This window comes from Photorhabdus viridis, from assembly GCF_040256935.1.
Lineage (GTDB): Bacteria > Pseudomonadota > Gammaproteobacteria > Enterobacterales > Enterobacteriaceae > Photorhabdus > Photorhabdus viridis.
On record NZ_JBEJZY010000008.1, the window covers coordinates 57,672 to 115,342 of the forward strand.

The following is a 57,671-nucleotide window of genomic DNA, read 5'->3' on the forward strand; positions in this document are numbered from 1 at the left end:
GAATTTGCAGGAAAGCTTCTGTATCTACCACACTCAGCGCATAAACCGGCCCGGAAAGTTTTTCGGTCAAAGGCAGGCAAGGCAGTACTGTACCACTGCCTTCATGCAGAATAACGACCGGATCACCATGACCTTCCTTCAACAACGTCAAACAAGCATGGTTATCTGATGCTCTCTTATCCTGCACTGACTGCGTACGCAAAAATGCCGCCAATGCACGAACAGTTGGCTGCTGTAGTACCTGACGCAAGCTACCTTCCCACGGAACGTTATTTTCCCCAAGTTCCTGACGAATCCGGCTCACCCACTGCGTTATTAATAATGAGTCACCACCGCTGGCGAAGAAATCATCATCAAGACCAATATTATTATGCCCAAGCAGTTCCCGGCACAACGTCAGTAAGGTCTGTTCCAGTTCGTCACTGCTGTTGCTTTCTGCTACTGGTTCATTCCCGCTATGCTCCGGTAAATCCGGCATACCTTTACGATCCACTTTGCCATTAGCTGTCACAGGCAGACGATCAAGTACGGTAAGGCGAGCAGGCACCATATAAGCAGGCAGTTGTTGTTTTAATGACGCCAACAATTCTGTGCTGCTACATGGTTTACGATTGAGGTTAAATTGCGCCAAAATAAAACTCTGCCCCAATTGATAAAGCGCGTCTTCTGCTGGCGGATAAGCCCATAACGTCTCCGCACCCACATCGTTCATGGCATTAAGCCAGTTTTTCTGCGGCATAAACGGCGAATCCAGCTCCAGCCGTTCATCGGCAAAATCACTCAGACCGTGCTTAAATTCCATAGAAGTCATCAACTGGTAATTATCCCGTGTCGCTTCAATCACCAGCAGCCATCCATCCGGCGCCAATAACTGACGCAGATGTTCTAATCCCTGACGAGCAATAACCGCATTGTGCAGAACATTAGAAGAGACAATCATGTCAAACTGACCACAATCCAACCCTTGTTCCACCGGTGTACGATTGAAATCAAACAACCGGTAACGAATAAAATCAAACTGCTGATAACGCAATTTGGCCTCATTCAGGAAGAATGGTGAAACATCGGTAAAGGTATATTCGACTTTCCAGCCTGCCAGTTTCGGGATCAGTACGTTACTGGTGCCGCCCACACCAGCCCCAATTTCCAAGACCCGCAGGCAACGCCCTTCCTCATGGTTAATCTGAGCTGCTTTTTGTTCAGCCGCAGCCAGCAACAAGCGATTCATCATTTTACTGATCAGATTGTTTTGATAAGTTTTGGTCGCCACATCCAACTTGCCATCAGGGAACAACAAATTCAGCGGATCTTCTTTGCCTTGCAACAATTCCGGCAGACACTGGCTACTGCGTTCCAGATAGGTAAGCAAGCCTTGGTCATCATCCAATGCTGACATCAAGTCATAACATTGTTGCCAACACTGCTTGATTTCATACTCTGAAACATCAGCATTGAGCTGGTAATACTCACCTTGCTGCTGAATTAGCTGATGCTGAACCAACGCTCTCAGCCACCGGCGTGTTAATTGCCGGTTTTCTGCCGCAATACTGCCGTTTTCCATCACAGAATCGAGGGTAGCGGGCTTTCCTGCCTGTAAAGCACCGACATCTACCAACGCACCTGCCATATGCAACAGGGCTACACGATCAAGGAACCAAACCAGCTTTTCTACCTTTTGCTTATCTATCGTTGCTTCAATATTGCTGGCAACTGAGCGTACTTTTTGTAATGCCATCTCATAGCGTTGATACAGCTTTTCTGCCCGTTCCAACGAATTTTCTGTCGCCGCTTCAACAAAAGCATGTAATTCCTGATTATGTTTATCCCCTTTTACGACAACCGCAGCCTGAGCCACACTATTATGTCGTTCCAACACGGCTTCTATCTCACCCGTTTCCACCCGATAACCACGAATTTTTACCTGATTATCACAGCGTCCAAGAAACTCAATAATGCCATTGATGGTATAACGCCCCCGGTCTCCCGTGCGATACCAGCGTTGTCCCTGGCTGTCAGTGATAAAGTGATGGCGAGTTTTTTCTTCATCCTGCCAATAGCCTTGGGCAACACCACGGCCACCAATCCAAAGTTCTCCCGCAACCCAGTCAGGACAAGGTTCCCCACGGAGATCCAAAATACGGAACTGCTGATTAGCCAATGGCGTGCCATAAGGAATGCTGTTGTGATAGGTTTTTGAAGGTTCTATCGGCCATATATTTGACCAAATAGCAGCTTCAGTCGCCCCACCCAGGCTGAACTGATAAGCATCTGGCGCATGCTGATAAATAGCGGTTGGCAAATTAAGCGGGATCCAGTCACCAGACATCATCACACAACGTAAGCTACCAATGGATTCCTTCCCACCTTCAGACAGATAGCGGGTCAGCATCGTCATTTGCGCTGGGACAGAGTTCCACAACGTCACCTGATGCTTATCAATTAGCCGCGCCCATTGTGCAGGGTTTTGTAAATCCTGTTCTTGCGGCAATATCAGCGCGCCACCTGCGCTAAGTACACCAAAAATATCGTAAACAGAAAGGTCAAAACTCAGCCTCGCCAGTGCCAGCATGCGGTCAGTCGATGTGACATTCATACGGCGATTGATATCGCTGATGGTATTCAGCGCCGCATCATGGCTTATCATCACGCCTTTCGGCTGCCCGGTACTCCCGGAGGTATAAATAATATAGGCCAGATTATGCGGGTCATTTTGCTTCACTGACACAACGGAAGTCGTTGCCAGCTCTGACAGATTCTCTGTGCTAGCAGCATTAAACCCCTGTTCCCGCAACTGTTGGGCTAAAACTTCATTATCTGTCAATACTGCACTAACCTGTGCATCAGTAAGAATTTGTAATATCCGTGGTAACGGTTGTGAAATATCAAGTGGCAGATAAACACCACCAGCGATTAGAATCGCCAGGGTTGTAATAACCTGCTCCGCACCTTTCTCCATCAATACCGCGCTATGTCCACCTTGAGGCAAAAAGGCAGCCAATTTTGTGGCGCGTGTTACCATCTGTTGGTAGGTCACCTGCCCACATGCATCAATCAGCGCCAATGCATCAGGCGTTTTACCGGCCTGTTCTAGGATACCCTGATGTAATAGCGCCGATTTAATCACTTCCTCAGTCGCATTAACCTGTTGCCGTATTTTTTGCTGGTACTCAGGCAGATTAATGACGAGTACCTGATCCCACACATCAACATGTTCCAGTACCTGATGTATCGCGCCAGTAAAGCAATTGAACATATCGCGGATGAGGTCTAGCGGGAATACTCCCTCCATGATATCCCAGTTGACCAATAACCCTCCGTTACGGGCCATCACCTGGCAATCAATCCATACCTGTGGGGTCTGGCTGATACCATAGCCAATCTCAATATCCATCGGTAATTGGCTGATAATATCCTGCGCCTGCTCTTTACCCTCGCCAACTAATGCACTGGTAAATACTATCGGCATTCTCGCAGCTTCTGCTCCCCTCTGTCGTGCCAGCTCACGCATCACCTCAATACCGCTGAATGCGTTATGCTCCAAATCCTGCCACAGTTGCGCCTGTAGATTTTTCACCCGTTCCAGTAAGGAGAGTGGCTGGCTGATATCCGCCTGTAATAGGCTAACGCTGGTAAAATCCCCAACCATCCGGTGAATATCTTCATGAAGATCACGGCGGTTCATTACTGTCAGATTGAGGCAAAAAGATTTCGTTTCTGACCAGCGAACAAGTGTTTCACTAAATAGCGCCAAAAGCAGTGCAGAAGGAGAGACGCCCTGCAAACGACAATGTTGTTGCAATTGCTCCCACTGCTTAATCGTGAGTTGCAAATCGTAACGACTGAAACGAGGAACAACGCCACTTTGTACTGGAAGGTGAGGTAATTGTGGGCTGGCCGGCAACTCAGGCAGACGTTTCAACCAATATTCACGCGCGCTGGCATAACTGCGCTGATGGTGGCGGCGCCGCTCAAACTCCATCACATCACGGAAACTGGCCTGCAATGGAGCAAGTTCTGTCTGAGGCTCTTGATAACCTTTTAACAGTTCTGCCAGCAAAATTTGTACACTGAGAAAATCCGCAATCAGCAAATCAATACTGAAATGAAGGCAGGATTTCCCTGCCGCTTGGCTGACTTTCAGATCAAATAGAGGCCAACAATCTGTCTGATAAACCCGGTGAGACAGGGTTTGTCGAAGTTCTTCCTGCGAAGAGGAATCGCAATCAATAGTAAAACGATCCACTTCCGGCAAAATCTGTTGCTGCCCCTGAACAGTGAATACTGCCCGCAACATATCGTGGCGTTGGATCAGTTGATTCCATACCTGTTCAAGGCGTTTAACGTCCCAATGTTCAGTCAGAATCTCAAAATAGCCGTGACAACCAACACCACCATAATCGAACATTGCATGACGCCCGACAAAATAGGCTGACTGCACATCACTTAGAGCAAAAGGCAAATGCTTCTGTGCCGGGTTTATCACAAAACTCTGTGGTTCCTGCCACTCCTGTATTAACGCAACAATTTGTGGTTTCAAATTCTTCAACTGAGCAATAACATGAGGATTCATCACTCCCTCAGGCGCGCGAAACTTCAACGCATCACCTTCCAGCCAGAATTTAGCCTGTTGTTGTTCAAGTTGCAGTAAAAGCTGAACAGCTTGTTGTGGCGCTGATAGCTGTACTGTTTTTTTCTGTATCGTTTCCTGGCTATTCATAGAGAACCTTCCTCAAAAATCATTTCCGCTTCTTCTGCGGGTGCGGATTGTAGTTGTTGCGCCATACGTGCAATAGTTTGCAGGTTAAAAACCTGCCAGAGTGGCAAATCAATGTTATGACACCGCCTCAGTTCAGAAGTGAAACGGGTTGCAATAAAGGAGTCGCCACCAAGGGCAAAGAAATTGTCATGAACGCTGAGTTGCGTCAGATTAAGTAATGGCAACAGCACATCTGCCAGCTGTTTTTCCAATGGGCTTTCCGGCAATGTATCCATAGCTTGATTGACAACATGCCGTAGTTGTTGCTCAATCATTTTGCGATCTAGCTTGCCATTGTCTGTCAATGGCCAGCAAGACAACCAACCAAACTCGACCGGAACCGCATATTCTGGTAATTGTGCTGACAGTTGCTGCCGCAACAGCGACCAATCCGGCTCTTGTGATGCTAAAACGCAAGCTGAGAGGGATGGACGTTCGCCACGTCGATTAACAAATACCAACGCATCTTCAATACCATCACAACCTTTCAGAGCCTGTACGATCTCACCCAGCTCAATACGGTAACCGGAAATTTTAACCTGCTGATCACGCCGTCCCAAGAATTCCAGTACGCCTGTTGGGTGATAACGCCCCATATCACCAGTACGATACCAACGCTCCCCTTGCCAGAAAATAAACTGATTGGCAGTGCGCTCATCATCACCGAAGTAACCTAGCGCCACACCATGACCACCAATCCACAGTTCACCGGCAACCCAATCAGGACAATCCTCCGTTAGTTCATTGACTACACGGAAACGCTGATTCGGTAACGGTAATCCATAAGGAATAGAATTCCATTCAGGATCAAGCTCATCCACTAACCAGTAATTCGACCAAATGGCCGCTTCGGTCGCGCCCCCCATAGAAACCAGTTGTACCTGTGGTATCCAGCGTTTCAAACGCTCAGGCAATGCAAGGTTAATCCAGTCACCAGAGAGCATGACCAGACGCAAACTAGTAAGCGCATCGGCCTGTTCACCGTTTTCACTCAGTAACAGCGCCATTTCCAGTAAGGCTGGCACACTGTTCCATAACGTTATCTGGTGCTGTTTTATCAGAGTCAACCAATGTGCAGCGTCCTTGGAATAGGTTTCAGGTACCGTGACCAAAGTCCCTCCCGCTGACAACACACCAAAGATATCCCACACAGAAAGGTCGAAATGCAGTGCAGACAGCGCCAGAACTTTGTCCTGTTTACCAACACAATGCTGCCGATTGATCGCTTCAATAGTATTGACCGCAGCACCGTGACTGATCGCTACGCCTTTAGGTACGCCAGTGCTGCCAGAAGTGAAAATAATGTAAGCCAGATCTTGAGCTTGTGAATGCCAGAGTTGAATCACCGTTGTTGTCAGCGGTGACTGGTTAATATCAACAATTGCGACAGATTCCGTCCATTGCAAGTGGCTATCCGCCACAACACAAATCAACCCCGCCTGCTGAGCAACCTGTTCCCGGCGCAGTACCGGCCACTCGACAGAGATTGGAACATAAGCCGCGCCCAACCACTGAACAGCCAGTACTGCGACGATTTGTTGATAACCCCTCGGCAACGCAATACCAATACAATCACCCGCACAAATGCCTTGTTCAACCAAAACCTGGGCTAATCGTTGCACATGTTGCTCTAACTGCTGATAACTGACCTGCTGCTCACCATCAATAATCGCTGTTCGATCCGCAAACTGTGTCATCGCCTGCCCAACACGCTGATGCATTGGTGCAAAACTCAATTCCTGATGCGTATCATTAACCCGTTGACGACATTGCTGCTGTTGTATCGGCAGCGCTACATTCACCTGAGTACGCCAGTCCGGGGTCACACTTAACTGCGTCAGCAAATCACAATATGCGCTGAACATCGTATCAATCATACCTTGCGGGAACAGACCATCAACCACATCCCAGTTGAAACGTAATTCTCCATCCTGTTCATATACCTGATGATCGATCCAAACCTGAGGAGTCTGAGAAATTCCCCAGATAGCCGGCGGGAAAGGTTGTGCACTCTCTTGATAAGGCATGACTTCTGCCCCTAACGCACTGGTAAACACGACGGGCATAGCCAAATCGGTAACTTGCCGTTGTTTATTCAATTCACGGATAACCCATACAGCCGAAACATCAGTATGAGCCAGATCTTGCCAAAGCTGTTGCTGTAATCGCTGTGCTCTGTTAAGCCAGTTTTCATCGGTTAAATGATGACATTCCAGTAACAGAAGTGAAGTGAAATCCCCCAGAATATGGTTGATATCAGGATGTAATGGCTGACGATCAAACAACGTCACATTGATACTCAATGACGCCGATTCAGACCATTTCGCCAACACTTGTGCATAACAAGTCAGCAATAAACAAGAAGGCGTCACTTGATAATGCCGGGCTTTTTCTGTCAGCGTTTGCCACTGCTGCCGAGGCAAAACAGATTGCCAACGTTTAAACCGAGGCGTACCCAATGACTGCGGATCACAAATCAGTGGCAGCTTTGGCGCTTCAGGTAATTCTGCCAGCCGGGCCTGCCAGTAATTTGCCGATTTACGGCTCTTCTCTTCATCAGAAATCACCGTGGTGAGATAATCTCGGAAACCAATCCCAACGGATGGCAATACTCCTTCCGGTTGCTGATAAAGCTGCTCAAGTTCGGTGAAGAAAATACGCATACTCAAACCGTCAAGGATCAAATTATCCAACCCGATATACAGGCGGTTACGCCCATTATCTGACTGAATCAGCGTCACATGGAACAGCGGCCATTGTGTCGGATCAAGTACCCGATGAGATAAGCGTTCCCGCAATTTACTGGTTTCTTCTGACCATTGCTGATCTGAACAGTGGATCACGTCTAGCGCAGGTTTTGGCTGCTGTGGCAACACCTGTTGCATTCCTTGCTCGTCAAATACAATTCTCAATGCATCATGGCGAGCAATCAAGGCAGATAAAGCCTGTTCTAACCGCATTGCATCAAAAGGCTGGCCTTCGTATTCGTTATAATAATGAGTGGCAACCCCACCGAGACGGAAACCAGCCTGACGCCCCATCAGATAAGCACGTTGTACATCTGTAGGCGGGAATGGCTGATAACGCTCACTTTCCTGATGTTGCAGCTGCATCACTTTTGTTTTTGACAGTTCAGCAAAAGTCATCAAACGAGCAAAGTCACGCAATACCGGGGAGGAGAACACCTGAGCCAGTGTGACATCTACAGCCCCTGCTGATTCCAACGCCACAACAATACGGGTGGCATGTAAACTATCACCACCAAGCAGGAAGAAATTGCTGTCAGCCATTGGTTCTGTTCCCAATACCTGTTGCCAGATTTTAGCCACCAGATATTCGGCTTTTCCTGACAATTCGACACCTTGGGCAGATTGCAGAATTTCCTGTTCTGCCCCGTCTACAGCTAATTGCTCAAGTGCTTTGCGATCTATTTTTCCATTAGCGCTCAATGGTAATTTATCTAAAACATGCAAATACTGCGGCAACATATAAGCTGGAAGATAATTTGTCAGATGCTGTGTCAGTTCGTGGCGATTAACCGTAACGTTGCCACGACAGTTTTTGCACATCAACAGTACAGAGTTTTCACCCATTACCGTGACAGACTGCACGGGTAAATCACTTTGCAACAACTGCTGCTGCCAACGTTTCTTATCCAGTAGTGGATCTTGCTGACCTTGTCGCAGATCAGTAAAACCGTTTTCATCTTGCAGCAGTAACACCGTTAATTGTGCCAGCGGGCTGAGATATTGGCTTTCAAACACCAATACGCCACTGCCAGAAGATGCCAATACTTGCAGATCAGAGATTCCCCGACAGATATCGGCATAACGATGCAATGCGTTATTACTGATGACCAAATCGGCACTATAATCTGCCGTTTCCCGCACTGTGCAAACCTGACTCTGATGCGGATAACCTGACAGACGATATTTCGCCAGTTCACGCAGTGAACCGGCCTGTTCAACCAAGCAATATTCAATCTCCAAATCTGATAATAGACTGAGTAACTTGCCTGCAAACAGACCACTGCGGCCATTCAGCTCTGCGACTCTGACAGGCCGCTGCAATATCGTGGATAACCGACGGATTTGATCCGCAATAAGGGTAATGACCACTTCGGTTTCCGGTGAACCAACAACCAGAACCTCCGGCGACAATACAGGATCGTCGATAAGCATCAGTGGGTTCTGTTTCCCCTGAATGACTTGAACAATCCAGTCACAATACCCATTAAGCGCCTGATAAATTCTGTCCATTCGTGATGCCAGAACCGGTTTGTTATCTGGTTGCCAACCATGATTCAACTGCCAGCCTGTTTCACTTTCAGATAACCATCCCTGATGCGTCAACCACGCCAGCCACTGAATAAATAGTGGTTGATAACGAGGTATCACCCCTGCCTGTTGGTAAAGTATTTCTGCACTTTGCGGCTGAGTGAATGTCAGTTGCAAAGAATCAAGCAATATCTTTTGCAACAGTGACAAAGCGATATTCTGTTCATCATCCTGACTGTTTTCTACCTGAATAAATGATGGCATTTCAGGCAATATATCATCAGCGAATGTTGAAGAATCACCCGTTATAACCTGGCCTTCAACGAATAATCTCAGATGTTTCTGTGGTTCAGATAAACACAATGCAACAGCTTTACTGATTGCTGGGTGACGTAAAGCCACCGTTTCAATTTCACCCAGTTCAATCCTGTAACCATTCAGTTTAATCTGGCTATCTTTACGGCCAAGAAACTCAAGGCATCCTCCCTGCCAAAAGCGGCCATAATCTCCGGTCCGGTAATAACGCTGCCCTTGATGCAGAACAAACTGAGCATCTGTTTTTTCCCGATCGCCGTAATAGCCCAGCGCTACACCTTTTCCGCCAATCCACAACTCTCCGGCGACCCAATCAGGGCAATCCCGTTGTTGTGAATCCATGACTCGGTAATGCTGATTAGAGAGCGGATAACCGTAAGGAATTGAGCGCCATTCCGACGGGATAACATCGACATCAATCGCGTTAGACCAGATTGCCGCTTCCGTCGCTCCCCCCATTGCCGTTAATTGAGCCTGACTGCCGACTTCACGCAAACGGGGAAGCAGATCCAGACCAACCCAATCACCGGATAACAACACCTGTTGCAATGAATCCGGCAAGCCACGAGGATCATTTTCAGCAGCCACCAGCAACATATCAAACAGTGCTGGGACACTGTTCCAGACTGTCGCCTGTTCCTGATGCAGCTGTTCCAACCACTGTTTTGCTTCCCGCTCATGGCCTATCTCAGGCATCACCAAGGCTCCCCCTGACGCGAGAGGGCCAAAAATGTCATACACCGACAAATCAAAATTCAGTGCCGACAGGGCATATACCCGTGTTTTTTCCTGCTGACCATAACGGCGATTAATATCATCAATTGTATTAGCGGCAGCCTGATGAGATACCACAACACCTTTAGGTGTACCGGTAGAGCCAGAAGTAAAGATGATATAAGCAGAAAGTTCCGGTTCCCCATAAATCACCTGTGATAGTGGCAGTCGTGAGTCACCTGTCTGCTCAATATTCAGAACCGCATCAAACCAACCACTAACAAGCTCCTGATATTCGTTATTTGTAATAATCAACGAAATATCCGCCTGACTGATGATGGTCTGTAAACGGGCTGATTGCTGCGCGACATCCAGCGGAACATATACCGCCCCAACACTCAAGCAAGCCAAAACAGCCACAACTTGCTCTGTACCTTTTGGCAACAGTAATGCCAGGTTATCTCCGGCTTTTACTTTTTGCTCTTTCAGCCTGTAAGCCAGTTCCAGTACATCCTGTTCAAGTTTGCCATAACTGAGTCGTTGATGAGGCGTGATAACTGCTGGTGAATCTGCCCACAATGCAGCAATCTCATAAAAACGACGATGCAGCAAACGTGGCGTAAACAGCATGCCATCACAATCTTTAGGCTCTGTACGCTGTTCAATAATTTCCGGCGTGACATAATGCGAAACTGGCTTTAAAAGGAGTTGAGAATTATCTGTAATTGCGCTGATCAGATGAGTCATAAAACTAAACATTTGATCAAGCATGCCTTGAGGGAATAACCCATCGACACAATCCCAGCTGACTAATAATTCGCCTTGATGTTCCATCACCTGGCAGTCAATCCAGACTTGCGGCGTCTGGGATACCAGATAATTCAGTTCTCCCAGCTCATTACCGTTAAGCAGATCACGGCCAAGATTACTGGTGAATACCACCGGCATGGGAACTTGATGCCCGTACATCTGCGACCAGTCCCGCATAACCTGAATCGCGCTGTAATCCACATGATCCAGATCTGACATAAACTGGCGATTGAGAGCCCGGCAATTTTCTAAGATGCTGTTCCCCGCTTGTGTATGACAAGCCAGCAACAATAATGTTGTGAAATCTGCGACTAAATCAGGTAGTTGAAGATGTTCTCCGCGACGGTTGAAAATAGTCAGATTCAGTGTGAAATCCGGCGATTCAGCCCAGCCACGCAATGTCTCAGCAAAGCAATTCGCCAGCAGCATTGACGGGGTTATACCATTGCTGCGGGCAATTTCCTTTAATGATAACCAACGCTGTTGTTCCAGACTCCACTGACGATGATGGAAATCAGGCTTATCAATATGTTCCGGTTTAACTGCCAGCGGTAACTGAGGCGCAAAAGGCAATTGCTCAGCCAATCTGTTTTGCCAGTATTGACGACTGTCGATTAACTGATTATCAGCGGCCTGTTCACACAGATATTGCGGGAAGCTGTAATTTAATTGAGGAAGAAGCACACCCGGCATCAAAATAAGCTGACTGAGCTCTCTCAACAAAATCTGAAGGCTCATAGCATCCGCCATTACCATATCGATATTAATATGTAAGCGACTGCTATTTACGGTATGGCTTACTACCACGCCAAATCCACTTTCAATTGTCAGATCTGCAACTTTAGTTTCCAGACGTTTCCTAAGTGTGAATCTTTTCTCTTCCAATAAACTCGGTGAAAGTTGTTGCCAATCATAAGATTCAATGGATACCGGCTGGTAAACCGTAATCTCCCCTTTACCATCACCGGTAATACGCATCCGCAACATATCATGGCGCTGATGTAATTGATTCACTGCCCATTCAATATCGCTGTTCTTCAGTAACGGACAATCCAGTTCCATATAGACTTGACAAGCGATTCCGCCCAGCGTCTGTTCTTTTTGCCGCCCCGTCCAGTAGGCTTGCTGAACCGAAGTGAGTTCAAAAGGCTCGCCATTCCATTTTATAACCGGCTGTTCTGACTCTTTTGAGACATTTTCAGATTGAGCGGCAGAAAACCAACACTGTTGCCATGCGGCTAATGTTGGCTGCTCGAATAAAGAAGATAATGACAGAATGACATGCTGTTTTTTACACTCATCCACCAGATCCAACATCTGCAATGAATCAATGCCCAAATTAAGCAAGTTATCATCCATTGCTAATGCGTTAGGCTCAGTTCCCAGCACGTCCGCTATCCAATTGATAACGAAATCAAAGCCTGTATGACCTGAACAAGACTCGGATTGCTCCTGTGTTTCCTGTACAACTAAACGAAGTTCTTCCGGCCAGTAACTGTCACGATTAAATGGATAGAGAGGAAGTTGTGCTAGTGTAAATCGGCTAACCGGCATGTTTCCAGCATACTTAACCCAGTTATAGGATTGCCCTTGTAACCAATCACAAGGATCACTCCCCTTCTCTAACATTTTTACACGATCAACTTGAATTGGCTCAACATGGCGTAAATGCGCGATCAGAGTGGCTAAATTCTGATAGCCGATTAGCGCCCGCCAACCAAAATGATGATGACGTTTATTCAACCAACCGTTGAGCAGTTCACCGGCTTGTTCCTGATGATTTTCCAGCAAATCCGCCAGTTGATTAGCCATCTGCTGCAATGCTGATGCACTACAAGCTGAAAGCGGCAATAAACCATTTTCAACAAATGGCGCTGGGATAGTGGTGTCAGATAAATTTGCTTTACTCAGCACTAAACCCGCCATTGTGCCGGTAAAACTGAATGAACTGATCGCAACTCGTTCTATTCGGTGGGATTCAGTCTGTTTACTGTAGCGATAACGTGGCATTAACGCTGACAATTTAGCACTGAACGAGGCCAAAGTTGGATGACCAAACCGTTGTTGCTGTTGTATCTGCGCCACAGCCCGAACCACAGAGGCCACACCTGCGGCAGCTTCCAAATGACCGATCTGTGCTTTACAGGCGGCCAACGGCAACGGCTGGTGTCGTTTACCATAAACACTGTCAATCGCTTGTAACTCAATCGGATCACCTAAAGCGGTACCCGTGCCATGCATCTCCAGCAAATCAATATCATCAGGCGCAATATCAGCCTGTTCCAACAATCGCTTAAGCATTGCTGACTGGGCTTGTGGATTCGGAGCAGTCAAGCTGCTACTTTCACCATCCTGAGCGACACAACTGGATTCAATCACGGCCAACACCGGATCACCATCATCCAAAGCCTGTTGATAAGGTTTGAGTAATAGTAATGCCGCACCTTCACCTCTGACATAGCCATCCGCGTCTTCACTCAGCGTAGCGCATCGGCCATTAGGCGATAACATGCCGGCGTTTATCAATGTCTGTTCAATCTGCGGTGACAGTAAAATGTTAACGCCACCGGCAACAGCAGCGTGGCATTGCCCTTGCTGTAAACTGCGAATCGCCGTATCCAATGCCACTAGAGAAGAAGAGCAAGCCGTATCAATAGTGAGTGCAGGACCGGTTGTTCCATAGAACTTCGCTAATCGGCCAGAACTTGCACTCGTATTAATCCCAGTAGCCAAATAACTTTTGGCATATTCAGGATTATTCAGTTGCAGTAATTGCTGACCAAACTCACTGCCGCTCTAACCGATAAAGAAACCCGTATCAGATTGTTTCAGTTGCTCCGGCAACCATCCGGCCTGTTCGAACAGATGCCAGCTTAATTCAAGCAATAGCCTCTGCTGAGGATCAAGTAATAGTGCTTCCCGGCCTGAAATGTTGAAGAAACGGGCGTCAAATTGGTCAATATGTTCCAGAGCGCCAATAGGAAGCGCAAACTGACGAAGTTCTGAATTGTTGTCTTTAACGGCTAACTCTGCTTTTGCCAACCATTGCCCATATTGTTGCCATTTGTTACTTGTTTGCCCCGGTAAGCGACAACTTATCGCAATAATTGCAATCTGTTTATTTCCGGTTGATTCAGATTTTGTGGCAGATACCGTGATTTTTTCATCTGATAATTTATCAATATATTTAGCCAACTGAGTAATAGTTGGGTAAGCAAATAAATCCGCCGGGGTTAGATTACAACGCCAGATTTTATTTATCTGCTGGCAATAGCGGACTGCTAACAGGCTGGTTAATCCCAATTCAGCAAAACCACAGGCAGGATTTGGGTTATCTAAATGAAGCAAACTGCAAAGAAGCTGATAAAGCCAACCGGGCAAGGAAGAAGCTTCTTTTTTGTCAATATCAGACTGCAAAGCAAAGAGCACTTTTAGTTGGCTATTCTCAAAATCAGCCAACATTTGTTTACGTCGGATTTTTCCACTGGAAGTTTTTTTCAACACACCATGAGGCAATAACACCACATTCTCTAGAGAAAGCTGAAAATCCGATGCGACTCTGGCAGCAATCTGCCGGGCAATGGCCTGTAATTTAGTCGCTTCAAGGTGGCGATAAACTTCGGCAAAGACAAACAACTCACCGCTTTCTACCCGTTGGCAAGCACAAGCTCCACCAATTTTTACGTCTTCACATCCCATCTCGATACTGGCTTCAATATCATTTGGCATGTAATTTTCGCCAGCGACAATAATAAGATCTTTATGTCGGCCACAGATATAAAGCTCTCCTTGCCAGATAAAGGCTAAATCGCCTGTCCGCAAATAATAGCTTTTATCTATAGACTGATTAAGACAAGCCATAAAAGTCTGCCGGCTAAGTTCGGGTTTCTGCCAATAACCAGGCGCTTTGGAATCACCATCAACCCAAATTTCACCAACCCGCCCTTCCGGTAATATTTCACCGGTTTCAGGATCAACAATCCGTAATTTCCATCCACTGACAACCTGCCCTGAACTCACCAGTTCACGACCATTTTCCGCAGGAACAGCGTAACCGGAAGCAAGTCTATCCGCATCAAAACACTGGCTAATGAATGGCATCCCGGCGGGTTTGTGGCTGATGACAAGTGTTGCTTCCGCCATACCATAGGCGGGCACAAAGCTCAAAGGGTTAAAACCTGACACAGAAAAGTGACGGGCAAACTGCGGCATAGTTTCAACCCGGATAGGTTCTGCGGCATTCAATACCATTTTAAGCGAAGAGAGATCGAATTCTGCTGCCTGCTCTTGAGTGATACTATCAACGCACAGTTGCCAAGCGAAATCTGGTGCGGCTGTGGAATTTGCAGAATAATCAGTAATCAGTTTTAACCAGCGGGCAGGATCAGCCGTAAAATGGCTGGGAGAAATAAAGTTGCAACAACCGCCAGATAATAGTGGCGTCAATAATCCGCAAAACATGCCCATATCATGATAAAACGGTATCCAATTGGCCGTAATAATTCGTGGCTGGCAATCGCGATGTAATTCAAGCAATATCTCATGTTGGGCCTGCATATTTGCATCAAAATTGCAGACAGCTTTCGGCTTACCGGTAGAACCAGAAGAATATTGAAGAAATACCGGACCATCATTCGAACACATTAGCTCTTTATATTCATTAGCTGATGGTATTTCTGATATATCATTCTCCGTAAGAATATCATCAAGCACAATAACCTGACGACCTACATGCCATTGCCGCTTCTCAATTTCATCAACCGAGCTTTTTAAAGTAATAATATATTCTGGCTGACAATCTTCAAAGATATGATCAATTGTATCCGCTACTCGTCCAAGACGATGACTGGCCGGTAAGTTAACGGGGACAGCGGTAATACCACGGATAATACAAGCTATGAATCCCAAAATAAACTGAGTATTACCCGGTATCAGAATAATCGCTTTAGCATTTTCGCGGTAACTTATATGGCGGGCAATATAGCTACTGAGACAGATAATATCTTTATAGTTAAATTCTTGTGTATTATCCTTAAGGCAATATCTTAAAACCGTTTCGTTAGGCTGTTTATTTGCATATAAATAAAGAGTATCTCTTACCCACCCTGATAAATTATTATTATCATTCATACCTTAATTCCTTATAATTATTCCTATCATTTACAATGGTAGTAATAGCAGGCAGTAAAAATTTATAAATAATGCATAGCATATAAGAGTAGTTAATGGGTTTAACTACTCTTATAACCCATCACAACAGGAATTATTGTAATGGGCTACTGTAATACTATTTATCAGAACTTAACATTGACTGTCGCACCGAAAGTCAGAGGCTCCCCTGCACGACCATACCAAGTGCTATCTCCAGACATTTGGAATGCACGAGTAACATAAGTTTTATTTAAAAGATTCTTCGCCCATAACGTAATATCGTAAGTTGGCGTCTCATATCCAGCTCGAAGATTCAACAAGCCATAATTAGATTGCTTCTCAGTATTAGCATTATCGAAATAAACTTTACCGGCAACATTATAATCAGCACGGATAAAATATCCGTCCAGGAAACTGTAATCTACACCAACGCCATAAGTATAATTTGGCGTATTTGCCGGACGTTTATCTTTATCTACAATTTTGCCACTCTGCTTGTCATAAATATTATCTTTAAACTCAGTAAAGTGAGCATCATTGAAACCTGCATTAGCAGATAATGTCAGCCCCTTAATTACTCTCCAAGAAATTTCCGACTCAAGCCCTCTACTGATTGATTTCCCTGCATTCTGGGTAATGGATTCGGGATAAAATTGCTTTTCAACCTGCTGATCCGTAAAGTCAATCCAAAATAATGCGGTATTCCAGCGCACTGTCTTATCCAACCATTCTGATTTCAGACCAATTTCATAGTTGGTTGTGTATTCAGCATCAAAACGACGCTGATCCTTAGGCGCCAAACTGTTAAACCCTCCACTTTTATAACCACGGGCAATACTGGCATATAACATAGCGTTATCCGTAGCATAATAATTGACCCCAGCTTTTGGCAACCAAGCATCAAACGAGAGGTTATCAGTCAAATTTTCTCTGGTTATTCCTGAGAAATTTTCTGTCTTTCTAAATTTCAGATTCTTTTTCTCATAGTCATAACGCAGCCCAGCAACCAGCTCTACATTATCCGTCAGATAATAACTGGTATTACCAAACAGCGCATAATTATTGGTCTTAACGTTTGTATTCTTAACCTGATATCCGTCCGGCAACATCCTGTAATCAATATCTAATTTATCATCCTGATTGAAGTAATACATACCAATCAACCAGTTAAATGGCCCGGTATTTTTAGAGTTAAGACGTAATTCCTGAGAGAAGTAATTTTGTTTACGGTCAATTAGTAATTTTGAATGTGATTTACGAGTAAAATCGAGATCCTGATAATCTTTTTTATCTTCTGAAGTATATGCACTAATTGAAGTCAGATCCATACGATCCCATTGATAGACCGCTTTAATAGATCCTTTATAAATATTAGCGTCTGATTTACCTGCATAGTCAGAATCTATCGATTTTGTCCCTCTCTTTATTTTATCGATCGGTGCAAATGAAGCGTTTCCATTTCTGCGGTTTTGTGCATCAAACGTAGTAATAATATCCCACGGCCCATCTGATGGCTGCCAGCGAAGCTTAAATCTGCCGTTAAAATCATTAATACCATTTATATTCTTTTTATTATCATAATCCCGTTTAAAATAACCATCACTATTCAAATAACGTAATGCTGTACGGTAAGACCAATCGCCATATTCATCAATACCACCACCTAAAATAGCAGTAGTCTGCAAACGATTATAATTACCATATGAGAAACCAAGTTTCCGTTCCGTTACTGGCTCGGGATCTTTGGTAATGATATTAATGACCCCTGCTTCAGTATTGCGGCCATATAATGTTGCCTGTGGACCGCGTAATACTTCAATACGTTCAATATCCAGTAATTCAGTATCAAATGAATGGCTATATACACCGTCGGTAAAGAAACCGACCGCTTGCTCCCCTTCCATTCCAGGCGTCACACCGCGTAATGAAATAAACCCAGCATCAGATGGATTACCCGCTTTTATCATATATAAATTGGGCACTTCTGAAACAACTTCATAAAAGTTTTCAATCCCTTTCCGCTCAATATCAAAATCGGATAATGCCGTCATACTTATCGCTGTTTTTTGCTGATCCGCAGAAACTTTCTCCGCAGTTACAACAATAGTATCCAACGAATCGGTTTTGCTATTTTTATTTGCCAAACTCTGATGAGAATAAAAAACAGATAACACAGCAATAGTGGTTACGCTATTCTTTAACATAGATAGCTAATCTCCAAGAAGAAGCGGGTATAGGCATTCACTAATACCGGCAAAAACGCTTTTACCATCCATTAGTAAAAAACTTAAGAAATTATATAAACAACTTTTAAAAAATGCAAATGCAAATGATAACCACTTGCATTATTGTCATTGCGAAGAAAATAACATACCTCAAATATTAATTCAACTTATTGTTTTAATTGAGATTAACTATTATCCAAATTTGTTAAGTCGGTTAAATTATTCAGATCTGAGACACAAACTAAGCCCTTGTCAAAACACAGAACATACCTCAAATACTTAAATCCCTATTGCTATTAGGCTATTTTATTTACTATTTTTTATAGTAAAGAGTAAATCCAGGCAGGACAAAATAATTATTTATCTGCTCAATACATTTTAAGAATTTAATTATTATCCAACATAAATACACTATAATGATGAAAATAGAGAAATATATAGATACAACGTATTATTAATATCATCAGCCTGACGCTATTATATCCAATAAACCGAACTCAAATTTACTGATAATAAACTTGCAACCATCACCTCGACTCATTTTTTCTAACAATAGAAAACATTGACTACTCCCCGCTCCACTCTGAAACTGTCACAAAAAACCGATGTTTCTCGCTAATCCACTTGCTGACTAAGCCGTTCAGCCAGCCCGCTTCGCCTTTGAGTCGGCGTCTGGATAGCCTGACGCAATACCGCCTCATGTGCATAAAGAGTCAATTTTTCTCTGGCGCGGGTCATCGCCGTATAGACCAGTTCGCGGCTGACAACCGGTACAAACTGCGTTGGCAGTACCAGAGCCGTATGCTCAAATTCTGAGCCCTGAGATTTATGCACTGTCATCACATACGCGGTTTCATGCTGTGGCAAACGACTCGGCTGAATCCCTTTAATCTGTCCATCAGGCAGTTGAAAATACGCACGCAGTTCATTATTTTCGTCCCTGAGCATAATACCGATATCGCCATTAAACAGGCCAAGTGTGCTGTCATTACGGGCAATCATGACTGGTCGGCCAGCATAACCACGACTGAAAATCCCAGCAGGGCGACGAATAAGCCCCTGACGATGCAATAGCTGTTCTATTCGCTCGTTAAGCCCACAAACACCGAATGGCCCTTCTCTGAGTGCACATAGCAGACGGTAGCGGTTAAATTCAGCCAGAATCTCTTTTGCAGGTGCCTGCTTTGACACCAGTTGCAAATAAGGGTGGTAACCCGATACCGTTTCTGTCAGCAACCGCTGATAATCTTCGTCCCCAGACAACGGATAGAAACAGATATCATCCAATGGCTGTTGCAGAATAGACAGAGCTTCCCGGCTCTTTCCCTGATTGACTGCCGCGGCAAGTTGTCCAATTCCCGAATTTGCATCAAAGCGGTAGCTTTTACGCAACAAGCACAGACGATCACGAACCTCTGGCGCGTTTCCCTGATCACTTTCCACCAAATGGCATCCCGTCAACCGACTTAGCTGTTCTGCTCTTACAGCGCTGTATCCCAATTCAGCAAAACGGCAAATATCGCCCAATACAGCTCCAGCTTCCACTGACGCTAATTGATCACGGTCACCCAGCAGAACGATTTTCGCCTTGGGTGGCAATGCATCAATCAACCTAGCTATCATAGGTAAATCCACCATTGAAGCTTCATCCACCACCAGCACATCCAGATTCAGTGGGTTATCCCGGTCATAACGCAATCGCTGGCTATCAGGTTGAGCGCCCAACAACCGATGAATCGTCTGCGCCTGATCTGGCATAGATTCAAACTGTTTCTCTGTCAGAGGCAATTTTCTAGCAGCACTGTTAAGAGATTCAGTCAATCTGGCAGCCGCTTTTCCCGTCGGAGCCGCCAGTTGGATAACCTGCTTTTTATCCGGATTAAGTTTAATTAAGGCAGCCAATAATTTAGCAACCGTTGTCGTCTTTCCGGTTCCTGGCCCACCAGAGATAACCGAAACTCTACTAGTCACCGCTACAGCGGCAGCCACCCGTTGCCAGTCTACTGTTTCATCAGACAGTATGAATAATTCATCCAGAATAGTTCTCAGCTGCGCTTCCTGAAGACTATCGGTTGATTGATTAGCGGAGAAAAAAGCGGCCACCTGGCACTCACTTTGCCACATTCTCTGCAAATAGAGTCGATCACGCGAAAGCACAACAGGCGTTGGTTGAAAACCACTACTGACGGCAGCACAGTTTTCCAGTGCCACCAGTAAACTCTGCTTATCAGGTCTTCCCGCAATCTGCCATAGCTGCTCCGCAAATTCACGATGTCGCCCATCAAAAAAATGTTCAGGTGTTATCCGGTTAACCGGCAGGCAAACGTGGCCGGTACCTGTTTCAGCACTCAACAACGCCATTACCAAAAACAGAACAGGATCTTCATCCTCAATCAATGTATGAGCAAACTGTAAATCCAATGAGCGCAGGAGCCGGAGATCTACCGCCTGTCGTAATAATGCAATCATCAATTTTTCTCTTTCTCAGGCTGTTCATGACCACGAAAAAGCAGATCCAAACCATCCACAAACTCAGCCACAGGGCGACAGCTGAAAATACCACTCCCCGGCAGTTGTTTATCTATTCCCCTCAGAAACAGATAAATCACGCCGCCAAAATGTTGTTGGTAATCATAATTAACCAGTCTGTGACGCAAGTAACGATGCAATGCCAGTGTATAAAGCTGGTATTGCAGATCATAACGATGCTCAATCATGGCTGTTTCCATCGCTTCACGGGTATAAGCCTGACTCCCTTCGCCCAACCAGTTTGATTTGTAATCCAATACATAAAACCGACCTTGCCAACAGAAAACCAAATCAATAAACCCTTTCAGCATCCCTTTCACCTGCTGAAATTCCAGTTGAGGACAGCGAGCAGAAACAGGGTCGTAACGACGCATCACCGCATCCAGTTCCTGAGATCGCAAAAGTTGCTCAATCGGCAGATAAAACTGCATTTCATCCTGTTGGTGATGAAGCGGAATTTCTGCAAGCTGTATACCGTCATCACTCAATGGAGTCGTAAAAATATCTGCCATCCACCGTTGTAATACCCCACTCCAGTGTTCATCAAACCCGGCCGATTTAAGTTGTTCTGCCAACCATTCCTCATCAGGCAATTGGCTGAAATCAAGCTCTTCCAGAATAGAGTGCAAAAAAGTCCCCGCAGAAGCTCCCCGTGGAAACGTATGTGGTGTCATTTCTGGTTGTTCTGCTATTTGTTTTTCACCACTGGCATCAACATCCAACTTTGGCGCGATAGACTGAACAATGACCTCAATAGTCTCTTCCCCAACAATACGGGGGGAAATATTGCTATGATGAACAGCAGAGTTTTGTAGACCAGAATAACTGGTGATCCGCCAATCATCCTGCATCCTGCGATTAAACTGCCTTGCCGATAGCAATAAATCATTTTGGTTTTGTGATTCCCATGGACGCTCATCAGTATCACCGATTGAGGAGACAACAATTCCATCTCCGCTTAATTCCTTAAGGCATCTCGCCAGAAAATCAGCATCGCCTTTAACTCCTTTTTGGAGCAGGTAACCCAGAGCACACTGATGCAAATCGGTGTCTCCAACCTTTTTCTTATTACCTTTTATCAGTGGAGCCACACCGACACTGCAATGGTAAACAGAGCGCGTCAATGCGACATAAAGTAAACGCAAATCTTCTGCCAGCCTTTCTTCTTCCGCCAGTTTGATCGTTTCCTCATCAGGGAAAATATCAAGGCAAGCATCAAAATTTGTACGATCATGATATATCGCCTGTTTCTGCGCCCTGAAATTACAGACAAATGGCAACCATACCAGCGGATATTCCAATCCTTTAGATTTATGAATAGTACAGATTTGTACCAAATGGCGATCGCTTTCCAGCCGCATTTGTTGGTTTTCCGACTGTGGATCAGGATGAGATATTTGTTGAGCTAGCCAACGAGTAACCGCATGTTCACTGTCGAGTTGTAGAGATATCTCCTGTAATAACTCACCAATATGCATCACATCCATCAAACGCCGTTCACCCTCATAACTGACAAGCAAATTTTCAGCAATATGATGGTTTGCTATTACCGCCCGTAACATCGGTAACACACCACGGCGTTGCCACAGGCGGAAATAACCATCAAATTCATCAACTAACTGATCCCACGCCTTTTCATCATGATTCAGCTTGTCTATCTGACGAGCAGTCAAACCAAACAAGCCACTGGCAAACGCACTTCTCAGAACGCGTTCTTTCTCTGGCGACAACACGGCTTGCAGTAGCCAAAGAATATCCTTTGCTTCTGCGGTATCAAATACACTTTCCCGGTTAGAAAGAAATACAGAAGGAATAGATAACAAGTTAAGCGCACTACGGATCAGTATGGCTTCCTTTCTGCTACGCACCAAAACAGTAATGTCGGCAGCAACCACAGGCCGGGAATCATCTCCCTGATGCAACAGAGCACATCCTGCACTACCAGCCTGCAACCAATCACGAATTTGCGCAGCGCAAAGCCGTGACATCGTTTGTTCATAATCTCCGGTAGAAATACCCTCTCCTGGCTGTAACCAGAAATTCAACGCTGCCTGTCCTTGGCCGTCATAACTAAAAGAAAGTCCTCGGTTTTTCTCTGCCGCGGAAACCTCAATAAAAGGGATTTGTTCAAACAAAAATGGATTTTCTGAACGCATAAACAGCTTGTTTACTGCCTGTACCATTGAGTAGGCCGAGCGCCAGTTTGTCTCCAGAGTATAGTGAGCACTTACCTGAGAACGGGCACGAATATAAGTGAAAATATCTGCACCACGAAATGCATAAATAGCCTGCTTAGGATCGCCGATAAATAGCAACCCATTTTCAGGCTGATCGCCATAGATGGTATGGAAAATTCGGTATTGCTGTGGATCGGTATCCTGAAACTCATCAATCAACGCAACCGGATAGCGCAGGCGGATAGTTTGAGCAAGTAAATCACTGCTTGGACCTTTCAAAGCATCATCAAGACGGGTTAGTAAATCATCAAATCCCATCTGACCGCGCATTGACTTTTCCTGCCGGATTGACTGACGAATTTCAATAATCGCTCTGGAGATAATCAAATCACGTAAAGTAAGTGGTTGCTGATATAAATCATCGATAACCACAAAAAGTGAGTGTTCAGGAACATCGCCCTTTTTTGTCTTTTCTACTAATACCGACTGCCGAAATTTCTCCAGCTCTTTTGGCAACTGATAATCCTCTGTAGACTCCTGAGCCCAATCGGTGACTCTGTTCAGCCAATTTGGTAAGTGCTTACTACTATAACTCCTTTTATCTACACCGGAACCCGCGATCAAATCATGCAATTCTCCAGCCATTTCATTCCATTGGCATTTAACACCGCTGATCAACTGGATAATTTTCTCATGACGGCTTAACAGAGTTTCATCACTGTCTGGCGCATCAACAATATGCGGCATATCCCCTTGCAAATAAGGGTGTAATTCAGCTAACAGCGCTTCCGGCCCACTCCATTCCTGGCTGATGACCATTGCCATTGATAACGGCAATGGATAGCAGTAACGCCGCCAGAAATCAGCACACCCTTGTTTCTCCAATGGATGTTGATCCTGAATTAATGTCTGTTCAAACAAAATCCCAGATTCAAAAGCATTATGCGCCAACATTCTCTGACAGAAACCATGAATGGTATAAATCGCGGCTTCGTCCATCTGCCGTTCCGCAGCCAGCAACCAAACAGCCGCTTGCTCTTTATCCGGAATTTCATCCAATAGCTGTTGATAGTTAGGTTCTGCGCCTTCTACTTCGCTTCGAATACAAGCCAGGCGAAGTTTATGAATATTTTCACGGATTCGGCCACGCAGCTCATCTGTTGCTGCTTCAGTAAACGTCACCACCAGAATTTCTTCCACGCTTAAAGGCCGTGGAAAAGCGGCATCTTTCCCCAATCCAAGTAGCAAACGGAGATATAAAATGCCAATAGTGTAGGTTTTACCCGTCCCGGCAGAAGCTTCGATCAGCCGCTGACCATTCAGCGGTAGAGTTAATGCATTAAGCCTATGGACAGATATCTCTGTACTCACTGAGCTCTTACCTCAACAGGTAACTGTTTCTGAAGTTCAGTGACATTATGATAGGTTTTCCAACCTTTCAATTTCGCGTACCCATCCGGGTTTGCTGATTTGCCAATCACCTGGGAAATAAATGATAGTCCGCGATGTTTGATTACCGCATCCTGATAGAAATTAATCAGTTGTTTCTGTGTGGTTTTCTTTAGTACCTCAAGCATTTTATCTCGGCTATCAAAATTAAAGTCATTGCGGCTAAAATCACCGGAGAAACGGGCAACTTCAGCATAGAAAGTTTGTGGCGGCTGCTGCCTTTCATTAATCAGCGCATTTTTGTACTGCTCAAAATCAGTTTGAGACATCGTTTTCAGTTTATCCGCTGCTTTCTGATAGAAATCCAGATAACGCTGATTCAAGTATTTTGGTTGTTTACTGTTGCTTTGCAGCAGGAAACCCAACCCCCACTGTTCCCCGACACTGGTATTGAAGGCAAACACCGCATACCCCAATTGTTCCGCTGTTCTTAGCTGCTCATAGAACCAAGGCTGAAGCATATTGCTTAACAAGCTGGAATAAACATAACCTTCTATACGGTCATACCCAGTCGGGATATAAACTTCAGCTAAAGCACCGTCAGTGCTACTGCCGGTACGCTGAAAATTAACCGGGTAATTTTTATCAATCACCACCTTGTTCCCACTCCACCAGTGACTTCCTTGATTCGCCAGTTGATGATGGGCAGATTCAGCAATTTTTTTGCTCTGCTGTTCGGTCAGGTTTCCAATAATCATCATCTGCAAAGCAGCGTTTTTGATCATCTCATGACGATAGTCAACAATATCCTGAACAGTGATGGTTTCCAGCTCTTTCAATCGAACAGATTGTTCCGTGTAAGGCACCCCAGAAAGGCGCTTCAATGGCTGCATAGCCATTTCATAAGCTTTACCGTTATTAGAAACCTCTATCTGTTCGCGATACCAGGATTTAGCTTGTTCCAGTTGACTCTCGGTTGGCGTAAACGCCATGTAATTACTGATTAAAGAGGTTAAGAGTTGCGGTAAATTCTGAGTGTAGCCACTGACGCCTAATTGCAATCCCTGCGATGCACCGCTGGAGATACTCATTCCTGCAACGGAAGCTTGATAACCAAGCTGGTCAAGGGAAAGCCCTGCCAAATAATCAAGCAAAGAGCAAGTTACCTGCTTACGGGCGCTATTCAGAATTTCTGCATGGCGCAAATCAAGAACAATGCTGGCTTTAGGCTCATCAGCAAAATATTGGCTCGGCATATAGAACAAACGGAGATTCTGTTGTTCAAGAATCATCTCAGGATGCTGCTGGCTTTTACCTGCTTTTATCAGTTTCAAGTCGTCAGGAATATAAGGATTTGGCTCTGGCAGAGAAAAGTTCATCTGTTCCTCTAACTGCTGCCATTTTGACTGCTGCTGTGATGTGATTCGATCAACCTGATAAGGTGCCTGGACAAAGTAAGCCTGTTTATTGTGCGGCTCTTTTGGACTGATATACCAGATACGGACGTTTTCAGGCGTCAACTCATCAAGCCTACTGGCAATTGCTTTCGGATTATAATCATCAGCCACATAGCCGGAATTCAGTACATTAGCAACAGGAACCCGCAGCATAGCATCCGATAACCATTCGATATAATGCATATCACGAACGATAGAGCCATATTGAAAAGAGAGCGTCAGAACCTTAGCGATCTCATCAAAATAGCTTTTCTGAATGCCTTTTTGTTTTAACAAATTAATGTAAGCAAAAATAGCCGCAACAACCTGATCACGCTGCTCAAGTCCTTTATCTGTCAACGACACATAGATAAAAAAGATGCCTTTATTGCGGTCAATCATCGGTGCCGCACCTGCGTTGATACTTTCAGCCAATCCCTGAGATTGCAGCCAGTCTGATAATGTATTCAAACTGCGGTTACCTATCATATAACCGAGATATTCATCCGTTTTACTGCGAAAATCAGCACTGTTGTTGTCAATACTAAACTCCAGTTGCAATGCTTTTTGCGGTTGAGCAGGAACATAATGGATAATAATTCCTTTCTCTTTTTCCGTTACTGCCGGGACGGTAATCGCCGGCACGCTCGCTTTTCTGTCCGGTATCCGACCAAAAGTATCAACCGCAATTTGAACCAGTTTATCAATAGGCTGATTACCGTAAATGACACCTTTCATCAGATTGGCTGAATAATAGTGCTGATAGAAATCCACCAGTTCTGTCTGTAATTTACTACCCGGTTTATCTTTCAGCGTTTCCAGATTACCACCAGAAAAACGGGCATTTGGGTGAGCAGGATTCAGAGTTTCTGAGCGTATTTGGGCAACCCGCATCCCATCACGAGAACGCGCCATTGTCAGTTCCGCATTGACCGCGTTTCGCTCCCGATTTGCGTTTACTGGGTCAAGCAGCGGTTCAGCCAGTGCATCAGCCAGACGATCTGTCGCATCAGCTAACGCTTCATTTTCTACCTCAAGGTAGAAAGCCGTACGGTAAGAGGCGGTGCTGGCATTATAGCTACCGCCGTGCTTTTGCAAAAACTCAGATAAACTCCCCGACTGTGGGTAGCGCGCAGATCCCATCAGAACCATATGTTCCAGATAATGTGCAAGCCCAAGCTGGCTGTCAGGGTTTTCCATACTCCCAACTGGAATCGATACCGCTGCCAGAGATTTTGTCGCCTTCTTATCAGATACCAGCAAAACCGTCATATTGTTTGCCAATTTGATTCCCTGATACTGACGGTGATCATTTTCGCTTTTATCAATTGTCTTTTGCAGCGGCTGCCACTGTTGTGTTTGCGCATAACCTGCCGTTCCCCAAAAAAGCAGGAACATAACAGCAAGCATACGGACAAGATGTTTATGCATTATCGGATATTCTCCCTATGTGTTCTGATATCGCGCTATCGGTAACAAATAACTGAGCGCTTCCTGTTTGAGTTTTGCTAAAAATGATTTATCAGCTTGCCTGAAAGCCCGCTGAACATAAGCATCGTCACCCTCTCCTCTGCGTCCTTGATCCCCAAGCCATACTTTCAGTAACTGACTTTCAGCTTTTGATTGAATTTCATCACTACAATCAATCTCACCCGTTTCTTTATTCATACATGTTGAAAGCCACACCCAACCACTTTTACAAAACAAGGGCAAAGGTGTTGATCTTCCGTGCTGATAACCTTCAACCAATTGCTTCAGGTAATCTTCCGCTTGTTCTGACGGTACCGGGGCAAAACACCATTCACTGTTATCGCGTCCATAACTACGGCTTTCTCCCTTACCACCCGCAAAACAGTAAGCCAAATGTTCAATCCACAACTGCATACCATCATTTGCTGTCAGACTAGCCGGCCGCCAACGTAGCAAACCATCCGGCTGCACCTTATTAATTCGCCCTGTCAGAATGACTTGTCCTAAATCATGATGTAAATCGACAGAGAAAGTCTCCATTTGCTGTTCGCGAATTTTATCCGCCAGCGGTTGCATCTCTTTTTGCTGCTTCAACCAATAAACTTCACCAAAAGCACCAAAAGGCAGCCCTCCAGCCGCACGAAGTCGGTTGAATAACGGCTCAGGCGATTGTTGTTCAATGAGTGTATTCAACAATAGCTGATTAAATTGATAACGTTGAAGGTTATCCAAAACAAAAGGTTCTTCCTCAGGTAACTCTGTTTCTTCAATGACAAAGTTTATTTTCAGGCATCGCTGGAAAAAAAACCGAACAGGATGACGGTAAAAGCGGATTAAATCATCAAGTGTAATGTCCCGAAGGTGTTCCGTTTCGACAGGCTGACAAAATTCAGAATATGCAGCGCCTTGCTCAGTCGCTGCCGGTAGCCACTCTTCCGCATAACTTTGTTGGTAACTGCCCGGTATAAAGTTTTCCGGCGCAAATGGAACCCGGGTATGAAGAGACAACAGATGTTTTCTGATATTAGCGGCACTTTCATCAACATTCAGTTTTTCATTGCCTGGCAAGCAGAAACTCTGGCAAACATAATCCAGCAATTCATTAACCAGCACGGAAGGATTACATTCCGTATCATCACGAATGGATTTACCAATGTAACTAATATAAAGAAACTGTTCAGCGGATATCAGCGCTTCAAGGAATAAATAGCGATCATCATCCCGCCGTTTTCTGTCCCCCCTTTGGCTTTTTTCTGCCATCAGGTCAAACCCAAGCGGCGGAATTGAACGAGGATAAATACCGTCATTCATTCCCAGTAAACAGACAACTTTAAAGGGAATAGAACGCATTGGCATCAAGGTGCAAAAGTTGACAGATCCAGCGAGAAACCGCTGACTTATTTTTTCATCATCAAACCGGAGAGCCAATTCATCCCGTAACAGAACCAGTGGCACGATTTCCTGATAATGGGCATTTAAACCATTGCCTATCACTTTCTGCCATTGCTGCTCTATCATTGCCAGTACTAATTCAGTTTCACTATCTGCGACGAAAAATGCCTCCAGCAATTGCTGACAGACAGGTAACCACCCTATTAACGTCTGGCTCTCACCCAGAATTTTGCGCCAGTAGCTCAATTGCATTAAAAACTCAGCTAATTGACCGGCAAGCTCCGCCGCTAAGCCGCTGGATTCATCATAAGGCAATACCTCTTTCCAGGGGCCTGACCGACTATCCATGGCATAACCCAGCAACATTCTGGTCAGTCCAAAACGCCATGTATGCTGACCTGTCACCGGCAAGGACAACTCTTCCACATTGTCGTCATCCAGCCCCCAGCGAACACCGGATTCTTCCACCCAACGCCTTAATAAACGTAAACCATCTTCATGAATCTCAAATTTATTCGCCAGTGCCGGAACTTCCAGCAATGCTAAAACCTGCTCAGTTGTAAAACGGCTTTGAGGTAAATCAAGCAGTGTAATAAATACTTGTAAAATTGAATGTGCTTGACGGGCTTTGCGATCAGAAATTGCGAATGGAATATAACGTTCAGCAGAGACATTACCAAATACCGCCTGAATATAGGGAGTATAATTGTCGATATCCGCGACCATCACAATTATATCCCTTGGCGTCAGTGATGGATTATCTTCCAGCAACCTTAAAAGTTGATCCTGTAAAACTTCCACTTCCCGTTGAGGGCTATGGCAAACATGGAAAGACAAAGAACGATCCGAAAGGTTAACCAGCCGTTTTTGCAGGCTATTTTCAAATGTTTCTTTTGTTGAACCAATTTGGGCATGATCCTCCAGATAGAGAATATCCCTTTGCAACTGATGTAACATGTTGTCTTGCTCTAATTCGACAAAAGCGTGAACATCCGAACTTTGCTCAAGCTGCGACAGTAAATAAAGATTATCACGCCCCAATCGCCCCCATGACGCCAACAAGGGATTACTGATATCCTGTTCGCCTTCATCGTTAAACAGCGATTGAGCATTGCCAGGATCTTTAAAATATTCCAGTTCCTGCTTATTTTTATAGTGGCGCGGTTTACGGCTGCTCAGTTTTGCCAGAAAAGCATAATTCTGAATATCTCCCCAATAATATTGACATGGATTGGTAAACATCAGGTGAATATCAATATGCTGTCCCAGTGCCTGTAAGGCTTGTAAATAAACAGGCGGCAAAGCAGAAATACCACAGATAAATACCCGTTTCGGTAAACAAGCTGAAAGTTCAGCGCTGTTTTCCAATATCGAAATAAAACGGCGATACAAGTTAGCCCGATGCCATTGAGGTTGTTGTAACTGGTGGGTATATTCCGTTAATTCCAGCCACAATCTTTTCTGCCACAACTGATTATCACTCAAACCCTCAATAAGCTGCCCTTGCTGCCAGCTTTCCAGCCATTGCGGACGATAAACAAGATATTGGTCAAACAAGTCAGCAACCCGCCCGGCCAATTGATGAATTTTCCGTTTATCAAAATCCTGATCAAGATAGTGCCTGAGTGCGACAAATTCCGCTTCTGGCAATAATTGAGGTAATAACGCCATCAATTTCCATGTCATGGCATCTTTACTAAAAGCGCTTTCTTTAGGGATCTCAGGCAATACTTTGGTAAACATATCCCAGATAAAAGTAGCTGGAAGAGGAAATGAAATATTGGCTGATATGCCAATTTTTTCAGCCAGTTGGATTTGCAGCCACTGTGACATTCCTGGGCTTTGTACCAGAATAACTTCCTGCTCAAACGGATCAGTCAGTGGATTATCTCCGATAAGTATTGTTATCAGCTCTTTAAGAAGATCCAACTGATTAGAATGATAAACCTTGAACATCAGGACTCCCGTTTGAACAAATCCACCGGCTTGCTTTACTTTGCTGATTATAAGGTGTTGTTACTATAACTGTAAGCTGATAGCAATCAGATAACTGATATGTCGTCTGAAATTCAGCGTGCCATCCCGGTGGCAGTGTTAATTCCGCTATAGCACTTTGACCTGCAATTAATTCATATTGTTCCAGGTACCCATAAGATAATTTGTCCGCCTTTGATTGTTGCCAATGTTGCTGAAATCCAAATAATAGCGCCTGATGATAACGCATTAATCCCAGTAAAGAGACAGAAAAGACCATAACGGCAACCATAACTTCGGGCAAACTCATCCCTGATTGATGAGTATGAAAAAGATCTGGCTTCATAAACAAAACCCCGTATCTGCCTCGGGACAGAAATCCAACCAACCGCTTTCTACCGGAATAAGAGAATCACTTCCACCAGAAGAGATTAATTTCATCCATTGATATAATCCGACAGATTGCCCAGATGCCATTTCCGCCACACCTTTCAGCAGAAAAAAATTACTTGAATACCTTTTTAAACAGCTTGTTAGATGGAACTCCTGCTGTTGCAGGCAATACCACTCTTCTGTTTTATCACTATAAAGTAGCCATGACTGAGCCATTCCCCATGCCAATGCAGATTCTGCTTGCTGAAAAGCTTTTAAATATCTGCGTTCATCAACCATCATGATTAATGCGTTATCCAGATGATGATGTAAAGCTTTCAGCATCATAAGGCTCACAGCCAGCAACATTAGCACTGAAATCAACAATACATTTCCTTGCTGAAATTGCAGGCAGACATTTGGAGAATGCTCAGTCACGGTACTTATCCCCTGATATTGCGCAAACGTATTACTGCCTGATATTGGTAGTTTATTGATGGATGTTTAAACCAATGTGTAATAAGCGTCAATTTGATAAAAACTAAGCCATCTTTTGTTGGTAATTTTTCTGCTTTAAATGAATCTACCACTATCTCATTTGGGTCAAATAGCCTTTCCCAGCCATTTCCCTGACAGCTATCCGCACCTCTTTTCCATTCCACTGACTTATTGCTAAGACGATAGCCAAAGAATTCCGACTCACTGTGCTCTGGTGGCTCCCATTGGTTATTTACATTAAGATCATATGCAATAATCAGGCATGAATCCCCACTTTCATCACTTCTATTACTGATTAATATTGGCGTTCCATCGCAATAATGCTGGCAATATCCTGCACGGCGAATATCTTTTTCTAAAATATGCAATGTTTGTTTAACGAAATATCCTAAACGATATCGCTGATATAACTCCATTATTTGTTTGGTTAAAACCGGGTAACTTTTGGCAATCGCCAGTAAAATAATAGTGCCAATAGCCATTGCCACAATCACTTCTAACAATGTCATTCCAGATTGGTTTTTATGTTTCATTATGACAATAGAGTATCACTTATGTTATAAGAAAAAGCATAATTAACCACACTCAGGGATACTATTAAACTTATTATTACTACATGATCTTACTCTTCCCCGTGAAGAAAAAATAACTGATATTTCACCTGCGGAATTAGCCAAGATAAAACTCGCAGGAATCATCGTGTTTCTTATTCCATGAAACTCTATCTGCTCCTTAGTTGCTGAGCTTATAACAACATCCTGATAGGATGATTTTATACCCTCAACATTCTCGAAATCACAATCAGCAAGTGCAGATTTAGAAAGCGCTATACACCACTCTTTTCCCATTTTCAGCCACAATACCACCTCTTTATTCAGATAATTTGCCACAGATTGTTGCCTGGCGATAAATGTCAATACCTTCTGTACTGACTCCTGTAACCTGGCTCTTTCCTGATAATCACTCCATTTCTGTATCCCCCATAAAGAAAATATTGAAATTAAAACAATAACAATCATCAATTCCAATAAGGAAAAACCTAATTGATTATCAATATTATAACCATCAATTATATTAATGTTATCTTCCATTAACAATTCCTTACATCCTTTCGTAAGACATTCTATTTATTTTAAAAACAGAATAAACACATAATTGAATTTTATGCGAGAGTGCATCAATAAAAAAATAACAACATATTATTGTTACATTTAAATTGCGTAGAACCTCGCAAAAATCAGGGGCTCATTGAGTAAAAATGACCTCCGATTAAATGCAACTAACTCTCCTTCTGAAAAATTACCTTTATTGAGTTAAATCCGCCCTTAATATAAAAGCTTTAATACTTCTATATTCACGTTTTTAAATAAATATGGCAAGTTAGGCGAATCCACACTTCTAAACGTCTATACCTCTTTACATCCAAAATAAAATTAACATATGCCATTTGGCTATATATGGTTGCTATTCATTCTTTCAAATAAACATATCTACAGAGTTATCCTTTATAACTATCTGAATATAACGGATTATCTGGAGATGATATGACCACGTCACGCTCTGTTCTCGATATGATTGGCAATACCCCGTTGCTGGAGTTAACGCATCTGAATACCGGTCCGTGTCGATTGTTTATTAAGTTGGAAAATCAAAACCCCGGTGGCTCTATTAAAGATCGCGTCGCTCTTTCAATGATCGAGCAGGCGGAAAAACAGGGGTTGCTTCAACCTGGCGGGACGATTGTCGAAGCCACTGCCGGCAATACCGGTATCGGGTTAGCCCTGGTCGCCTCGCTGAAAGGTTATAAGCTGATTCTGGTCGTTCCAGATAAGATGAGCCGGGAAAAGGTGTTTCACCTGCGTGCACTAGGTACCGATGTGCGTCTGACCCGTTCTGATGTCAGTAAAGGCCATCCAGAATATTATCAGGATTATGCCCTACGTCTGGCTCAAGAGATCCCCGGCGCTTATTATATCGATCAGTTCAATAATCCGGCTAATTCAGCAGCTCATACCGCTACCACTGGCCCGGAAATCTGGCAACAAATGGGTCACAGCGTTGATGCAGTGGTGATCGGTGTCGGTTCCGGCGGTACGCTGGGCGGTCTGAGCAATTATTTTGCGCAAGTTTCACCTGAAACCGAGTTTGTTCTGGCGGATCCGAACGGCTCTATCCTAGTGGACTATATCGAACACGGTAAATATGGCGATGCCGGGAGCTGGCAAGTGGAAGGTATCGGCGAAGATTTTGTTCCGCCTCTCGGCGATTTCAGCCGGGTACACCATGCATATCGTGTCAATGATGCAGAAGCCTTCTCCAGCGCACGCGATTTATTGCTAAAGGAAGGTGTGCTGGCTGGCTCTTCCAGTGGCACGTTACTGGCTGCCGCATTGCGCTACTGTCGCTCGCAAACCACACCGAAACGTGTGGTTACACTGGCCTGTGACAGCGGAAATAAGTATCTGTCAAAGATGTTTAACGATTACTGGATGCTGGAGCAAGGGTTCCAATCGCGTATGCCGCAACACGATCTGAGCGACTATATCACCTACCGCTATCAGGATGGCGCTACGGTTTTTGTGTCGCCGGAAGATACATTGAAAACCGCTTATACCCGAATGCGCCTGTATGAGATTTCTCAGTTGCCAGTGCTGAAAGATGAACAAGTGGTAGGCATTATTGATGAGTGGGATTTGATGCACACGGTACAAGCTAATCCTCTCAATTTTACCTTGCCCGTTAGCCACGCAATGACTCATCAAGTGAAAACACTGGATAAAAATGCTTCTTTGCAACAATTGATGGCGACTTTCGATGCCGGGCATGTCGCGCTGATCGTTGATAATGGCTGTTTCCTCGGGCTGGTGACTCGCACAGATGTGCTGAACGCATGGCGTCAGCAACTTAATTGATCTTTTTGCAGGAATAATTCTATGACCAAGTTTGATACCAAAACTGTTCACGCCGGCTACACACCCGATCATACCGGCGCGGTAATGCCGGCGATTTATGCAACTTCAACTTATGCCCAGTCAGCTCCCGGCCAGCACACTGGTTATGAATATTCCCGCAGTGGCAACCCAACGCGTGATGCGCTGGAAAGCGCTATAGCCGAACTGGAAAACGGCAGCCGGGGATATGCTTTCAGTTCAGGTCTGGCTGCCAGTTCTACGGTGCTGGAGCTGCTGGATAAAGACAGCCATTTGGTGGCAGTAGATGATCTGTACGGTGGTACCTATCGGCTGTTAGAAAAAGTACGTAGCCGTAGCGCCGGTTTGCGCGTCACTTATGTTGAAGCGCATGATATTGCCGGTCTTGAAGCCGCAATTCGTCCCGAGACAAAAATGATCTGGGTGGAGACACCCACTAATCCACTGCTGAAGCTGGCCGATCTGGCTGCTATCGCGCAAATAGCACAACAACACGGTGTCATCAGCGTGGCAGATAATACTTTCGCTTCCCCGTATATTCAGCGCCCGCTTGATCTGGGATTTGATATCGTGGCGCACTCAGCGACTAAATATCTTAATGGTCATTCCGATGTCATCGCTGGGCTGGCAGTCGTCGGCAAAGATGCAAACCTGGCAGAAAAACTCGGTTTTCTGCAAAACTCGGTAGGTGGCGTGCTCGATCCATTTAGCAGTTTTCTGGTACTACGCGGAATGCGGACGCTTGCTCTGCGTATGCAGCGTCACATCGACAGTGCGGAAAAGATCGCGCACTGGCTGGCACAACAACCGCAGATCGAAACTGTTTTTTATCCCGGTCTCCCTTCCCATCCGCAACATGAGCTGGCAAAGCGCCAGATGAAGGGCTTCGGCGGTATGATTTCTGTTCATTTAAAGGGTGATGATGATTATGCCCGTCGGCTGATTCAGGAGCTGAAATTATTTACACTGGCGGAAAGTCTGGGCGGAGTGGAAAGTTTGATAGGCCAGCCATTTAGTATGACTCACGCTTCTATTCCGTTAGAGAAGCGTCTTGCTTCCGGGATTACTCCACAGTTAGTGCGGATTTCAGTGGGTATCGAGGATGCGGAGGATCTCATCGCAGATTTGGCTCAGGCGTTAGAAAAAGCAGCTCGATAAAAGAGAGAAAAAGAGTAATGCCAGTCAATCGCTGAATTGACTGGCATTAGCTGAAAACCGTTCTTTATTATGCAACTGAAAATAAAGAACAGGAGTTATTTATCACCTAACAGCACAGACTCCAGCGCGATTTCAATCATTTCATTGAACGTCGTCTGACGTTCTTCTGCAATAACGTGTTCACCGGTACGAATATGATCAGAAACGGTACAGATAGTCAGTGCTTTTGCGCCATATTCAGCAGCAACACTGTAGATACCCGCCGCTTCCATTTCTACACCCAAAATACCGTACTTTTCCATTACATCGTACATTTGTGGATCAGGTGTATAGAACAACTCAATGGAGAAGACGTTGCCTACATGCGCTTTAATGTTTTTTGCTTTAGCAGCATCAACCGCATTACGGACCAGATCGAAATCAGCAATTGCGGCAAAATCATGATCTTTAAAACGTATACGGTTAACTTTGGAGTCAGTACATGCACCCATGCCAATAACCACATCACGCAATTTAATGTCGTGACGTACTGAACCGCAGGAACCCACACGGATAAGGACTTTAACGCCAAAATCGGCGATCAGCTCTTTCGCATAGATAGAGCAGGATGGAATACCCATACCATGTCCCATCACGGAAATCGGACGGCCTTTATAAGTCCCGGTGAAACCCAACATGCCGCGAACATTATTTACCTGCCGAACATTTTCCAGAAAAGTTTCAGCAATGTATTTTGCACGTAATGGATCGCCAGGCATCAGAACAACATCTGCAAAATCGCCCATCTCGGCATTAATATGGGGAGTGGCCATAATTAAATTCCTTGTTTCTTATTTACTGGTTATTTTGGTGGTATTTGGCTGCCCGCAAGCAGCCAGTAATCGGGATTAGAGCATGGGTTTGCCGTATTCCATTGGCGACAGTTCAAAATATTTAGCCACTGTCTGTCCAATATCAGCAAAAGTTTCACGGTGACCCAGTGAGCCGGGTTTCACCTTTGGCCCATAAATCAGAACCGGAATGTGCTCACGAGTATGGTCAGTACCAGGCCATGTTGGATCACAACCGTGGTCTGCGGTCAGGATCAGGATGTCATCCTCTTTCACCCGTTTCAGCATTTCAGGCAAACGGCGGTCAAACAACTCCAATGCAGCGGCATAACCCGGAACGTCACGGCGATGTCCGTAAGCAGAGTCGAAATCGACAAAGTTAGTGAAGACGATGGTGTTGTCACCCGCTTTTTCCATCTCAACCAGAGTTGCGTCAAACAGTGCGTCAATACCGGTCGCTTTCACTTTTTGCGTGATACCGACGTTTGCGTAAATATCCGCGATCTTGCCGATAGAAACGACTTCGCCATTTTTCTCATCAACCAATTTTTTCAGTATAGTTGGAGCTGGTGGCTCTACAGCCAGATCATGGCGATTACCAGTACGCTCGAAATGACCTGCTTTCTCACCAACAAATGGGCGGGCAATAACGCGACCGATATTATAATCACCGTCAGTCAGCTCTTCACGGGCGATTTCACACAGTTGGTACAGACGATCCAAACCGAAAGTCTCTTCGTGGCAAGCAATCTGGAATACCGAGTCAGCAGAAGTATAGAAAATCGGTTTGCCGGTTTCCATATGCTCTTCACCCAGTTTATCCAGAATAACTGTACCGGAAGAGTGGCAGTTACCCAGATAACCCGGCAGGTTTGCGCGCGCTATCAGTTTATCTAACAATTCCTGTGGGAAGCTGTTTTCTTCATCTTTGAAGTAACCCCAGTCAAACAGAACCGGTACGCCGGCAATTTCCCAGTGACCTGACGGTGTGTCTTTACCGGAAGAGAGTTCGCTGGCATAAGCGTAGGCGCCGATGATGTCTGCGTCTTTGTCCAGACCAGCAGGGAAAGTTCCACAAGACTCCTCCGCCGCTTTACCCAAACCTAAACGGCTTAAGTTCGGCAAGTTCAGAGGCCCTTTACGGCCAACATCAGCATCACCACGGGCACAGACTTCTGCAATGTGTCCCAAGGTGTTAGATCCTTTATCACCAAATTTTTCGGCATCTTCACTGGCGCCAATGCCAAAAGAATCCAATACCATGATGAATGTACGTTTCATAATTTTCTCCTGCGTCAAGTCACGCTAACAATGCGGAAATGCCACCGTTATTTAATAATAAGTATGGTTATTACTCGCTGATTTGGCGATAAACCATTGGTGTGGCTGGTTTGGCTTCCGCGCCCAGAACGATAGCTTTGCGTACTGCCTCCGCCGCTTCCTGCCATTCGTTTTCATTGTTGGCATGAATAATAGCTAAAGGGGTATCTGCATTCACTTCTGAACCCAGAGCAACGATATTACTCAGCCCTACACTGTAATCTATAAGATCTGCCGCCTTACGGCGCCCGCCGCCAAGGGAAACCACAGACATGCCCAAAGCGCGGGTATCCATGTCTGTGATAAATCCATGCCGTCCAGCCAATACAGGTTGGCTGAAAACAGCGGTTGGCAAATAACGGTCATAACGCTCAACGAAATCAACCGGGCCTTTTTGTGCAGCAACCATGCGACCAAAGATTTCTGCTGCTTTACCGTTATTTAATACAGACTGGAGTTTATTGCGGGCGTCTTCACGGTCTGTTGCCAAATTACCGGATACCAACATTTCAACACACAGCGCCATTGTAACTTCGAGTAAACGTGGATTGCGATATTCACCCGTCAGAAAGCGAACGGCTTCACGAACTTCAAGTGCGTTACCCGCACTGGACGCTAGAACCTGATTCATATCCGTCAACAGCGCGGTCGTTTTACAACCCGCGCCGTTAGCTACGCTAACAATAGATTCCGCCAGTTGTTCCGATTCTTTATACGTCGGCATAAACGCACCAGAACCAACTTTGACATCCATCACCAATGCATCCAAACCTTCAGCCAGTTTTTTGCCGAGAATAGACGCGGTGATCAAAGGGATAGAATCCACCGTCGCGGTAATATCCCGAGTTGCATAGAAGCGTTTGTCTGCCGGCGCCAACGAATTGGTCTGGCCGATAATCGCTACGCCAACGTCCTGAATAATGTTACGGAAGCGGCTGTCATCAGGAAAAATATCAAACCCTGGGATCGCTTCCAGTTTGTCCAGCGTACCACCGGTATGACCCAAACCACGGCCGGAGATCATCGGAACATAACCACCACAAGCCGCCACCATTGGACCAAGCATCAGGGATGTGACATCACCGACACCGCCAGTTGAATGTTTATCCACAATCGGGCCATTCAGATTCAGGCTTTGCCAGTTCAACACCGTACCGGAATCACGCATAGCCAGAGTCAGGGCCACCCGCTCTCCCATTATCATATCGTGGAAGTAGATAGCCATCGCCAGCGCAGCAATCTGACCTTCAGAAACGGTATTGTCACGCACACCATTGATGAAGAAGCGGATCTCTTCTTCACTCAGTGGATGCCCATCACGCTTTTTACGGATAATTTCCTGTGCCAGAAACAAAGCATTCTCCTCATCTTGATTCAAATCGGGAAAGGTTCAGCCATTACGCACCAACGGGTACGGTGTATGATTATCAGTAATTGCTGCTTTGTTTTTGCCCCTGATGACCCAAAGTGTTCAGCAAACTTCCCAACAAGCTGGAAGCACCAAAACGGAAATGACGGCCATCAGCCCATTTATCACCCATAATGCGATCAGCCAATGCCAGATATTGTGCTGCTTCTTCTGCGGTACGCACACCACCCGCCGGTTTGAAGCCAACGGTTTTACCTACCCCCATCTCATGAATAACCTTAATCATGATTTCCGCACTTGCCAGTGTGGCGTTAACCGGTACTTTGCCGGTGGAGGTTTTGATAAAATCGGCGCCTGCTTTAATTGAAATTTCAGCCGCCTTACGGATCAGAGAGACTTCTTTCAGTTCACCTGTTTCGATAATGACTTTTAGCAAAACACCCGCTTCCACGCAGGCTTCTTTACAGGCTTTAACTAGATCAAAACCAATTTGTTCATTACCGGCCATCAATGCGCGGTATGGGAAAACCACGTCAACATCATCAGCACCATAAGCAATCGCGGCACGGGTTTCAGCTACAGCGATCTCAATATCGTCATTACCGTGTGGGAAGTTTGTCACTGTTGCAATACGGATTTCAGGGGTACCCTGTTCACGCAACACTTTACGCGCCAGAGGAATAAAACGCGGGTAGATACAGATAGCCGCCGTGTTACCCGCCGGGCTTTTCGCCTGATGACACAATGCCGTCACTTTTTCATCTGTATCATCATCATTAAGTGTCGTTAAATCCATCAAACTCAGCGCACGCTGCGCTGCTGCGGTTAAATCGGTCATAAAACTCTCCAACGTTATTATTGCGGCCGGCTTTACGCCAGAACCACACATTTTTTTAAACGATTATTTGTTGGCGAGCGGACTTGGTTCCTTGAAGATGTAACCGTGGGATGCCCACCGCGACAGTTGAACTCCTTTTCACCGCACTATGCTCTTTTCAGCTTATGGTCCTTAATACGAGCCTCGCCTGTATCCATAAAATATTGGCATAATATTATTTGAACATTTAAACGTTCAAAAAATCGTGCCAAACATCACATTAATACAATGTAGTTTGCAAGATAACAATTTTATATGTGATGTAAATCACATTAAGTGTGCGCACTATCCGGTTTATCCGCCAATCACACCTTCCTGTCATCAAATAGTACACGATAAAAAATATAACGCATTGCCAAACAAAGGGGTATGGCAGGTACTGTTTTTCATCATGGGTTAATTGGAAGGAAAATGGATTGCAGGCGGGGTTATCCCACCTGCATATTGCAACAAAGTTACAGTGCTAGGAAGAAACCGGCAATGGTTGCACTCATCAGGTTGGATAATGTACCTGCTATTACTGCTTTCATCCCCAGGCGAGCGACGTCTCCACGACGACTCGGCGCCATACCGCCCAAACCACCCAGCAGGATAGCGACAGAAGAAAGGTTAGCAAAACCACACAGTGCAAAGGAGATGATGGCTTTGGTATGACCTGACAGAACCTGTAAACCCGCAGCCGCAACCACATCATCCGATTGCAAATATGGGCCGAAGTTCATAAAGGCGACGAATTCGTTCACAACCAGTTTTTGGCCGATAAAGGAACCAGCAACTGTTGCTTCATGCCATGGAACGCCAATCAGGTAAGCAATAGGCGCACAAATCCAGCCCAGCACCAATTCAAGAGAAAGTTGTGGGTAATGAAACCAGCCACCGATACCACCAAGAATACCGTTTACTAACGCAATCAGGGCAACAAACGCCAGTAACATTGCACCGACGTTCAGTGCTAATTGCATACCGGAAGCGGCACCAGAAGCAGCGGCATCGATAATGTTAGCAGGACGTTCCGATTCAGCGACCAGTGACATCGCATCAACAGTGTCTTGCGACTTTTCAGTTTCAGGCACCATCAGTTTAGCGAATAACAGACCGCCTGGAGCCGCCATAAAGGAAGCCGCAATCAGATATTCCAACGGTACGCCCATTGATGCATAACCGGCCAGTACAGAACCTGCGACAGATGCCAGGCCGCCACACATAACCGCAAACAGTTCAGACTGGGTCATAGTGGCGATATAAGGGCGAACAACCAATGGCGCCTCAGTTTGACCTACGAAAATATTTGCTGTTGCTGACAAAGATTCGGTACGTGAAGTGCCGAGAACTTTTTGCAGGCCGCCACCCAATACTTTGATAACAAGCTGCATAACACCGATGTAGTACAAAACAGCAATCAGTGAAGAGAAGAAAACGATAATCGGCAGTACACGCAAGGCGAAAACAAAACCACCACCACCAAACAGTTCAAACATTCTGGGGGAAACTAATCCACCAAAAATAAAATCCATTCCTTTCTGACCATACTGGATAACACTGGAAACTCCCTCAGACATACCCATTAATATTATCTTGCCTGCGGGAATATAAAGTACAAAAGCGCCGATAGCGACCTGAATCAAAAAAGCACCAAGGACGGTACGAAGTTTAATAGCGCGATAGTTACTGGAAAAAAGTACTGCGATCAAGATCAGCACTACCATCCCGACCAGGCTCATAAAGAGTTGCATTGGAAGAATCCCTGTTCACTTAATAATAAATTAAATATGTCAGTAAGAATGTCAATGTTCACTGACACTGTTTCGGCGCTGATTATACTCAGTCATCGGAATGAACAAGCTATCTACATCACAAATACCCACTGAAAAAAGCAATGCAAAAACGATAAATGTGATGTAAATCACACAAAATTGCAGAAATAATCTGCAATAAGATAATCTAACCATCGGGATGGAAAAATAATGAACAATTAAGAGATGATTATCAGGTAAGCGCAGTTAAAGTTTTATGATATACCACTTAACTATTCAACCCAAATAACTCAACACCGTTACTATAAAGTTGGGCGGCGATTGCGTCAGGAGATTCACGGCGAAGCTCACATAATGAAGCAAAAATCCGGGCAATTCTTTCTGGTCGGTTAGGTTCTCCCTGAAACCCGAAAAGCGGCATATCCGGTGCGTCTGTTTCCAGCACAAGAGAAGTTAAAGGAAGTTCAGCAACTGCGCGTCTGGTTTTTTGCGCTCTTTCATAAGTAATGGTTCCCCCTACCCCGATGTAGTATCCCAAACGGATAAAAACCTCTGCCTGAGATAAACTACCGGCGAATCCATGTACTACGCCGGTACGGGGAAGGTCGATTCTTCTCAGGATCGCGGCCAGTTGATCATGGCTTTTTCTGGAATGAAGTATGACAGGCAATTCACACTGTTTTGCCAGCCGCAATTGAGCGCACAGCAATTCTTTCTGTTTTTCAAATTGAGGTTCAGCCATATAGAGATCGAGGCCAATCTCTCCGACAGCCACCCGCTTTTTATTTTTCTGTTTCAGTAATCGCGTCAGATCGGCAAGATGCGATTCCTGATGTTCATTAATATAAAGAGGATGCAAGCCCAACGCCGCATAAATCTCCGGATAAGCGCGAGCCAGTTCAGATACCCGTTGCAGATTTTTCCCACTCACTGCGGGAACAATAATTTTATCCACACCATTCTGTGCCGCCCGTTGCAGGCTCTGCCGTTCGTCATCATGAAACGGGGGAAAATCAAAATGGCAGTGGGTATCAATGAACATAAAACTACCCATTATTCATCTGTTCTGGCGATTCCGCCAATGCAGTTGGTGATTTAACCAAAATGCTATTTTCTCCACTCTGGCGCAAGACATGACGGCTCAAACGATAATTTTTACGCTCCGCCATACCAAACTTATCACCAACAAATGCATGACCAACCGTCGCCAGGAAATAACGACCGCAACGACGCCCAAGATGATAATCCTTATTCAGCGCCGGCAAACGACTGCCTAATGCACTGGCAGTTAATGGCGCAGGCGGATAGATTTCAAAGATCTGCACATCATCAGGTGGATTCTCAATAAATTTCTGTGTGCGGTAATAGCTTCTCGCATGTTGCTGTAACATCCGTACCATCTTTTGCAGGCTGCTATCCCCTAGCCAGCGTTCCATCCGTTTCATCCAATCAGGCGTGTAATAGAGCTGCGAAGGAACAGTGCGGATCACGACTATTGTATCAGCACCACGGCGATACGCCTCTTCCACTGGAATGGCGTCACTGATACCACCATCATAATAAACGACATCATCAATCGTCACACCATTGCGATAAAGCCCAGGAATAGCACTTGACGCCTTAATCACTTCCAGCCAATTCTTCCCATCAGGATGAAAATAGGTTGGTTCAAAATTATCTGCACGACACGCGCACATATAAAATTCACATCCGGCGTCAAACTTGCGTAAAGCGGCGGGGATATCCAAGGGAAGTTCCTGAGAAACGGTCTTTAAAAACCAATCTAAATCAACTAAATGACCACCACGAACAAAACGTAGAGGGTTAAAGAAATCAGGTCTGGTCGTATAACGGCTGATAGCCCGCCGGGCATATCCACGCTGCCCACAAATATAGGCTGAAAGGTTCTGTGCACCCGCCGAAGTACCAAGCAATAGATCAAACGGGTTAAATTCAACACGCATAAATTCATCCAGCACACCAGCAGTAAAAATGCCGCGCTGCCCTCCCCCCTCACAAACAAGTGCAACCTTTCCAGATTTAATATGCGATTTATATTTATGGGATAATGGATCAATATTTCCCAAAGTTATCGGTATACGTTTCCCCACGCAGTCCCCCAAGAAAATAAATGACGGATAGAGAGCATAACTTGGGAAGTTATTATCCGTCATTATATTATGGTGCTACGTAGTCAATATTTTGATAAAAACCCCTGGTGAGGGCGCATATCCGATTAGTACAAAACAAAATTATTTGAATGGAAAACAACCACCAAATTAGAAAAACATATTATTTTTTTATGGTCAGACCGTTTTGAATAGATTTGACCCCTTTCACTTTAGAGATAACATCCAGCACTTTTCTGGATTGCTGCTCGCTTTTCACAAAACCAGAAATATAAACAACTCCTTTTTCTGTTTTTACCGCGATGCCGGTGCTGTTGATACCTTTTTCCGCCAACAACTCACTTTTAATCTTCGCTGTGATAGCACTATCATCCATGTAACCATCGACGCTTTTCATGGAGTCATCGATTTTCTGACCAGCACTGTCGAGTGCTTGCGTCGCTTTATTTTTAAAAGACTCTTCCGCCAGCACACTACTGCTGACCAAGGCTGTACCCAAAACAACAGCCATCAATGTGTGAGTCAATTTAACATTCTTCATCTTATACCTTCCTTTTGTCGGTTAGATTTCTGAATCTATAAAGCCATCTAAACAGAATCACAATCCGCATTAGAATTAAAAATAGGTTATTACCTCCAAGAGCTAAGTTAAATTGGAAAATAAAAACATCAATACAGCGAAAGACCAAGAAATAATAACAGGAAAATTAAGCAAAGAGCTATAAAATAAGACGAATCTTACCGACTAAAATTATAAATTATTCTTGTGTTACATATATTTTTGTAAAGAAAAAGGCTAACCCATTGTTAGCCTTATAAAATATTAATGCTCCCGAGTCTTGCGGAAATTGACGTCAGGATAACGTTCACTGGTCAGATTCAGGTTAACCATAGTGGGTGCAATATAAGTCAGATTATTACCCCCATCGAGCGCCAAGTTTTGTTCATTCTTACGCTTAAACTCTTCCAGTTTTTTCGCGTCATGGCATTCAACCCAACGAGCCGTTGAAACGTTTACCGGTTCATATAAGGCTTCAACGTTGTATTCACTTTTCAAACGGGCAACAACCACATCAAACTGTAGAATACCTACTGCTCCCACAATCAAATCGTTATTTGTCAGTGGACGGAATACCTGTACCGCACCTTCCTCAGAGAGTTGAACCAACCCTTTCAGCAGCTGTTTCTGTTTCAGAGGATCGCGCAGGCGGATACGCCGGAATAATTCCGGAGCAAAGTTAGGAATACCGGTAAATTTCAGATCTTCCCCTTGAGTAAAGGTATCACCAATCTGGATTGTGCCGTGGTTATGCAGACCGATAATATCTCCCGGGTAGGCATGATCCACATGAGAGCGATCACCTGCCATAAATGTCAGCGCATCAGAAATCACCACATCTTTCTTCGTTCTTACCTGACGCAGCTTCATGCCTTTTTCATATTTACCTGACACCACACGCATGAAAGCCACGCGGTCACGGTGTTTAGGATCCATATTGGCCTGGATCTTAAAGATAAATCCGGTGAATTTATCTTCCTGAGCGGAGACTTCGCGCGCATCAGTCTGACGAGGCATCGGCGCGGGCGCCCATTTAACCAAACCATCCAGCATATGGTTAACACCGAAGTTACCCAACGCGGTACCGAAAAATACCGGCGTCAGTTCACCTTGCAAAAATGCCTGATGATCAAATTCATGGGAAGCCCCCTGAACCAGTTCCAGCTCCTGACGCAATTGTTTAGCCAGATCTTCACCAATCGCCGCATCCAGTTCAGGATTATTCAGCCCCTTGATAGCGCGAACTTCCTGAATAGTATGACCCTTTCCGGTCTGATACAGATAAGTTTCATCAAGATAGAGGTGATAAACCCCTTTGAAATATTTACCACAGCCAATCGGCCAGGTGATTGGGGAACAAGCGATATTCAACTCATTTTCTACTTCATCCATCAGTTCCATTGGATCACGGATATCGCGATCAAGCTTGTTCATGAACGTCAGAATTGGAGTATCGCGCAGGCGGGTTACTTCCATCAGTTTACGTGTACGATCTTCAACCCCTTTAGCGGCATCAATGACCATCAAACAACAGTCAACAGCCGTCAATGTACGGTAAGTATCTTCGGAGAAGTCTTCATGTCCCGGCGTATCAAGCAGGTTAACCAGACAATCGCTGTAAGGAAACTGCATCACAGACGTGGTAATGGAGATACCGCGTTGCTTTTCCATTTCCATCCAGTCGGATTTGGCGTGCTGATTTGAACCACGGCCTTTTACCGTACCGGCTTTCTGAATCGCCTGTCCGAACAACAACACTTTTTCAGTAATAGTTGTTTTCCCTGCGTCAGGGTGAGAAATGATCGCAAAAGTTCGCCGTTTAGCGACTTCCTGCTGAAAAGGGGAATTTGTCATCAATAACAATCTTCTGCTTTGTAAACGGGCTTGTACTTAACATTAGACGCTTCCCCGCAAGGAAAACAGCTGCCAAACCCGTGGGTGAATGAAAAATTGGCGCTCATTTTCGCTGAAATTGGTGCTATAAACAATCAATCAATTTTATCGCACTTATTAAGCAAACAACGGCAACGCCATGATGATGGCATCTTCTTTACCTGTCGCAGCAGGATAGTAATTCTTACGGACAGTAACTTGATTAAATCCTGACTGTTCATACAACCTAATAGCAGAGCAATTCGATTGCCTGACTTCAAGCCATAAAGTATTAATCCCCTGCCCAGGCAAAATTGCTATTAAATACGCTAATAACGCTTTACCGTAGCCTTGACCTTGATAATCGGGATGAATCGCAATATTAAACAGGGTTGCTTCATCTAATATCAATTGGGTTACAGCAAAACCAATAAGCTGTTCATTAATCACTATTTTATAATTCAGATACCGCTCGCCCTGATTACTGAAAAATGTTTTTTCACTCCACGGAAACGCATGACTGGCTTTTTCAACCAGAAAAGCGGATGGGAGATCAGCGGGAGTTAATAGAGAAATGTTGTTCATGTTGCGAAATCTGCCGCCAAAGGGAACGTTTTGCCTTCCCGTCACAATATAAATCATTTAATGCAGGGCTTCTCAAAGAAATTCCCTGCCATGATAGTGTAATATCCACCCCCAGCAGCCAACATGGACACTTAACCTGTTCCGGTAACATCGCAATATTATCTGATGTAATGCAGTAAACAGAGGATTTATCCAGCCCCATAGCTGTGAAAATATCTATTAATAATGAATTAGTTAAATCAATTTGGTCATTAGTAATAATCAGCAGACGGGTGGTATCGGGTAAGTGGACTGCTAACTCACCTTGCAAAACCGCCGGGTTACGCAAGCTCCATTGGGTAATCCCCAATTGAGCTAATAACCTGTCGCGCCGGGTTACCATATTTATTCACCTGCTGTAAAAAATAATCAGTAACATGTTATCAGAGGCCACTATCTGCGCCAATATTGGGCTTTAGATTTACCCATCCCTGATACTTGGCACAGAACATAAAGAACATTAAAGGAGCTATAGACAAATGTCTGCGTTAACCCCTGCCAGTGAAGTTATTTTACGTCACCGTGAGCAATTTGGCTCTCATCACCTGCTTTTTGCCGGTGATATCCAGGACGCACTGGCAACCCAAATTGATGTTGCAAGTATGCGAGTACATACTAACCAGTATCATCACTGGCAATCACTGATCCGTACTCTGGGCGATAATGCCTTGTTCAGTCTGGTAGCAGAAAAGGGATTTACCCAGAGTTGCGACACCCTAATCTACTATTGGCCCAAAAGTAAGCAGGAAGCTCGCTTTCAGTTACGCAGCCTATTTTCTGTTCTGCCAAAAGGTATTGATATTTTCGTTGTCGGCGAAAACCGTAGTGGAGTACGCAGTGTAGACAAACTGATGGAAGGTATGGCCACTTTCCGGAAAATCGACAGTGCCCGCCGTTGTAGCCTGTTTTATGGACAGTTGGAACACGAAGTTCTGTTTGATAAGGAAAACTGGTGGAACAGTTATCAGGTGGAAAACGTGACTGTGAATACTTTACCGGGGGTATTCAGCCAGGATGAACTGGATGTTGGTAGCCGTTTACTCCTCTCCACGTTTGACAAGCCTCTCTCTGGCAACTTACTGGATGTCGCATGTGGCGCTGGTGTTCTGGCCGCCGTATTGGGTAAGAAAAACCCTGAGTTAGCGCTTACTCTCAGTGATGTCAATGCAGCGGCTATTGCGTCCAGTAAAGCGACGTTAAAAGCCAATAAACTGGAAGGTCATGTTGTTGTCAGTAACGTTTATTCCAACATTGAAGATAAATTCAACTGGATTATCTCTAATCCCCCCTTCCATGATGGACTAAAAACCAATTTACAAGCAGCGGATGACCTGATCCGCCAAGCGCCTAACTACCTTAAACCCGGAGGCAAACTGCGGATTGTCGCCAACGCTTTCCTGCCTTATCCCGATTTACTGGATAAAACGTTTGGCAATCATGAAGTCATTGCTCAGACGGGTAAATTTAAAGTTTATCAAGCAACGAAAAGATTCTGATTTATTCAGTCTGTCCCTGGCCCACGGACAGACTGTATTAACAAAATCGTAAAGAATGATGATTTTTACGTCAATCATCCAACGCTGTAATAAATAATGATTGACGTGGGCTGCAAAACCTCTAGAATTCGCCCCCATGCTATCAAGCGACTAGCTGATAGTGTCTGAATTTGCGAGGGTGGCGGAATTGGTAGACGCGCTAGCTTCAGGTGTTAGTGTCCTTTCGGACGTGGGGGTTCAAGTCCCCCCCTTCGCACCAAATCAGACAACCGCTGATTACATTCGGCAACAAGAAATAACAGTACCTGCGAGGGTGGCGGAATTGGTAGACGCGCTAGCTTCAGGTGTTAGTGTCCTTACGGACGTGAGGGTTCAAGTCCCTCCTTTCGCACCAATCTGTTCATTTTCCGTAGCAACCTTCCTTCGCCCCCATTTTTTCTTCAACAAAACATCAAAAACAGCCAAACCGGTGCGCTCCAGCTAATAAGACACACAGCACAGCAAACCCCGATGGTATTAACAGAAAATGGCGTGACTTCTGGTTCAGCAGCATAAATAAAGTCAATAGCATCGCGATGACAATCCCAATTTTAAGCTGCTCAACCCCAGGATTGACGATGACGAATAGCATTCCGGCCAGACTGGATAAACCTATTCCCCACAAACTGGTGATACCCTGCCAGAAAAGCGATCTTTCTCTATCTTTAACCCTGATCATAACTTGCACCAATCTAAATGATAATGATTACCAATATCATATATGAAAAAGTGTGAAGTACAAGCTAGTTGCAATCAATAGGTAGTATTCGTCATTCCAGAATTTAGCGTGGTGGACTCAAACCCATTAGCTTAGTGAGGTAATTTCATTTCTCATTCCCCAGAATAACCCTTTAATTAACTAACATGTAACCTATAGTTAATTTCCCTACTTATTGTATTGCTCCGAAAATCAATTAAATATTATTTTAATCGAGGTTATATATCTTATTTTAATTTATCTATTGCAATATTATCCATATACGGCGGATTCGACTAATAAGTGCAATTTTTCATAATCGGCGCCATTCCCCTGATTCATCTTAATATTGTGAACCTTACATTTGATGGATCCGGTTTGCAGCATATACAGGCGAATGTCTGACATTAATGATGTTAACCTTTTTATCGGATTTATAAGGTATTTGGGGTTATGAGACTGGTACACAGGTCTACCCGCTAATCAGAAAATCTGACTAACGGGTAGGATTTAAAAAAAACCTTATTCTCAACTTTTACCACTCAATACATCATCTAGCAAAAATTACTTCAACTCCATCGCATCACGTATGGTGAAATGCAAGTCTGTCTGGTCAGTCAAACCAACAATGTTGGCGGCCTGAGGACCATAAGCGGCAACCCTAAGTTGAGTACCCGTATGTTCCTGATCTTTACCCTCAGAGTTACCGTAGCTAACCGCCATTATTGAACCATCTTTGGTAATTAATGCCTGAGTTAGTCCCGGAGATTTCACATCAGCTTCTATAATTTGGCTAGAGTGGGCATGATCGGCTGTAACAATAACCAATGTATCACCATGTTCACGGGCATATTTCAAACCAACTTGAACCGCTTGATCCAATACGACTGTTTCACCAATCTGTCCACAAGGATTAGCTTTGTGATCCTGTTTATCGATAGAAGCGCTCTCTACTTGCAGGAAGAAACCATTCTCATTTTCTTGCAATAGATCGATGGCTTTCTCTGTCATCTGTGCCAACGTTGGCGCATCAGGATTCCGTTTGGCGTTAACTTTACAGCTCACCGGCGGGTTATCAATATTACCGTGATAAACCGCTTTAGGCCCTTCCCAGGCAATATCCATATTTTTTTCATGGAACAGACCCAACAGCGGTTTTTTCTGGTTTGCTGCCGCAATTGAATTCAGAGAGTTAACATCTCTTACCAACTGATAACCTTGTTCCCGTGCCTGCTCTTCCAAAGTTTTACCCTTTCCAGCGCCGGCAACCGATTTCTGGGTGAAAATTCTGGCGCCTCCTCCCAATGTTAGATCTGCACGGGCCACCAATAGTTGCTCGGTGATGGAACCGCGTCCACCATTTTCCAGTGCATTAGTCGGGCATTTTTCAGTTGTCTCTTTTGGGCCATAACACTGACGACTGGTCACATGGGCATAAAGTGCCGCCGGTGTTGCATCCTGAATTGCCGCCGTTGTTACATTACCTGTCGCTTTGCCATTCATTTTTGCCAACTCAAGCAAGGTTTGATGATCTTTACCAAATACATCAACACCCAGCGCGCCATTATAGGTTTTTGTACCGGAAGCCCAAGCTGTGGCAGAAGCGGCTGAATCAGTCACATAATTGGGTTTCTGGGTCTTTTTATCAAGAGAATAGTGAGTATATTGACCGGTGAATGGTAAAGCATCAATCCCTTTGAAGAATCCACCGGCGCCTTCTGCATAGTTACGGGCGATAGTAATTTCAGAATCTCCCATACCATCACCAATAAACAAAATAACATTCTTGGCTTTATTGTTATTAATTGCCGCTTTTAATGCCTCAATTTGATTGTGACCCATACGGCGAGCACCACCAAATTCCGTAATATTACCTTTTACCGCCCGGCCTTCCGCCATAATTTGATTAGCCCCCTGCTCACCCGCTGCCAATACAGGCAAACTGGCACTTGAAATTAAGGCCGATATCATCACTGCAACCAAACTTTTCGTATATTTTTGAGACATAGGATTTCCTTGAGAAAATCAATTAAAGTAAAAATCATCATCAGACAAAAAGATACTAAATAAACTATGTGACAATTATGTGAAGAAAATAGATCCAATTTACCATTTTGCTACCAACAACTGTGTTCCATGATAAAGCGTCTCACACCATGAGACATAATTGTGACCACTGAAGACTTCACTAGACTCAACCGGATAATCCTGCTGCAATAACGTTTTTTTCATGCAACGGTTATTATGCAGAATACCTTCCAATTCACCCCGGCTGACTTCAAACAAGCCGGCCTGTAAATAGAAACGAAGCCGTTTTTGCTAAGGACATTACCGAACAACTCAGGGTGGTTAAATGCAACCCATGAAGATGCCAGTCCACCATAGCTGGAGCCTGAAATGATGGTACGTTCCACCGGAGCTTCAACCCCCTGAAATGCAACAAAAGATAAAATTGTTTAACCACTCACTAAATTAAACTTAGTCAAACAGTATGATTATCAACTGCAAAATTTAATTAACCGAAATGGAATCCAAAATCTCTTTGCTCATACTCTTAGCTAAATTCCAGTCATATCGTCCATAAAGACGAGACAGAGCAACAAAATGGGCTCCAGAATAGAACATTTCATATTGAATGTGACGTGAGGCAAATTCAGAGCCAACGGCATCCCAGACTAATTTCAGCAACTTTACTCGTTCAATGGGTTCCAGTAAGGTTGAATATTGTGTTTTTTCTATTAAACAACGGATCTCTGGGTTTGCTAAGTCAACATAACTTGACGGTAACATAATCACACCACCTCCCGAGAGTTTTCTGATGTTTTCTATCACTTTGGGATAAATTGACTGAGCAACGACCTGACAAGCATATAATTGTAATTGATTGGGAATATAGTACCCATTGTGTCGATCCGGGTTGTGAAACAAACCACGGAAAAGCCCTTCAATATTAGTGGCGTAGCAAGCAAGCTCTGCTAACGACTCGCGAACAGCAGGAAACTCATTAACTCCTGTGGCTTCAGTAAGCGCATGGGCCAAACCAGCCAAAAAATGCAGCTTAACGGCATATCGGGCCAGACTTTGACCATCCCCTAAAACTTCGGCGGCAGTTGATTCGAATTGACGACGACACATGTTAATATTTTTATAAACAAAAACCCTTTCCCACGGAACGAGAACATCGTCGAAATAAATAACCGCATCGTTTTCATCAAATTGATGAGCTAAAGGGGAATCAAATTTATTGCTCCCTATTTCATAGGATTTTCTGGAAAGAATTTTTATTCCTTTAGTATTCAAAGGCAATGCAAAAGACAAAGCATATTTATCATCAGCTGATTCTTTGAGTGGATTGAACACACTAACAAAAACTTCTTCTGCAAGAATTGCAGCTGTCCCTAACATCTTCGTCCCCCGAACAATGATTCCCTGGGGTTTTTCCTCCAGCACACCGAGAGTGTGGAATAAATTTTTTGTATGCTTACTGGGTGTTTTAGATCGATCGCCTTGTGGATTAACTAATGTGAAAGCCAAATAAAGATCTTTGTCACGGGCATATAAGTAGTAGTTTTTTAATGCCTCTGCTCTTTCTCTGGAATATTCTTCAAATACTTCCAGGTGAGTTATCATTCCGGTAATAACTGAAGCAACATGATCCGGACTCCTGCCTAACCAGCCACCACTCCGGGTTGCCAAAGCATACGCAGCATTGCCTCTGGCAATCAATTTCTCCCGGGTATCCGGAAGTTCCCAATATAAACCCACATTCTTGCCGCCAGGTGTTTCGAATCTCATCTGATCGGCATGTTCTGCCTGGTAATCATAAAGTGAAGCTGCGGTCCTGATTACATTTCTAAAAGCAGGGTGATCTACATGATTAGTCACTTTTTCTCCATTAAGAAAAACAGTTCTGCCATCACGCAGATTTTCAATATATTGCTCACCTGTTTTGGACATTATTATTTCCTCCGAAATTTGATCAACGTTAAATAAATCAGTGGTCAATTATTTTCTGGGTATTTCTTTGAAGAGACTCCGCAACATAGTCCATATGATTATTGGTATATGTACGCCGGGGAATAGTCAGGCGCATCAATTCAAACAGAAAAGGCTCTTGCTCATCTGTGGCAGGATTTCGTCCCATCATTAAAGAACCAATTTCAACGGCCCTGACGCCACTCTCAGTATAAAGCGCATTACAAAGAACTCCGGCCAACCCGCCATAAGTCACAAACCCTTCCATTAGGACACATCTTAATTGGACACTGCGAAATAAATTCTCATCATTACGGAAACAACATAGGCCACCAGTATTGACCATGCCGTCTTTCTTGGCAGACATAGTAAACATGTCTGCTTCATTGAACATATTGCTGACAATCGGAATTCCCGCTTCTCTGGCTAAAGCTGATGCTGAACGTATATTGTCCATAGAGATAGGTTACCCACCGACACTATTACACATGATCGTAATAGCAGCAATTTCCTGGCCAGATTTTCTAATTTCACCAGCCAATTGTTCCAAATCAAAATTAATTTTCCAATCATCCGGTATATTAGTATTAATGGCTGTATTAAAGATGCAGTTTTTTGCTTGCCCTCCGGTAATTTCAACATGAGCTTTTGTCGTATCAAAAAGGTGGTTAGAAATAACAATACGATATGGTTTTATCGTCATTTTAATAGATTCAATAACTTTTATACCATAAGGTTCCGGAATTGTTACTGCCATTTAAATTTTCCTATTTATATTATTTTTTTGTTTTTTATTTGATATATACAAGTCTAAATGGAATAACAGTGATTCGATAAAGTATTTTAATAAATTTTCGGGGTATTTGTGATATCTATCTTAGTTTATCCATAAGAATACGATTTATTGTGAATATACCTTTTTCGCCATGAGGATTAATATAAACTCACGTATCGCGATAGAAAACCCAAATCGATGTTTTTCCTAATCTTCACAACGCAGAAAAATTGCCTGAATTAAAGCTTTCCCATTAGCTGACTAAACATCAGTAATGTACTGAGCAACAGATGACATTGCTCAACCGTTAGGCGTAAATAACGACGACTGGCTGGCAACCGGCTGACAATCTCAGAAGCAGCAAAATGCTCCACCTCAAACTGCCATTGTCCCTGATAAATATTCAATGTGAGATCCCGAAAATCCAATTCCGCCAACGTTTCACCGATTAATGGATACTGATTAAGTAAATCAATAACCTGTTGTCCAGATTCTGCCCCCCGACAACAATAATAAGTCACCGATTTCCGCCGAAATATCCCTTTAACTTTGGCTTTAATAACTATTTTTTCCTTAAGTGACGTTATCCCGTGCAAGCGAAAACAACAACTTACAATGTAGGCCAGAAACAACGCTTTCGGCTTTTCACAAACTTCGATCTGTAATCCATCAGGCAAAATGATTTGCATACTTTTTGCTGATAAACGCTCACAACAATAAGGTGACAGATTCTGTTCCAGCCGGCTCAGGGTAACACCGGCATGATAGCCGATAGGATAGCGGGGCTTATTCAGCCGCCGCCACACACGATCAAACAAGAGAACGAAGCGGCTCAAGTTTCACCTCCGGCAATTCACCTTTAGCAAAAGTATGCGAAAGCACCTGCTCAACGGGTACGGGTTTAAACGGATTCACTCGTTGTACACATAACGTCCAGAACAAAGCATAGCTGGCCGTCAGACCCAATATGATGGCGAATGGAATATACACTTCACTTGGGTTCATTCCCGGCGGAGTGATATGAATAATCGCCAGGATAATACCCACACTGGAGATAATCTGAGGTAACGGGAAAAACGGTGATTTATAGGCACGATGCAAATCAGGCCTACGGATACGCAGTAATATCACTGAACATGTCACCAGCAAATAAGCCACACACCAGGCACAAACAGCAGCCAGCACCAATGGCATAATCCGGCTCAAATCACCCTGAATAATAAAGGCATGTAAACAAGGGATCATCACTGCAACCAGAATCCCAAATATTGGCGTCTTAAAACGTGGATGCAGGTAAGCGAAAATACGCGGCAATGCGCCATCCAATGCCATACCGTAGAGAATACGAGGCACCGCCGCCATCAGGGTATTAATCGTTGCCGCTCCCGCCAATAATAATCCGATACCAATCCAATATTTACCAAAATCACCCATCACCTGACCGGCAAAAGCAGGGATCGCCATTGGCGTTTCCAGTAAGCGAACATTATTTTCCGCATCCACCAGCACATTTTCCACCTGATGACTGATTGACGCCCCATATATACACATACAAAAAGCCACGCCACACAAGCCAGTCATCATTGCCCGTGGAATCACTCTTGCAGAGTTTTTAATTTCAGGCGCCATCGGCGTCACCAGCTCACAACCGACAAACATAAACATCGCCATACCCACCAGACTCAGGACCGCCAATGGATCGCTCAGATTCAGCCCTTCACCAAACCAACTCTCCAGCGGAACAGCAAACGGTATCAATAACCCACAAATACTGAAAATAACCAACGTGCTCCACATGCAGAATGTCAGCACAATTTCGACTTTACTGAACGCTTCAATACCCAGCGCATTCAGTAATCCAAATGTAATAACCAGCCCAACCCCCACCATCCACGAAGCGTTATGGCTTTCTATTACCGTATTGAGGTTCTCAAAATTAACTAACGCCATAACGCCGGACAGGATTGTTTCTGCCGTACCAGCAAAAATATGGACAATTAAGTAAGCTGAAAGCGCACCGGTAATCGCCCAAAACCGTCCCATCCCACAAGAGATATAATCATAGACAGAGCCGGATGTAGGCAAAATAGCTGCCGCTTCAGCAAACGTCGTCACCTGAGCCTGCATCATGATAAAACTGATCAGCATTGCCAGAACGAAAGTATCACCACCAATGCCAAAACCACTTGTCACGGTCAGAATAACCGGGCTTGCCATGATAACTCCGACGGAACTTGCCAGTGTGGTAGGAAACCCTACCACTCCCTTTTCAATATGCGAAGTAAGCCGCGTTGACATATTCATCATGTTCCCTTTTATTCCGGTCGTAAAAATAACGCTCACAATGGTTCATATGTGAATTTTTTGTAAACTTTATCGAGGATAAATACACTATAGAAAGTGAACAGGAATACCGACCATCGTCCTAAAGAACGATACCCAAAGGGGGATGAGTCATAGGATAAGCATGACGAAAAATACAAACAAATAGAGGAAAATAAAAATAACCATTTAAATATCAATCAATAAAAAGCAAAGCCGTTTATTAATACATAAAGAAATTATTTCAGATATGTACCAACATAGTGTGATGAGTTAGTTATCATCACCTTAGGAAATTTCGTTTATTGCAACCCACATCACGTTATTAATATGTTTGTTTTGTGTTAATTCTGAATTTTAATTAGCATTGGATTAGTCGTCGATATTGATTTATCCAATTAGGTACTACTCTAAAAGAGAGAACTTTCTTGTCTACCGTACCCCCGGCAAGCCGCGAAAATGCCTTAATCAGTAGCTGCCTGAATACCATTGCCCATATTATTCCTATCTCAGCAGCAGCATTCTATCTGGTGAACAATGAGTTACACCCGGAGAATTACATTCTGTACGGTATTTCAGACGAAACACATAAAAATTATCTGGCGAATTTCCAGCAATTAGATCCACTGAGACCTGCCAATTATCAGCAAAATGAGATAAATATGGTTGGCATGGATCAACAGACACTTACGAAGAATAATAAGTATTACCATGAATTTATGCTGCCAAATAACATACAGGACATTGCGGAAATATTTATCCGCCAGCATAACCGGATTATTGCCGGCGTTTCTCTATTACGGGATACGCCATTTACCCCACAAGACTTTAACCGCCTCAGTACTATCTTGCCATTAATTGAATTAGCCGCCAGAGATTTACTGCCTGAAACACCGGCTATTCTGACGGCTAAAGAGCAGGAAATTATTAATCTGGTAAGAGAAGGTTCAAGTAACAAACGAATTGCACAAGTACTTGATATTTCCCTGTCTACGGTAAAAACCCACCTGCGTAATATCTTTGCCAAAACTAAAGTCACCAACCGCACTGAGCTGGTCTCCTGTGGGTTTATCACTCGACACTTGTAATTGGTCGGGCAGCCCACAAAACATGGTGGTCAACCAGTAGAAATCGCACAAGAGATAACTTGGTTATTATCGGAGTGACTGCTCCCCGCCGTAAAAAACGGCGAGGCTTCCCACTTCTCAGGCCGCAACCGTCTTTATGACGGATTGACGCTGGCCTCCGTGGGCAGAAACGACGTGTCCCGCCGCCTGTAATGCTGTTATGCCCTTGCCCTGTATGTTGATCGCCGCATTGATATCGCGGTCATGTTCGACTCGACAGAAAGGGCATTGCCAGATCCGCTTACGCAGCGGCATTTCCGGCATTTTGTGACCGCAGCAATGACAGGTTTTCGAACTGGCGAACCACTGATCCAGTTTGACCAGATGGACGCC

At 44.4% G+C, this 57,671-nt stretch carries 34 protein-coding genes, 2 tRNA genes and 3 pseudogenes (2 of these 39 cut by a window edge); 6 read left to right on the forward strand and 33 right to left on the reverse strand.

Annotation, left to right across the window (positions count from 1 at the left end; all coding sequences use genetic code 11):
- From ABR397_RS04800 to ABR397_RS04855, 12 genes and pseudogenes are all read right to left on the reverse strand, one after another.
- Nucleotides 1-4,717: the 5' portion of an amino acid adenylation domain-containing protein gene (locus tag ABR397_RS04800; RefSeq protein ID WP_350304703.1), read on the reverse strand. Its footprint begins 743 nt before the window's first position; the window shows 4,717 of its 5,460 coding nt (coding positions 1-4,717); the start codon lies at nt 4,715-4,717; the stop codon falls past the left edge of the window.
- Nucleotides 4,714-14,067 (reverse strand): annotated as a pseudogene (locus ABR397_RS04805) (amino acid adenylation domain-containing protein). Before ABR397_RS04805 ends, ABR397_RS04800 begins: the two are co-directional and overlap by 4 nt.
- A pseudogene (locus tag ABR397_RS25420) lies at nt 14,065-16,002 on the reverse strand (AMP-binding protein); the annotation flags it as partial. The pseudogenes ABR397_RS25420 and ABR397_RS04805, both read right to left, overlap by 3 nt.
- A 164-nt stretch (nt 16,003-16,166) precedes the next feature.
- Nucleotides 16,167-18,227: a TonB-dependent receptor gene (locus tag ABR397_RS04815; protein WP_350304704.1), complete on the reverse strand. Its 2,061-nt coding sequence runs from the start codon at nt 18,225-18,227 to the stop codon at nt 16,167-16,169.
- Between the two features lie 636 nt (nt 18,228-18,863).
- Nucleotides 18,864-20,717 carry an exodeoxyribonuclease V subunit alpha gene (gene recD, locus ABR397_RS04820; RefSeq protein ID WP_350304705.1) on the reverse strand — a complete coding sequence of 618 codons (1,854 nt, stop codon included), beginning with the start codon at nt 20,715-20,717 and terminating at the stop codon, nt 18,864-18,866.
- Entirely contained in the window at nt 20,717-24,325 is a 3,609-nt protein-coding gene (gene recB / locus ABR397_RS04825; RefSeq protein ID WP_350304706.1) for an exodeoxyribonuclease V subunit beta, read from the reverse strand. The genes recD and recB overlap by 1 nt, the downstream gene beginning before the upstream one ends.
- On the reverse strand, nt 24,322-27,210 hold the full coding sequence (ptrA, locus tag ABR397_RS04830) for a pitrilysin (RefSeq protein WP_350304707.1): 2,889 nt from the start codon (nt 27,208-27,210) through the stop codon (nt 24,322-24,324). The genes recB and ptrA overlap by 4 nt, the downstream gene beginning before the upstream one ends.
- 15 nt (nt 27,211-27,225) lie before the next feature.
- Nucleotides 27,226-30,597: an exodeoxyribonuclease V subunit gamma gene (recC, locus tag ABR397_RS04835; RefSeq protein WP_350304708.1), complete on the reverse strand. Its 3,372-nt coding sequence runs from the start codon at nt 30,595-30,597 to the stop codon at nt 27,226-27,228.
- A complete protein-coding gene (locus ABR397_RS04840) occupies nt 30,575-30,961 on the reverse strand; it encodes a prepilin-type N-terminal cleavage/methylation domain-containing protein (RefSeq protein ID WP_350304709.1) in 387 nt (128 codons plus the stop codon). The genes recC and ABR397_RS04840 overlap by 23 nt, the downstream gene beginning before the upstream one ends.
- A complete protein-coding gene (locus tag ABR397_RS04845; protein ID WP_023043314.1) occupies nt 30,958-31,425 on the reverse strand; it encodes a YgdB family protein in 468 nt (155 codons plus the stop codon). The genes ABR397_RS04840 and ABR397_RS04845 overlap by 4 nt, the downstream gene beginning before the upstream one ends.
- A 5-nt stretch (nt 31,426-31,430) precedes the next feature.
- Nucleotides 31,431-32,018, reverse strand: coding sequence for a prepilin peptidase-dependent protein (locus ABR397_RS04850; RefSeq protein WP_350304710.1), 588 nt, complete (start codon nt 32,016-32,018; stop codon nt 31,431-31,433).
- A 42-nt stretch (nt 32,019-32,060) separates the two neighbouring features.
- Nucleotides 32,061-32,576: a prepilin peptidase-dependent protein gene (locus ABR397_RS04855; RefSeq protein ID WP_350304711.1), complete on the reverse strand. Its 516-nt coding sequence runs from the start codon at nt 32,574-32,576 to the stop codon at nt 32,061-32,063.
- 453 nt (nt 32,577-33,029) lie between these two features.
- Here ABR397_RS04855 and ABR397_RS04860 point away from each other — a divergent pair, with 453 nt between their 5' ends.
- Together ABR397_RS04860 and ABR397_RS04865 are read left to right on the forward strand one after the other, a co-directional pair.
- Nucleotides 33,030-34,397 carry a cystathionine beta-synthase gene (locus ABR397_RS04860; RefSeq protein ID WP_350304712.1) on the forward strand — a complete coding sequence of 456 codons (1,368 nt, stop codon included), beginning with the start codon at nt 33,030-33,032 and terminating at the stop codon, nt 34,395-34,397.
- A 21-nt stretch (nt 34,398-34,418) separates the two neighbouring features.
- Nucleotides 34,419-35,573: a trans-sulfuration enzyme family protein gene (locus ABR397_RS04865; RefSeq protein WP_350304713.1), complete on the forward strand. Its 1,155-nt coding sequence runs from the start codon at nt 34,419-34,421 to the stop codon at nt 35,571-35,573.
- A 95-nt stretch (nt 35,574-35,668) separates the two neighbouring features.
- Here the strand turns inward: ABR397_RS04865 and deoD are convergent, their stop codons facing one another.
- From deoD to ABR397_RS04920, 11 genes are all read right to left on the reverse strand, one after another.
- Entirely contained in the window at nt 35,669-36,385 is a 717-nt protein-coding gene (gene deoD / locus ABR397_RS04870) for a purine-nucleoside phosphorylase (RefSeq protein WP_350304714.1), read from the reverse strand.
- Nucleotides 36,386-36,460: 75 nt separating this feature from the next.
- Nucleotides 36,461-37,684 (reverse strand): phosphopentomutase, encoded by a 1,224-nt coding sequence (gene deoB / locus ABR397_RS04875; RefSeq protein WP_350304715.1) that lies wholly within the window; start codon nt 37,682-37,684, stop codon nt 36,461-36,463.
- Nucleotides 37,685-37,754: 70 nt separating this feature from the next.
- Nucleotides 37,755-39,077 (reverse strand): thymidine phosphorylase, encoded by a 1,323-nt coding sequence (gene deoA / locus ABR397_RS04880; RefSeq protein WP_350304716.1) that lies wholly within the window; start codon nt 39,075-39,077, stop codon nt 37,755-37,757.
- Nucleotides 39,078-39,150: 73 nt separating this feature from the next.
- The gene (gene deoC / locus ABR397_RS04885) at nt 39,151-39,930 is read right to left on the reverse strand and encodes a deoxyribose-phosphate aldolase (RefSeq protein ID WP_350304717.1); all 780 of its coding nucleotides are present in this window, start codon (nt 39,928-39,930) and stop codon (nt 39,151-39,153) included.
- Between the two features lie 494 nt (nt 39,931-40,424).
- Nucleotides 40,425-41,690 (reverse strand): NupC/NupG family nucleoside CNT transporter, encoded by a 1,266-nt coding sequence (locus ABR397_RS04890; RefSeq protein WP_350304747.1) that lies wholly within the window; start codon nt 41,688-41,690, stop codon nt 40,425-40,427.
- 301 nt (nt 41,691-41,991) lie between these two features.
- Nucleotides 41,992-42,765 carry a TatD family hydrolase gene (locus ABR397_RS04895; protein WP_350304718.1) on the reverse strand — a complete coding sequence of 258 codons (774 nt, stop codon included), beginning with the start codon at nt 42,763-42,765 and terminating at the stop codon, nt 41,992-41,994.
- A gap of 4 nt (nt 42,766-42,769) precedes the next feature.
- Nucleotides 42,770-43,834: a patatin-like phospholipase family protein gene (locus tag ABR397_RS04900; RefSeq protein WP_350304719.1), complete on the reverse strand. Its 1,065-nt coding sequence runs from the start codon at nt 43,832-43,834 to the stop codon at nt 42,770-42,772.
- A 181-nt stretch (nt 43,835-44,015) separates the two neighbouring features.
- On the reverse strand, nt 44,016-44,393 hold the full coding sequence (locus tag ABR397_RS04905; protein ID WP_350304720.1) for a BON domain-containing protein: 378 nt from the start codon (nt 44,391-44,393) through the stop codon (nt 44,016-44,018).
- Nucleotides 44,394-44,675: 282 nt separating this feature from the next.
- A complete protein-coding gene (gene prfC, locus ABR397_RS04910; RefSeq protein WP_350304721.1) occupies nt 44,676-46,265 on the reverse strand; it encodes a peptide chain release factor 3 in 1,590 nt (529 codons plus the stop codon).
- A gap of 156 nt (nt 46,266-46,421) precedes the next feature.
- Nucleotides 46,422-46,868: a ribosomal protein S18-alanine N-acetyltransferase gene (gene rimI, locus ABR397_RS04915; RefSeq protein WP_350304722.1), complete on the reverse strand. Its 447-nt coding sequence runs from the start codon at nt 46,866-46,868 to the stop codon at nt 46,422-46,424.
- Entirely contained in the window at nt 46,837-47,250 is a 414-nt protein-coding gene (locus ABR397_RS04920) for a DNA polymerase III subunit psi (protein ID WP_350304723.1), read from the reverse strand. Before ABR397_RS04920 ends, rimI begins: the two co-directional genes overlap by 32 nt.
- A 136-nt stretch (nt 47,251-47,386) precedes the next feature.
- Here ABR397_RS04920 and rsmC point away from each other — a divergent pair, with 136 nt between their 5' ends.
- From rsmC to ABR397_RS04935, 3 genes are all read left to right on the forward strand, one after another.
- Nucleotides 47,387-48,403 (forward strand): 16S rRNA (guanine(1207)-N(2))-methyltransferase RsmC, encoded by a 1,017-nt coding sequence (rsmC, locus tag ABR397_RS04925; protein WP_350304724.1) that lies wholly within the window; start codon nt 47,387-47,389, stop codon nt 48,401-48,403.
- Nucleotides 48,404-48,575: 172 nt separating this feature from the next.
- Nucleotides 48,576-48,662: transfer RNA gene (locus ABR397_RS04930), tRNA-Leu, on the forward strand.
- A 48-nt stretch (nt 48,663-48,710) separates the two neighbouring features.
- A tRNA-Leu gene (locus tag ABR397_RS04935) sits at nt 48,711-48,797 on the forward strand.
- A 57-nt stretch (nt 48,798-48,854) separates the two neighbouring features.
- Here the strand turns inward: ABR397_RS04935 and ABR397_RS04940 are convergent.
- From ABR397_RS04940 to ABR397_RS04980, 9 genes are all read right to left on the reverse strand, one after another.
- Nucleotides 48,855-49,121: a DUF1435 family protein gene (locus ABR397_RS04940; RefSeq protein WP_350304725.1), complete on the reverse strand. Its 267-nt coding sequence runs from the start codon at nt 49,119-49,121 to the stop codon at nt 48,855-48,857.
- 582 nt (nt 49,122-49,703) lie between these two features.
- The gene (gene phoA / locus ABR397_RS04945; protein ID WP_350304726.1) at nt 49,704-51,146 is read right to left on the reverse strand and encodes an alkaline phosphatase; all 1,443 of its coding nucleotides are present in this window, start codon (nt 51,144-51,146) and stop codon (nt 49,704-49,706) included.
- A gap of 99 nt (nt 51,147-51,245) precedes the next feature.
- Entirely contained in the window at nt 51,246-51,425 is a 180-nt protein-coding gene (locus ABR397_RS04950) for a hypothetical protein (protein WP_350304750.1), read from the reverse strand.
- A complete protein-coding gene (locus ABR397_RS04955) occupies nt 51,368-51,553 on the reverse strand; it encodes a prolyl oligopeptidase family serine peptidase (RefSeq protein ID WP_350304727.1) in 186 nt (61 codons plus the stop codon). The genes ABR397_RS04950 and ABR397_RS04955 overlap by 58 nt, the downstream gene beginning before the upstream one ends.
- A gap of 97 nt (nt 51,554-51,650) precedes the next feature.
- Nucleotides 51,651-53,096, reverse strand: coding sequence for a 4-hydroxyphenylacetate 3-hydroxylase family protein (locus ABR397_RS04960; protein WP_350304728.1), 1,446 nt, complete (start codon nt 53,094-53,096; stop codon nt 51,651-51,653).
- Between the two features lie 37 nt (nt 53,097-53,133).
- On the reverse strand, nt 53,134-53,571 hold the full coding sequence (locus ABR397_RS04965; RefSeq protein ID WP_350304729.1) for a beta-eliminating lyase-related protein: 438 nt from the start codon (nt 53,569-53,571) through the stop codon (nt 53,134-53,136).
- 9 nt (nt 53,572-53,580) lie between these two features.
- Nucleotides 53,581-53,871 (reverse strand): hypothetical protein, encoded by a 291-nt coding sequence (locus tag ABR397_RS04970; protein ID WP_350304730.1) that lies wholly within the window; start codon nt 53,869-53,871, stop codon nt 53,581-53,583.
- Nucleotides 53,872-54,128: 257 nt separating this feature from the next.
- On the reverse strand, nt 54,129-54,725 hold the full coding sequence (locus ABR397_RS04975; protein WP_350304731.1) for a DUF3156 family protein: 597 nt from the start codon (nt 54,723-54,725) through the stop codon (nt 54,129-54,131).
- Nucleotides 54,700-56,193 carry an APC family permease gene (locus ABR397_RS04980; RefSeq protein ID WP_350304732.1) on the reverse strand — a complete coding sequence of 498 codons (1,494 nt, stop codon included), beginning with the start codon at nt 56,191-56,193 and terminating at the stop codon, nt 54,700-54,702. Before ABR397_RS04980 ends, ABR397_RS04975 begins: the two co-directional genes overlap by 26 nt.
- Before the next feature lie 446 nt (nt 56,194-56,639).
- On the opposite strand from ABR397_RS04980, the gene ABR397_RS04985 reads away from it, so the two are divergent.
- Nucleotides 56,640-57,299, forward strand: coding sequence for a response regulator transcription factor (locus ABR397_RS04985; protein WP_350304733.1), 660 nt, complete (start codon nt 56,640-56,642; stop codon nt 57,297-57,299).
- A gap of 117 nt (nt 57,300-57,416) precedes the next feature.
- Here the strand turns inward: ABR397_RS04985 and ABR397_RS04990 are convergent.
- Nucleotides 57,417-57,671 (reverse strand): annotated as a pseudogene (locus ABR397_RS04990) (RNA-guided endonuclease TnpB family protein); its annotated part runs 558 nt beyond the window's last position; the annotation flags it as partial.

Coding starts and splice junctions, on each gene's coding strand:
- ABR397_RS04850 (WP_350304710.1), bottom strand. CDS start 32,018: ATGAAACATAAAAACCAATCTGGAATGACATTGTTAGAAGTGATTGTG.
- ABR397_RS04965 (WP_350304729.1), bottom strand. CDS start 53,571: ATGGACAATATACGTTCAGCATCAGCTTTAGCCAGAGAAGCGGGAATT.
- deoC (WP_350304717.1), bottom strand. CDS start 39,930: ATGACCGATTTAACCGCAGCAGCGCAGCGTGCGCTGAGTTTGATGGAT.
- deoD (WP_350304714.1), bottom strand. CDS start 36,385: ATGGCCACTCCCCATATTAATGCCGAGATGGGCGATTTTGCAGATGTT.
- ABR397_RS04855 (WP_350304711.1), bottom strand. CDS start 32,576: ATGGAAGATAACATTAATATAATTGATGGTTATAATATTGATAATCAA.
- rimI (WP_350304722.1), bottom strand. CDS start 46,868: ATGAACAACATTTCTCTATTAACTCCCGCTGATCTCCCATCCGCTTTT.
- ABR397_RS04940 (WP_350304725.1), bottom strand. CDS start 49,121: ATGATCAGGGTTAAAGATAGAGAAAGATCGCTTTTCTGGCAGGGTATC.
- ABR397_RS04815 (WP_350304704.1), bottom strand. CDS start 18,227: ATGTTAAAGAATAGCGTAACCACTATTGCTGTGTTATCTGTTTTTTAT.
- rsmC (WP_350304724.1), top strand. CDS start 47,387: ATGTCTGCGTTAACCCCTGCCAGTGAAGTTATTTTACGTCACCGTGAG.
- recD (WP_350304705.1), bottom strand. CDS start 20,717: ATGATTGCATTATTACGACAGGCGGTAGATCTCCGGCTCCTGCGCTCA.
- ABR397_RS04860 (WP_350304712.1), top strand. CDS start 33,030: ATGACCACGTCACGCTCTGTTCTCGATATGATTGGCAATACCCCGTTG.
- ABR397_RS04920 (WP_350304723.1), bottom strand. CDS start 47,250: ATGGTAACCCGGCGCGACAGGTTATTAGCTCAATTGGGGATTACCCAA.
- ABR397_RS04960 (WP_350304728.1), bottom strand. CDS start 53,096: ATGTCCAAAACAGGTGAGCAATATATTGAAAATCTGCGTGATGGCAGA.
- ABR397_RS04905 (WP_350304720.1), bottom strand. CDS start 44,393: ATGAAGAATGTTAAATTGACTCACACATTGATGGCTGTTGTTTTGGGT.
- ABR397_RS04890 (WP_350304747.1), bottom strand. CDS start 41,690: ATGAGCCTGGTCGGGATGGTAGTGCTGATCTTGATCGCAGTACTTTTT.
- prfC (WP_350304721.1), bottom strand. CDS start 46,265: ATGACAAATTCCCCTTTTCAGCAGGAAGTCGCTAAACGGCGAACTTTT.
- ABR397_RS04980 (WP_350304732.1), bottom strand. CDS start 56,193: ATGAATATGTCAACGCGGCTTACTTCGCATATTGAAAAGGGAGTGGTA.
- ABR397_RS04865 (WP_350304713.1), top strand. CDS start 34,419: ATGACCAAGTTTGATACCAAAACTGTTCACGCCGGCTACACACCCGAT.
- ABR397_RS04840 (WP_350304709.1), bottom strand. CDS start 30,961: ATGAAGCCAGATCTTTTTCATACTCATCAATCAGGGATGAGTTTGCCC.
- deoB (WP_350304715.1), bottom strand. CDS start 37,684: ATGAAACGTACATTCATCATGGTATTGGATTCTTTTGGCATTGGCGCC.
- recC (WP_350304708.1), bottom strand. CDS start 30,597: ATGTTCAAGGTTTATCATTCTAATCAGTTGGATCTTCTTAAAGAGCTG.
- ABR397_RS04970 (WP_350304730.1), bottom strand. CDS start 53,871: ATGGCAGTAACAATTCCGGAACCTTATGGTATAAAAGTTATTGAATCT.
- ABR397_RS04895 (WP_350304718.1), bottom strand. CDS start 42,765: ATGTTCATTGATACCCACTGCCATTTTGATTTTCCCCCGTTTCATGAT.
- phoA (WP_350304726.1), bottom strand. CDS start 51,146: ATGTCTCAAAAATATACGAAAAGTTTGGTTGCAGTGATGATATCGGCC.
- ptrA (WP_350304707.1), bottom strand. CDS start 27,210: ATGCATAAACATCTTGTCCGTATGCTTGCTGTTATGTTCCTGCTTTTT.